Source organism: Eggerthella sp. BIOML-A4 (assembly GCF_009875575.1).
GTDB lineage: Bacteria > Actinomycetota > Coriobacteriia > Coriobacteriales > Eggerthellaceae > Eggerthella > Eggerthella lenta.
Genome location: NZ_WWRX01000011.1, coordinates 1 through 57,671, shown reverse-complemented (window position 1 = coordinate 57,671; position 57,671 = coordinate 1). Strand labels below are relative to the sequence as shown.

Genomic DNA, 57,671 nt, shown 5'->3' with positions numbered 1-57,671 from the left:
TCATCTTGTCTTGCGCCGCAGCGTACGCCTCGGCCTGATCGACGGAGGTGATCGAGGTCAGCAGGCCCGTGTCGCTGTAGACATCGGAAAACGTGCTCTCGTCCGCGTCTGGAACGCCAAGAACCTGAGCCTGCGGAATAACGATCGTCACCACGTTGTTCTCGTCGGGGCCCTCGATACGGACCTTCGACACGTCGACGCCAAGCTGCATGGTTCCATCGTACTCGAACCACGCCTTCTTGTAGCCGACGTTGATGCCGAACAGCATGTTGGTTCCGTCGTTGTAAATCTCGGCGACGTTGTGGTACACGCACTTGATCGTAGCAAGCTCGGCGATCTTCGAATACCCGGAGAAATCAGGGGACTCTTCCTCCTTGCCGCATCCGGCAAGGCCCGCAAAAGCGAGCACGCCGACAAGCGCAAGGCAAACGAAGCGTTTCCTATTCATCAGCCGCAACCTCCTCGCTGTACTCGGAAATAGGCTTGAATTCAAGCTTCAGATCGTCGCCGAGCAAATGCTTCGTGAGAGCCGACACGGTATCCCGCAGGCTCGCGTCGGCCTCTCTTCTGATCTCGTCCCTGTCCACGTCCGACGCTGCATCCTCGCGGCACAGGGCGATGACGTCCTTCATGTCCGCGGTTGCGTTCTCGGGGAGATAGCCGAACTCCTTGTGATCGAGCTGCGGCTCGCCGATCTCCGCCTCGGGAAGGTACGCAGTCGCAACCCCGTTGTCCCTATCGACGCGAAACTCGATATCGACAAGCTTGTAGCTCGCGCGAACGTGCGCCTGGTACTTGACGCGATAGTCCACCCGATCCTGCCAAAGGAACGTGCTGTGCTTCTCCGCGATGCCGTGGTACACGTAGTCGATGGTCGAGAGGTTGTCGATGTCGACGGCGGACTTCAGATCGGACTCTGTAACGTATTGGGTCTCATCGTCGTCCATGACGTAAGGCAGGACGAAGCCGAAGATCGCAACCAACGCAACCGCTGCGATCGGCAATATCACTTTCAGGGGAAAGCGCTTTGCAAATCGTCCCAACGCTTTCCTGGAAGCCCTGCGAGATTCCTTCTTCCGACTACGTTCTTCCGCCTCGATTCTCGCGGTGCGCGCTTGCTCTAGGCGAATCTCGCGCTCCTCCGCTTCGCTCGCGTCGAAGCCGCTTGCCCCACCCCGTTTGCGTTCTTCCAAAATAAACCCTCGCTCGAATAATCAGTTTTCAGGTTCGGTATAATTCTATCAGCACACAGAGCGCCTGACGAAGAACATCCGGAGGGAGAATCGATGAAACTAGGCAAACCCGCAACAGCAGCCCTGATCGTCTTGGCAGCAGTCGTCGTTCTCGTTCTTCTAGCAAGCTCGATGGGTATTCTGTCCATCAGGTTGTAAGCCGAAGCCTCTGGGTGATGCGCTCCAACGGAACGCATCGAAGCTTACGAACTCGCGGACAATATCAGAACACCGCCCGTTCGCCACGGAATGCTCATCGCCCCGAGTATCATACGAGACTCCGAGCATCTGTCGACACAGCGCTTCAGCCCTTGTCGATGCTTCGCATTTCCCCGATTTGTTGCCCTCTTGTAATCTTGCAGTATAATGGCGAGGCGCAAAATCGAATCCAACCGCATAGTATTCGCTTGCGTTCCGCCCGGTCGATCCGGGGGGAACGCTTTTTCGCGCGCACCGAGCAGAAGCGACGACATGGAAGAGCAGAGCATTGCAACGCGACAAGATCAAACCGATACTTTTCAGCATCATCAAGCACTCCGACAGCGAAGAGCTCAAGCGACAGCTTCCCAAAGACGTTGTTTCGGGCGTCATGGTGGCCGTGGTGGCGCTGCCCCTTTCCATCGCGCTGGCCATCGCTTCGGGCGTGAGTCCTGAGCAAGGCCTTTACACGGCCATCGTCGCCGGGTTCCTCATCGCGTTCCTCGGCGGCAGCCGCGTGCAGATCTCGGGCCCCACGGCGGCGTTCGCCACCATCGTTGCAGGCATCGTGGCAACCGACGGCATGGACGGCCTCGTCGCAGCCACCGTCATCGCCGGCGTGCTGCTCATGCTGATGGGCTTCTTCAAGCTGGGATCGCTCATCCGGTTCGTCCCCTACACCATCACCACGGGCTTTACGGCGGGCATCGCCGTGACCCTCGTCATTGGGCAATTCAAAGACTTCCTCGGCCTCGCCTTCCCCGCCGGCGCGCCCACGGTCGAGACTATGGACAAGCTGCAGGCCGTCGCCCAAAGCATCGGAACGGCCAACTGGCAAGCGTTCGTCGTGGGAGCGGTCTGCCTCGCCATCCTGTTCGCCTGGCCTAAGGTCAGCGAACGCATCCCCGGATCCCTTGTCGCGCTCATCGTGGGAATCGCCCTGGTCAGCGGCTTCGGCATGCAGGTGAGCACCATCGGCGACCTGTACGTCATCAGCAGCGACCTGCCCGAATTCCGCATTCCCCAACTCAACGTCGACCTGCTGGCCGACCAGCTTCCCAACGGCATCACCATCGCCATCCTGGCCGCGATCGAATCGCTCCTGTCCTGCGTCGTCGCCGACAGCATGATCAGCTCGCACCACCGCAGCAACATGGAGCTGGTTGCGCAGGGCGTGGGCAACATCGGCTCGGTGCTATTCGGCGGAATCCCCGCAACCGGCGCCATCGCGCGCACCGCCGCGAACGTGAAGAACGGAGGCCGCACGCCCGTCGCCGGCATGACCCATGCGCTCGTGCTGCTGATCGTCCTCGTGTTCTTCATGCCCTACGCGGCTCTCATCCCCATGCCGACCATCGCGGCCATCTTGCTGCACGTCGCCTACAACATGTCGGGATGGCGCAATTTCGCACACTTGTGCAAGACGGCCTCCCGAGGAGCGGTGGCCACGCTGCTGCTCACCTTCGCGCTGACCGTCGTGTTCGACCTGGTGGTGGCGATTGCCGTGGGCATGTTGATCACGGTCGTCCTGTTCATGAAGATGGTGAGCGAGGAGACCGAGGTTCGCGGCTGGAAATACTACTGCGACGAGGATTCCGAGGTCACGCACCTGCGCGAACTCCCTGAAAGCGTGCGCGTGTACGAGATCAACGGACCCATGTTCTTCGGCATGACCGACCGCATATCCGACATATCGGTGAAATCCTTCACGAAGTACCTGATCATCCGCATGCGAGGCGTGCCATCGCTCGATTCGACGGGCATGAACGCGCTGGAGAACCTCTACGGGTACTGCCGCGAGAACGGCGTCAGCCTCATCTTCTCGCACGCCAACGAGCAGCCGATGAAAACCATGCGCCGCGCTGGTTTCGTGGACATGGTGGGAGAAGACCATTTCCGCAGCAATATCGACGATGCAATCGCTTACGCGCGCAAGCTGCTGGACGAAGAGGGGGAAACGGCATCGGCCTAGCTTTCAAATGCCCGCCACGACGACGGAGGCCGAACCATCCTTACGACGTAAGCTCCCGATACGCGAAGCAATCGACCACGTGGTCGTTCACGATGCCGATGGATTGCAGGTAGGCATACACGATGGTGGAGCCGACGAACTTGAAGCCGCGCTTCTTGAGATCCTCGCTGATGCGGTCGGAAAGCGGCGTGGTCGCCGGCACGTCGGCCTGGGTTTTCCAGCGGTTCACGATGGGTTCGCCATCCACATAGCCCCAGATGAACGCATCGAAGCTTCCGAACTCGCGGGCCACGTCCAGAAACAGCTTCGCGTTGGTTATGGCCGCGTTGATCTTGCGGCGGTTGCGCACGATCCCCTCGTTCGCCATGAGCTCTTCGACCTTGGCCTCGTCGTAGAGCGCCACCTTGGCAGGGTCGAAGCCGTCGAACGCTTCGCGGTACGCCTCGCGCTTCTTCAAGATGGTCAACCACGAGAGGCCCGCCTGCGCGCCCTCCAAAACCAACAGCTCGAACAGCATGCGATCGTCATGGGTGGGCCTTCCCCACTCGTTATCGTGGTAGTCGACGTACACGGGCACGTCGCCCGCCCACGAGCACCTGCACTTCTCCTCCATGGCGCCTCCTAGCGAAACGTCATCCGGTATTCCAGCACGGCACGCTCCCCGGGCGCAAGCGTGCGCACGCCGGGCTTCTCGGACAGCTCACGTGGGGAGAAGCGTGCGTCGGGCAGCGCGGACCAGGGCTCGATGCACAGGTAGCGGGCATCGCCTTGGCCGGCTTTCGTCCAAATCCCCAGATAGGGGAAATCGGGGAACTCCACCGTCACCTCGTAGCCGCTCTTCGAGCTGCCTAGCGTCGCGACGCTGCCGGGAACGTTCTCCAGCACGACGGTATCGATGCCCAGCTGCTCGGGCGTCCTGGTCAAGCGGCCGTCTTCCAGCGGCACTTCGATCTTCGGCAGCGTCAGTATCCCCGCCTCGTCCATCCCGAACATCTCGAGCTTATCGATGTCCTCGAAGCGCACGAAGCAATCCACCATGCGCTCTCCCGGCATCAAGCGCGTCGCGTACGCTTCGTGGCCGCCCAGCTCGAACGGCAGGGGAACGTCGCCCAGGTTCTCAACGGTGTGCGACTTGACGATCGAGGAACCCTCGAGCGTGAAGTCGACGGTCAATCGGAAATCGAAGGGATAGACGGCCCGGATCCGCTCGTCGGAAGCCGTCTCGAAACGGACGCGCACATCCGAAACCTGCTCGGCGGAAAACAAGCGGTCGCGGCAGAAACCGTGCATCGGCGCATCCACCCGTCGGCCCCCGTTCGCGTACCAACCGTCGCGCAAGCGCCCGATCAGCGGGAACAGCAACGGAGCCCGACGACCCCACACCGCAGGGTCGCCCGACCACATGCGCTCGACGCCGCCGCACACGACGCTCTGCAGCTCCGCGCCCACGGGCGAAACGCGCACGGACAGCGCGTCGTTCTCCAGCACGAACGTTGACAACTCGTTCATCGGCACTCCTTTACACCGCCCACACGGGAAACGCCCACACCTGCGAGACTATGGGGAAGGCATCTTCGGTCATGCAGAGGATGCACCCCATCCCCACTTCGCGCTTGAAAGCCCGCAGCTCTACAGGAACGTCGTCGAACGTCACTGGATCGATGGCGTTGAGATTGCGGGCGTCCTTCTTGCTTGGCGACGCGGTCTTCTTCACTTCTATCGGAAAGAGCACGCCATCCTGTTCCAAAAGCATATCGATTTCCTTTTTGTCGTTCGTTCTGAAGAAATGCAGCGGAGCTCGCCTGCCCGCATTGAGGAAGCTCTTGTAGACCTCGCCGAATGCGTACGTTTCGAAAATCTGCCCGCTCATGGCACCGACCTCCAACGCCTCGGGACTGCTCCACCCGGAAAGATACGCCGCAAGACCGGTGTCGAGGAAATGCATGACGGGCTGCTTGCTCAATCGTTTTAGGATGTTGTTAGAGTACGGCTCGACCACCTTCACCAGGTAGGAACTTACCAGCAACGAAAGCCACGTCTTCGCAGTCTTCTGATCGATGTCCGCAAGCCTGGCGAGTTCGGCGTACACCACCGGCCTCGACGTGAGGGCAGCGCATGCCGCCATGAACCGTCTGAATTTGAGCTCGTCGCCCACCTGTGCGAGATCCCGGATGTCGCGCATGATATACGTATCCAGATACGACTCGTAACCGCCCGCGCGCAAATCGTCGGGCAGGGCACGGATGCCGGGCAGCGAACCCGCGCATATCTGCCGATACGCTTCCGACACCCCGAAGGGCTTCGCCATATCCACGCGCCGCATGAAGTAGTCTGCGCTGGGCAGATACGGTTCCGAGGGGGTGCCAGCCACCTCGGAATGCGAAAGTCCGAGCATTTCCACGATGCCGACGCGGCCGGCCAGAGACTCGGACACGGCTTTCATCAAGTGCAGCGGCTGGGAACCGGTAATCCACACGGATCCGCAATCATCGCGCTCGTCGACGATCATCTTGATATACGGAAGAAGCTCGGGGGCCTTCTGTATCTCGTCAATCAGAACAGGCGGACGATAGCGCTGCAGGAAAAGCGCCGGATCTTCCTTCGCCGTCTGCAGAATCGCCGTGTTGTCAAGCGTTACGTAAACTCGGTCGACACCGCTCTCGGCCTCTTCCTCCAACAGATGCTTGAGCATAGTCGTCTTGCCGACCTGCCTCGGTCCGGTCACGGCGACTATTTTGAAGTTCTCGGAATAGCGTCTCACCAAAGGTTCGAGCGCTCGTTCGATGTACATGACAACCTCATATCTTCTCAAATCTGGAATACACTACCATTTTTGAGAAATTTTAACAGATGAGGCCAACCTGTCTTCTCGAAACCTTGAGCCGTAGCAGCGTCGTTACGTTCCCGAACCCTGAGAGACGAGCTTTCCTACTCCTTTTCCGCCACGATGCCGTTGCGGTAGGCTTCCAGCAGCTCTTCCAAGTCCGCTATCTGCTGCTTGAGCACCGCGCCGTTGTCGGTGTCGGCCACCAGCGTGCGCTTGTCCACCAGCTCGACCACCTTGCGCGACGAATGGATGTCCAGCTCGTTCACCACGGCGGCGCGCATCGACTCGAGCGGCTCGTGAGCCGCCAGCACGAAGCCGTAGGAGTTCGAGATCAGCGTGTAGCCGGCGATGCCGGTGGTGGGCTGGTAGGCCTTCGAGAAGCCGCCGTCGATGGTGAGCACGCGGCCGCCGCACTTCACCGGATCCTCGCCGTCCTTCACCTTCACCGGCACGTGCCCGCACACGATGCGCGACGTCTCGGGATCCATGCCGAAGTCCTCGAAGATGCCGCCCATCACGTGCTCGTCGTCGAGATAGGAGTAGAACGGGTTCTTGACCTCCTTGCGCGCCTCCTTCTCGGTGATCAGGTACAGCTCGAACGTGGCCATCTTGCTCTTGGCGAACAGGGGCGATCCCTCGCCTAGCCACATATACCACAAAAGGTCGCGCCCGCGCTTGGCGAGCTCCGGGTCGGCGTCGTCGAACGCCGCGCGCACGTAGCGCTCCATGACGTCGTACAGCGCACGGCCCTTGTACGTCTCGCCGAACACCTCCGTCTCCATGAGGGAGCCGTCGGCGTTCAGCGGCACGCATGCGTGGAACAGCAGGTTGCCGTTGCAAACCTTGTACAGGCTGCCCGCATCCAGGAAGAAGCGCATGTGGCGCTGCAGCTTCTCGCAGCCCGTGAACGCCTGCTCGAGGCGCTGCATGACCTCTTCCTCCTCGGGCGTCAGCCGGTAAGGGTCGGCCGGATCCACCGTGGGGAACACCGTGTCGGTCAGCTCGTAGGCGACGCCGTCCAGCATCACCGTGCCGTTCTCGTAGTCGATCTTGTCGAGCAGCTTGCGATCCTCCAGGCCGAAGCCGGGGTTCTCGTCGATGAGCTGCGCCTCCACCTTGAACTGGATGATGGCCATGGCCTTCTGGATCTTGACGTTCATCTCCAGCTCCTGCGGCGGGAGGTCCGGGTTGCCCTTGAGGCCGAAGGCGACGCACGGGTCGTCCTTGTACGCCTCGAGCGCGAACGAGGCCAAGGGCAGGATGTTGATGCCGTAGGCGTCCTCCAGGATGGACAGATTGCCGTAGCGCGCGCAGTTGCGCACGACGTGCGCGATGCAGCCGCGCTGGCCGAGCGAGGCGCCCATCCACACGATGTCGTGGTTGCCCCACTGGATGTCGAGGGAGTGGTGCTCCATGAGCGCGTCCATGATGATGTGCGGATACGGCCCGCGGTCGTAGATGTCGCCGACGATGTGCAGGCGCTCGATAGCCAAGCGCTGGATGAGCAGGCACAGCGCCTCGACGAGCGCGCCGCCGCGATCGGTTCGGATGACGGCGTCCACGATGGCGGCGTAGTAGGCCTGCTTGTCAACGCCGTGGCGGTTCTCCGTCATCAGCTCCTCGATGATGTAGGCGAAATCCTTCGGCAGCGCCTTGCGGACGCGCGAGCGCGTGTACTTCTGCGCGGCGCGCTTGCACACGGCGACGAGGCGCTGCAGCGTGACGGCGTACCACGCTTCGGCATCGTCCACCTGCGACAGCACGAGCTCCATCTTCTCGCGCGGATAGTAGATGAGCGTGGCCAGCGAACGCTTCTCGTTCTCGCTCAGCGAATCGCCGAACACGTCGTCGATCTTGAGCCGGATGGAGCCCGAGCCGTTCCTCAGGGTGTGGGAGAACGCCTCGTACTCGCCGTGGATGTCGGAGGCGAAGAACTCGGTCCCTTTCGGCAGATTCAAAATGGCGCTGAGGTTGATGATCTCCGCCGAAGCCTTGTCCGCAGAGGGAAACAGCCGGGATAGAAGTTCCAGATACCGCATATCGGTCGCGTCCACGATACAACCTCCTCGTCGAATTCTACAGCATGGCGCTCATTCTATACTATCCCGCCCGAGCGGGCTCGAATGCCGTGAAGAAACCGATCGGCGCGCCCCGTCAGCAAAGCGTTCGCTCGGCGACATCCGGATGCGCGAAGACGCATGGCCGATCACTCCCACGTCTTCCACACGTCGGGAGCGTAGCCGACCGTGGCCTGCTTGCCGTTGCGCACCACGGGCTCGGCCAGCACGTGCTGGTTCTCCAGCAGCTTGTCGAACTTCTGATCGGGCGACAGGTACGCGAGCAGCGACACCGTGTCGGCATCCTTCGCCTTCGGATCGACTAGCACATCGATGCCGCCGACCGCGCGGGCGACCGACTCCAGCTCGCCCTTGCTCATACCCTTCTCCTTCAGGTCGATGAACTGGAACTTCACGCGCCGCTCTTTGAAGTAACGCTGCGCCTTCTTCGTGTCGAAGCTCTTCTTCGTTCCGAACACCTGGATATTCATCGCGCTCCTGCTTTCCGTCCGCTCGTCTATAATGACTGAACACGTTATCACCACCTGAAGCCAAAAGCGAGATATTCACCCATGCCATCCATCCAAACCACCATCGCCCGGGAGCTGAACCTGACCGCCGCGCAGGTCGCGGCCGTCATCGACCTCGTAGACCAAGGGAACACCATCCCGTTCATCGCTCGCTACCGCAAGGAGGCCACCGGCGGCATCGACGATGCGACGCTGCGCGATCTGGACGAGCGCCTGACCTACCTGCGCAACCTCGAGGCTCGCAAGGACGAGGTGCTGCGCGCCATCGAGGAGCAGGGCAAGCTCACGGCCGACCTGCGCGCGAAGATCGACGAGGCCACGGTCATGCAGCGCGTCGAGGACCTGTACAAGCCTTATCGGAAGAAGCGCGCCACCCGCGCCTCGAAGGCGCGCGACGCCGGGCTCGAGCCGCTCGCGCTGCTCATCCTCGCGCAAGACCGCAGCGCCAAGGACCCGCTGGCCGTGGCCTCCGGCCTCGTGAACCCGGAGGCGGGATACCCCACGCCTGAGGATGCGCTGCAAGGCGCGCAGGACATCGTGGCCGAGGTCGTCGCCGACGACGCCGAGCACGTCGCCTGCCTGCGCGCGGCCACCAAGCGAAACGGCGCGCTTTCCGTCGAAGCCGTCGACGCGTCCGAGAAAACCGTCTACGAGGCGTACTACGACTTCTCCGAACCCCTGTCGCGCATCCCCAACCACCGCATCCTCGCCGTCAACCGCGGCGAGAAGGAGAAGAAGCTCAAGGTGAAAGTGCGCACCGACGCCGATGCGGCCATCAGCCAGCTGGAACGCCGCATCCTGCGCGGCGACGGTCCCTTCGCAGCCCCTTTGAAAGCCGCAATCGCGGACGGCTACAAGCGCCTGATCGCGCCGTCGGTGGAGCGCGACCTGCGCGCCGAGCTCACCGAGCGCGCCGAGACCGATGCCATCCGCGTGTTCGCCAAGAACACCGAGAACCTCCTGCAGCAGCGTCCCGTGCGTGGGGCGCGCATCATCGCGCTCGACCCCGGCTACCGCACGGGCTGCAAGGTGGCCGTGCTGGACGAGTACGGCAAGCTGCTCGACCACACCACGGTCTACCCCACCCCGCCGCGCTCCCAGGTAAAGGAAACGCAGGCCCAGCTGGCCGCCTACGTCGAGAAGCACCGCATCAACGTCATCGTCATCGGCAACGGGACGGGCAGCCGCGAAACCGAGGAGGTGGTGGCCGACTACATCGCCCGGTCGAAGGCGCCCGTGCGCTACACCATCGTGAACGAGGCCGGCGCCTCGGTGTACTCGGCCTCCAAGCTGGCAAGCGAGGAGTATCCCGACCTCGACGTCACCACGCGCGGCGCCATGAGCCTGGGGCGCCGCCTCCAGGATCCGCTGGCCGAGCTCGTGAAGATCCCGCCCCAGGCCATCGGCGTGGGCCAGTACCAGCACGACCTCAACCAGGCGGCGCTCGAGCGCGCGCTGACGGGCGTGGTGGAGAACGTGGTGAACCGCGTGGGCGTGGACCTCAACACCGCCAGCGCGAGCCTGCTGGGCTACGTGTCGGGTATCAGCGCCGCAGTGGCCAAGAACATCGTCGCCTACCGCGAGGAACACGGCGCGTTCACCGACCGGGGTCAGCTGAAGAAGGTGCCGAAGCTGGGCGCGAAGGCCTTCCAGAACTGCGCGGGCTTTCTGCGCATCTCGGACGGCAAGAACCCGTTGGACGCCACGAGCGTGCACCCCGAAAGCTACGCCGTCGCAAACGAACTGCTCAAGCGCGCGAAGGTGAAGCCCGAAGCGCTCGCCGACGGCGGCGTCCCCGACTTCGCGAGCCGCCTCGGCGACGTGGACGCGCTGGCGGCCGAGCTGGGCGTTGGCGCACCCACGCTGCGCGACATCGTCTCCGAGCTGGAAAAGCCGGGCCGCGACCCCCGCGACGATGCGCCGGAGGTCGTGTTCAGCGAGGGCGTGCGCGACTTCGACGACCTGACCGTGGGAATGGAGCTTACCGGCACGGTGCGCAACGTCGTCGACTTCGGCGCGTTCGTGGACGTCGGCGTGAAGCAGGACGGCCTCGTGCATGTCTCCAAGATGGCCGACCGCTTCGTGCGCCATCCGAGCGAAGTCGTGGCCGTGGGCGACACGGTCACGGTGTGGGTGACGGGCATCGACAAGGATCGCGGCAAGATCTCGCTGTCCATGGTGAAAGGCAAGGCGTAGGCGCGCGCCCTCACGCTTGCCGGTAGCGGCTCAAGAAGTCGCCCAGGTCGCGCATGGCGTCGCCCAGCACCTCGATGCGCGGCAGGTACACCACGCGGAAGTGGTCGGGCTTCTTCCAGTTGAAGCCGCCGCCGTGCACCACGAGCAGGCGCTTCTCGTGCAGCAGGTCGAGCGCGAACTTCTCGTCGTCCGTGATGTTGAACTTCTTCACGTCGAGCTTCGGGAAGATGTAAAAGCCCGCCTTGGGCTTCACCGCGGTCACGCCGGGGATGTCGTTCAGCGCGTTGTACACGTACTCGCGCTGCTCGTACACGCGCCCGCCCGGCACGATGTAGCTCTGCACGCTCTGGTGTCCGCCGAGAGCCGTCTGCACGATGGACTGCGCGGGGACGTTCGAGCACATGCGCATGTTGCACAGCATGTTGACGCCCAGGATGTAGTCGCGCGCCCGCGCCTTGTCTCCCGAAAGCACCATCCAGCCGATGCGGTACCCCGCCACCATGTGCGACTTCGACAGGCCGCTGAACGTGACGCAGAACACGTCGGGCGCCATCGAGGCGATGGAGATATGCTCCAAACCGTCCATGACGATGCGGTCGTAGATCTCGTCCGAGAAGATGATGAGGTCGTGCTCGCGCGCGATGTCGACGAGCTCCTGCAGCACCTCGCGCGGGTAGAGCGAGCCGGTGGGGTTGTTCGGGTTGATGATGACGAGGGCCTTCGTGCGGCTCGTGATCTTCTTGCGGATGTCGTCCATATCGGGATACCATTCCGCCTGCTCGTCGCACACGTAATGCAGCGGCGTGCCGCCGGCAAGCGTGACGCACGCCGTCCACAGCGGGTAGTCGGGCGAAGGAACCAGCACCTCGTCGCCGTTGTCCAGCAGCGCCAGCATGCTGAGATTGATGAGCTCGCTCACGCCGTTGCCGGTGTACACGTCATCGATGTCCACGCCCTGAATGTGCTTGAGCTGCGCGTACTGCATGATGGCCTTGCGCGCCGAGAACAGGCCCTTCGCCGACGAGTAGCCCTCGCATTCGGCCAGCTGGCGGCTCATGTCGAACACCATCTCCTCAGGCGCGCGGAAGTCGAACGGCGCCGGGTTGCCGATGTTGAGCTTCAGGATGCGCGCGCCGGCCTCCTCCATGCGCTCGGCTTCCTCCACCACCGGCCCGCGCACGTCGTACAGTACGTTGTCCAGCTTGGTCGACTTCTTGATCTCGCGCATGGTATCGCTCCTCGGTTCGGTACGGTCGATGATCGGCGTCGCGGAGGCGTCCGCGTGCGCCCCGGCTGCGGGGGCCGCTCCCCCTGCGCCCTGCGATGCGCTTGCCGGCCTGCTCACGCCGTCCGCGGTGCCGCGGGACACGGTTTCAGGTTCAATTTCCCCCGCGCCCTCCATCAGCCATGCGGCGGGCACGCCCAGCACGTCGGCCAGCACCTCCCCCACGGGCCTGCGGGGCACCGTTTTGCCGTTCGCATATTGGCTGACCTGGCTTTTCCCAAGCTTCATGCCGCGATCTCCCGCGATGCGGATGAGATCGGCCTGCTTGTAGCCTTTGGCTGCCATCGCGCGGGCCAGACGCTCGGCGAACGTTTCCTGCTTCTCGGTCATCATCGCTCCGTAAGTTCAATTTCGCTCCGGATAAATTGAACTCATTAAAGCAGGTTCTTGAACTCTTTACTATACTTGAACCGAAAGTTCATTTTTCCGGCACGTTTCCGAGGGCCGATGGTCAACAGGGGCTAAATGTTTCGGCTGCGAACCGTCGCCAACCGATGCGCTCCTCCGCATCCGCGGCACGCGAGCCGACCGCGCTCGTGCTACCATACGCTTCGACGAAACGCAGAGCCGAAAACGGCGACGACACCCGACGAACCCCAAGAGGCGCACCATGGATCAACAGAGCGCGACGGCGGCCGACGCAGGCCGCGACCTGCACGGCCCCGACCGCATCGAGGTGCGCGGAGCGCGCGTGCACAACCTGAAGAACATCGACGCCAGCATCCCGCTGAACCGGCTCGTCGGCATCGCGGGCGTGTCGGGGTCGGGCAAGTCGTCGCTCGCCCTGGGCGTGCTGTACGCCGAGGGGTCGCGGCGCTACCTGGAAGCGCTCTCCACCTACACGCGCCGCCGCCTGACGCAGGCGGGCCGCGCCTCCGTGGACGAGGTGCTGCACGTGCCCGCCGCGCTCGCCCTGCACCAGCGGCCCAGCGTGCCCGGCGTGCGCAGCACCTTCGGCACGTCCACCGAGCTGCTGAACAGCCTGCGCCTGCTGTTCTCGCGCGCCGGCAGCCACGTGTGCCCGAACGGCCACCGCGTGCCGCCCACGCTGAACGTCGCCGCCGAGCGCCCCATCACGTGCCCCGTCTGCGGCGTGGAGTTCTTCGGCCCCGGCGCGGAGGACCTGGCCTTCAACAGCGGCGGCGCCTGCCCCGAGTGCGACGGCACGGGCATCGTGCGCACCGTGGACCTGGACTCGCTGGTGCCCGACGAGGGGCTCGCCATCGACGAAGGCGCCGTCGCGCCCTGGAGCACGCTCATGTGGGACCTCATGAAGCAGGTCGCGCGCGAGATGGGCGTGCGCACCGACGTGCCCTTCAACCAGCTGACGCCCGCCGAGCGCGACATCGTGTTTTCCGGCCCAGCCGAGAAGAAGCACATCCTGTACAAGGCGAAGAAGACCGACACCTTCGCCGAGCTGGACTTCACCTACTACAACGCCGTCTACACCGTGGAGAACGCGTTGGCGAAGGTGAAGGACGAGAAGGGTCTGGGGCGCGTGGCGCGCTTCCTCAAGCAGGGCGTCTGCCCCGAGTGCGACGGCACGCGCCTCTCCCCGGAGGCGCGCCTCCCGCAGGTTGCGGGCATCGACCTGGCCGAGGCGTCCGCGAAGACCCTCGACGAGCTGGTCGCCTGGACGGACGCCGTGCCCGAAGGCCTCACGCCCGAGATGCGCCCGATGGCGCACAACATCGTCGAGTCGTTCCAGCACACGGCGCGCCGCCTCGTCGATTTGGGGCTGGGCTATCTCGCGCTCGATCGCGCGGGCTCCACGCTGTCCACCGGAGAGCGCCAGCGCGTGCAGCTGGCCCGCGCCGTGCGCAACCGAACCACCGGCGTGCTGTACGTGCTGGACGAGCCGTCCATCGGCCTGCACCCCTCCAACATCGACGGGCTCGTCGAGGTGATGCGCGATTTGCTCGCCGACGGCAACTCGGTGGTCATGGTGGACCACGACACGCGCATCCTGGCCGCCGCCGACTGGCTCGTGGAGATGGGGCCGGGCGCGGGCGCGGACGGCGGAAGGATCGTCGCGCAAGGGACGCTGACCGAGGTGGAGGCGAACCCCGCCTCGTTGATAGGCGGTTTTCTCTCCGGCGCGGAAACCGTGCGCGTGCGCGAGCGCATTCCCGCCGCCGACGTGTTCGCCCACGGAAGCATCGAGCTGGCCACCGAGGCACTGCACACCGTGAAGCCGCTCGAGGTAGCCGTCCCGCGCGGTCGCTTGACCGCCGTCACCGGCGTGTCCGGCTCGGGCAAGACGACGCTCGTGCTGGAAAGCCTCATCCCCTCGCTCGTCGCGAACGCGAGCGGCGCGAAGCTTCCCGCCCACGTCAAGCGCATCGAAGCCGCGGGCATCGAGCGGGCGAACCTCATCGACGCCACGCCCATCGGCTCGAACGTGCGCTCCACCGTGGCCACCTACGCCGGGGTGCACGACGAGCTGCGCCGCGCCTTCGCGCGCACGCCCGAAGCCAAGGCGGCCGGGCTGAAAGCGGGCGACTTCTCCTACAACACGGGGAAGCTGCGCTGCCCCGAATGCGACGGCACGGGCTCCATCAGCCTGGACGTGCAGTTCCTGCCCGACGTGGACATCACCTGCCCCGTGTGCGGAGGCTCGCGCTACGCCCCGGAGGCCTCCCGCATCCACCGCGCCGCTGAGGGCTGCGAGGATCCCGGCTGCACGCTGCCCCAGTTCATGGCCATGACCGTGGACGAGGCGCGCACGCCCGCGTCCGGCTTGAAGAAGGCGCGCGCCCGCCTGGACACGCTGCACAGGCTGGGCTTGGGCTACCTCACGCTGGGCGAGGCCACGCCGGCGCTGTCGGGCGGCGAGGCGCAGCGCCTGAAACTCGCCAGCGAGATGGGCCGGGCGCAGGACGATGCCGTGTTCGTGTTCGACGAGCCCACCATCGGCCTGCACCCGCTCGACGTGCGCACCCTCCTGGGCGTGTTCGAGCGCTTGGTGGAGCAGGGAGCGACGGTCGTCGTGATCGAGCACGACCTGGACGTCATCGCCAACGCCGACTACGTGGTGGACCTCGGCCCCGGCGGCGGCGCCTCCGGAGGCCGCATCGTGGCCGTCGGCACTCCCGAGCAAGTGGCCGACAACCCCGAGAGCGTCACCGGAAGGTACCTTTGATGCACCATCGCACGTGCATCATCGCCCGAAAAACACGCAAAACGGCCTTCGAGCGTGTTTTTCGGGCGATGATGCGTCACGCGTCCGTCCGGATGTCCGCGATGTCGTCGAGGGGGATGCGGGTGCGGACGACGGTGACGGTGCGGCCCGCGAGGTCGATGTCGCTGACCAGGCCGCGCGCGGTGACGTACGCTTCGCCGTCGTAGTGGACGATGCACGCCATCTCGCGCCGTTTCAGCTGGGAGAGCTTTCGCGACAGCTCGAGCGCCTGCTCGTCGGTCAGCTCGCGCTTCGGCTCTGCCACGCGCTCGCGCTCGCGGATGAGGTCGTAGTAGCCTTTGAGCGCGGCGAACGGCATGAACTGCTGCGCGCGGTCGGCGCGGGGTCGGCGCTCAGGCATGGTGCCCTCCGATCTGCTCGTTGCGCTCGCGCGCCGTGGCCTTCTCTTTCAAGCTGGTGCCGCGCAGAAGCGCGTTCTTGCCGAAGCGCCCCTTCACGGCCAGCACGGCCTGCTGCAGGCGATGTTCCTCGGCCTCCGCTTCCACGTCCGAGAACAGGTCCATCGTGGCGAACTCCTCGGGGAGCACCCCGCCGACGCCCACGTTGATGCGGCGGATGGGCGCGTCTTTGCGCGTGGTCTCGTCGAACAGGTCGAGGAACCGCGGCATGAGCTTCGAGTAGAGGTTCGTGCGATCCGCCTGCCTGCGCGTGGAGCCGGTGTGAGAGAAACCGCGGCGGCCGCTTGCGGGGCGCCTGCCGTGGCCGCCGTCGAAGAACGCGCCGTCCGATTCGCCCGCACGCTCGCCTGGACCCTTCGCGTACCCCACGTACAGCGATATCGATCCGGCGACCAGACGTTTCTCCACGAGATCGAGCACCAGCTGATCCACCATCTCGCGCAGCACGTCGCGCGCTTCCTCGAACGAGTAGTCGCACGGCAGCACCTGGCCGTTGCCCAGAGAATGCCCGCTCGGCTCGTAGGCGTGGATGTCGGCGATGGTGCACGGCTCGACGCCGTGGGCGTGGTCGATCAGATACTCCGCGTTCACGCCGAACTCGCGGTACAGCGTGGCCTCGCTCATCTCGCATACGCCGCGCAGGTCGTACACCGCGTACTTCGCCAGGCGCCTCGCGATGCCCGGGCCGATGTTCCAGATATCGGTGATGGGCCGGTGGGTCTGGATAGTGCGCTCGAACTCGGCCTGGTCGAGAAAGCCGATGCAGTCCCGGGCGTGCTTCGCCGTGATGTCGAGCGCCACTTTCGCCAAGAACAGGTTCGGCCCGACCCCTGCCGTGGCGCGCACGCCCGTCTCGGCCAGCACCGCCTCCATGAGCATGACGGCGAACTCCCGGGCGCTCGTCCGGTACAGCGACAGGTACGGCGTCGCATCGATGAAGCATTCGTCGATGGAATAGGGATGGACGTCCTCGGGCGACACGAAGCGCAGGTAGATGGAGTAAATGTCGGCCGACGCCTCCATGTAGCGCTGCATGCGCGGCTTCGCCATGACGTAGTCCACGTTCTCGGGGATCTCGAACACGCGGCAACGGCTGGACAGGCCGAGCGCCTTCATGGACGGCGTGATGGCCAGGCAGATGGTCTTCTCCGTGCGGTCGGGATCGGCCACGACGAGGTTCGCCGTCAACGGGTCCAGCCCGCGGTCGACGCATTCGACGCTGGCGTAGAAGCTCTTCAAATCTATGCACACGTACGTGCGCTCCATCGCGCCGACCCCTTCCTCACCTAACCAGCACACTTGTTCGTTTAGTATAGCACGTTCGTCGCGGGATCGGAGGAGCCGCTGCCGCTTTCACACCGAGATCGGCTTCGTTGCCGGCCCTTCCAGCACCGTGCCGTCGGCGGCGAAGCGCGAGCCGTGGCAGGGACAGTCCCATGAGTCCTCCACGTCGTTGTGCGCGAGGCAGCAGCCCAAGTGCGAGCATCGGCGGCCCGGCTTCACCAGGTTCGCCGTCGAGGTGCCCAGGTTCGAGAACAAGCTGGCATGCAGCATGGAGCGCTGCGGCGAGAAGAGGCCCTGCACCGAGCTCCTCCCTTTCACGATGAGGTCGGTTATGGTGCGCGCGGCGACGTACGAGCCGGTCATGCCCCATTTGCTGAACCCGGTCGCCACGTAGTGGTTCGGACGGCTGCGACGATGCACGCCGATGTAGGGCCGGTGGTCCAGGCTCATGCAATCCTGCGTGGCCCACGCGTAGCGCTCCTGCGCCTCAGGGTACGCCGCATCCGTGAACGAGCGGACCTCGGCGTAGCCCTCGCTCGGCTTCGGCCCCTCTCCGGTGCGGTGCCCGCCGCCTCCCACCAGCAGGAAGTCCCGGTACGTGCGGAAGGAGAAGCCGCCGCCGTCGCTGATGAGCATGCCGTCCGTCAACGGCGCCCCTTCCAGCGCGATCACGTACGAGCGCATCTGGTGCTCCTTCATGAAGTAGAGTCCCGGGACGTTGACCAGCGGATAATGCGTCGCGTAGACGATGTAGTCGGCGGTGATCGACCCGCGATCCGTGCGCGCCGTGTTGCCCTCGACGCCGGTCACGAAGGCGTGCTCGTACACGTCGATGGAGGGGAGCAGCCCGTAGAGCAGCTTGAGCGGGTTGAACTGCGCCTGCCGCTCCATGCCGAGAGCACCCTTGTTCGGCAGCGGCACGGGAGCGCTCGCCAGCTCGTGATGCGGGATGCCCAACCGCTCGTAGGCGTTCCGCTCGCGTTCGAGGGCGGCGGCGGACTGCTCGGCGTACACGTACGCCGTTCGCTCCTCGAAATCGCAGGGAACGGAGGCGGCGAGCTGCCGCAGCCCCTCGACCGCCGCCTGGTTCGCCTCGAAGTACTGGCGCGCCCGGTCGGGCCCTTCCTGCTTGACGAGCTTGTCGTACACAAGGCCGTGCTGCGCGGTCACCTTCGCCGTCGTGTTCGCCGTAACGCTCCCACCCGCCCGGTCTTTCTCGGCAAGCACGCATCGGCATCCTGCCTGCGTCAGCAGGTAGGCGCTCAAAACGCCCGCCATGCCGCCGCCTATGACCAGCACGTCGGCGCGCACGTCGCCTTCGAGCATCCGAGCGCCCTCGCGCGGACGCACGGCAGTCGCTTCCCATAAAGAGGTCATGGCCAGCCCTTTCGCTTCGGTTCCGTTTTCACGGTCGCACACGATAGCGCGTCGAAGCTGCCGGGAAGCCGCTGGTGCGCGAAGCGTAGGACGCTCATTGACGAAGGGTTGACCGCGCGAAGCGCACGGCGCGCGGCGGCCCGCGCAAGGACGCCCCCTTCGCGGAGCGTCACTCCTCTTCCAAATACGCCCCCGTCTGGCGGCTCCAGAGGTTCGCGTACTCCCCGCCCTGCTCGATGAGCTGGGCGTGCGGGCCGTCCTCAGCCACCTTGCCGCCGTCGAGCACCACAATGCGGTCGAGGCTGGCCACGGTGGACAAACGGTGCGCCACCACGATGGACGTGCGGCCGCGCATGAGCGTGGCCAGCGCGTCTTGCACCAGCTGCTCGCTTTCGGAGTCGAGCGCGCTCGTGGCCTCGTCCAGCACGAGCACCGGGCAGTCGGCCAGAAGCGCCCGCGCGATGGCGATGCGCTGGCGCTGCCCGCCCGACAGCTTCACGCCGCGCTCGCCCGTGACGGTATCGAAGCCCTGCGGCAGCCGCTCGATGAACTCCAGCGCGTTCGCCTGGCGCGCCGCTTCGCGGATCTGCTCCATCGTGGCGTCGGACCGCCCGTAGGCGATGTTCTCGGCGATGCTGCGATGGAACAGCAGCGCCTCCTGCGGCACGTAGGCGATCTGGCGGCGCAGCGACTGCTGCGTCCCCTCGGCGATGTTCTGGCCGTCGATGAGGATGCGCCCCTCCTGGATATCGGACAAGCGCAGCAGGAGCTTCGTGAGCGTGGTCTTCCCCGCTCCGCTCGTGCCCACGAGGCCCACGCGCTGGCCTGCGGGGATATGCAGCTCGAAGTCGTCGAACACGTGCGTGCACGCGTCGCCGTCGGTGTACCAGAAGTCAATGCCCTCGAAGTCGATGGCGCCCTCGCGCACCTCGAGCTCCGGCGCGCCGGGCTTGTCGTCCACGAGGCGCGGCTCGTCGAGGATGACGGTCATGCCGCTCGCATCGCCGAACGCGCGGTTGAAGCGCTGCAGCCCGTTGTTGATGAAGTTGAACTGGTTCGTCACCGTGTAGGTGTAGGTGAACATCACCACGAGCGTGCCGGGCGTGATGCCGTACCACGCGTTGCCGCCCGCGATGAACACGGCCACCACGCTCATGATGGCGATGGTGATGCACGCCGTCACGATGCCGCGCGTCAGCGAAGCCCACATGCGCTTCGAGTCGCGCGCCACCACCTCGCGGTTCGCCTGGTCGAACAGCCCCCGCTCGTAGTCCTCGCGCCCGTAGGTCTTCACCGCCAGGATGTTCGCCACCGAGTCGGACAGCTCGCCCGACAGCTGGTTCTGCGCGCTGGCCGCCTGCTCGTTGAGGTGCAGGATGCGCTTGTACATGTAGTACGACACGCCCGCGTACACCGCCAGCAGCACCATGAGGATGGCCACGTACACCGGCACCCGCGGCGCGAGGATGGCGCAGGTGAACACCACCGAGCAGATGACCGGCAGAAACGGGAACGTGATGGTTTCCAGCAGCAGCTGGTAGGCGCTCATGAACTTCGTCGTCTGGCTGACCAGCGTGCCGCCGAAGCGGTTTGAGTGGAACGACATCGACTGGTTCGACAGCGCGTCGAACGACATGGTGGCCAAGTCGTAGGACGCGGCGATCTCCAGCCGGTACATCGTGTAGTCCTGCACCTTGCTGGCCGCCTGGCCGGCCACGTTGATGAGGATGAGCGCGGCGATGTAAGGGCCGAACACCGCGAACACCTCGTCGGGCGCCACCGAGCCCGCGCTCACGCGGTCCACCACGAGGCTCATGACGTAGGGGTTGCCGTACGAAAGCAGCGCCACGAACAGAAACGTCGCGGTCATGAGCGCGGCGAACAGCCCGAGGTGCTTTCGGGTGACCAGCCAGAAGTAATGGAGCGTGCGACGCGTCGTCGACGGAGCACCGGTTCGTGCCATGCGGGATTCCCTTCTCTTTTCTCGGCATGATTATGCCACAAGAAGGCAAGCCCCGGGGGCGCACCGCCGGGGCTTGACAAGGAAGCCGCAGGCCCTATCCCACGAGCTTGGACGACTCCACCTGCTCGACGTACCACGTCATGAACTTCGAGAGCGGGCCCCGCAGAACGAGGCCGACGAGCGCTGCGGGGATCAGGAACAGCAGGAGCAGCCCGATCTCCGTCCAGAAGTCGGCGCCGTAGGTGCCGAACATGGCCGCCCGCATGGCGTTCACCACGTGCGTGGCGGGAAGCCAGGGGCTCAGGGCCTGCACGAACGGCGGCAGCAGCTGCAGCGGGAACGACCCGCCGCACCCCGTCACCTGGATGATCAGCAGCAGCACCGCAACGGCCTTGCCGAGGTTCGCGAACGCCGCCACCAGCGCGTATATCAGGAACGTGAACACGAGCCCAGCTATCCAGAAGCACAGCATGAACAGCGTCGGCTCGGCCACCTGCACCTGCAAGAACAGCAGGTTCCCCAGACCCATCACCGTGGTCTGCGCGAGCGACAAGAACGCCAGCACGCCGAAGCGCCCCATGAACAGCTGGCGGGGCTGCGGGTCGGACAGCTGCTCGCGGGTGCGGTCGGAAACCGTCGGTTTCACCACCACGAGGATCAGAAGCGACCCGATGAACAGGGCGAGCGTCGTGTACAGCGGAGCCATGGCCGAGCCGAAGTTCTCAGCCGGGAACACGGCTTCGCGCTCGATGCCCACCGGCGCCGCGAGCGCCTTCGACAAGAGCTGCGCGTCGGCTCCCAGCACCGCGCGCAGCGCGTCCGCGTCGCCTGCGACCAGCGCCTCGTCCACACCGTTGGCAAGCGTTTCCAGCTCGCGCGCCGTTCCGCGCAGCTTCTGCGCCGCCTCGTCCACCCGTGCGCGCGCGTCGCCCAGCACGTCGGCGGCCGAGCCCGCCGACGCGGACAGGTCGGCGCCCGACGAGCGCAGGCCGTCCAGGCCGTCGCCCATGTTGGCCGCGAGGACGCCCGCGCTGTCCGCGAGCTGCTGCAAGCCCGGCTTCAACCCGTCGTCGAAGGAGGCCGCGAGGTCGTCGGATGCCTGCCGCGCCTCGGCCGCCAGCCGCTCGACCTCCGCACGTTGCGATTGCACGTCGGCGTTTCCAGCCTCCAGCCTCTCGGCTGCGGCGCCCAGGTTGTCGCGCATGCCCTCCATAAGCGAGACGACGGCGCTCATGCGCGCGATGACGGCGTCGAGCGCCTGCTGGGCATCGGAAGGCAACGAGCCTCGCAGCTCCTCGAGCTGCTCTATGGCGCTACGGTACCGCGCGATCTGCGCGTCCACAGCTTCGGCCTGGCCCCGCAGCCCTGCCGCGCCCTGCGCGGCACCGGTCGAGGCGGCGTCGAACAGCGCCCCTGCGGAGGCAGACACCTCGTCGAAGCGCGCGGCAGCACCGTCGAGTGCGCCCGCAAGGTCGTCGACCGACCCTTTCACGGCCGTCACCAGGTCGGAGGCCGACGTAGAGCCCTGAGACGATGCGGCGTCGAGGCCATCGACCCCGTTTTGCGCTGCGACTACCAGCTTGCCCGAGTCGCTCGCGAGCGTCTGCGCAGCGCCGGCCAGCGACGAATACAGTTCCAGCACCGACGCCATCCGTTCGGCTTGCGCTCCCATGTCGCGCACTTTCCCCGACACACCCGCAATGCGCCCGCCCACGTCTGCCTCGTCGGCGTAGGCGGACATCGACTCGGCGATGCCCAGCGCCACTTCTGACAACGTCTGGGCGAACACCTCGTTCACCTGGTACGATACCGAATCGGCACCTTGATCGGTGATCTTCGGCGCAATAGCGCTCTTCTTCTCGTTGGCGTAGTAGACGATACGGGCGTGCTGCACGTCCTCGGAGTAGAACGTCAGCATATCCTTGCTGAACCCCGCGGGGATGACCACGGCCGCGTAGTAGCGTCCCGACCGCGCGCCGTCCACCGCGTCCTCCTCGGTGGTGAACGTCCAGTCGATCTGGTCATTTGCTCGCAGAGCCGACACCACCCGCTCGCCGATGTTCACGCGCAAAGGCACGAGATCGCTCTCGTAGCCGTCGTCGACGTTCGCTACCGCCACCGTCAGGTTGCCCGTGTTGTCGAACACGTTCCAACACGCGATGACGTTGTACCACGCGAAGATCGACGGCATCACCACGAGCCCGATCACGATGATCACGCTCATCGCGTTCGCGAACAGCCGCTTGAAGTCGCTGCGCACGATGCGGATCACGTTACCCACGGACGACGCCCCCTTCCGCATCCTGCGCTTCATGCGCGTCGGAGGCGCAGGCCGCGGCGGGCGCCGGATCACCGGACGCCTCGTCGTCGGACGAGCGCACCATGCGGTCGCGCGCGCCGCCCAGCTCCAACAGCCCCTCGTCGCTCATACCTTCGAGCCTCATCTGGCGTTCGAGCCCCGCGCGCAGGCTCTCCACCACCACGAGGAACACGAACACCACGACGAGCCAAACCAGCCACGCCGTGAGCAGCTGCACCTTCTCGGCCGGCGTGAGCGAGAACACCACCGCAAGCGCCACGGGCACCGAAAGCCCCAAGGCCAGCGCACCGCGGATGAGACGCGGGTACCATCGCTCGAAGCGCTCCATGCGCGCCCGCAGCTCCTCACGATACTCCTCTTTGTCAGACAACGCTCTGAACAGCTGCGACACGCGATAGGGGCGCGCGGGGATCTCCACGTCCTCCCCGTTGAAGATGCCGCTCTCGCGCACCTGGCAGGCCACCATGCGGTTGACGTTCGCCATGAGCGGCCGCACGAGGATGCCGAACGCCATGAACAGCGCGAAGAATAGCGCGAGCATCCCCAGGGCGTCGACGTACTGCGATCCGTAGAAGCCGAAGATAGCCTCGCGCATGGCGGAGATGCCGTAAGTGAAGGGGAAGAACGGGTAGACGGCCTGGAAGAAGCTCGAGGTCATCTCGATGGGATACAGCCCCGTCGCGCCGGGGATCTGCGCGAACACCAGCACGATGCAGATACCCTTGCCGATATGCTGCAGGGTAACCGACAGCGCGTAGATGATGCTGAGATAGGAAAGGGAGGCCACGATGGCAGCGAAGAAGAGCGCGGGAGCGTTCGCCGCCTGCACCCCGATGGCCAGCACGCCGGCGCAGCAGATCGCCGCCTGCAGCACCGCCATCGCGGCCAGCAGCAGGAAGCGCCCCAGGTAGCGCTGCGTGACGGTGAGCTTGCGCACGCCTTCACCGTCCACTTCCTGCTTCATGATGACCAGCAGCATGAACGCGCCGATCCAGAACGTGAGGTTCATGAACAGCGGAGCCATGGCCGAACCGTACGCGTTCAGCTCGTACAGCTGCTCGGTGACCAGTTCGGTGGGCGAGCCCATGAAGTCGGCGATTTTGGCCGCGTCGAGGCCGTCCTCGCCGAACGCCTTCGCGAGCGCTCCCGATTCGCCGAGCGACAGCACGTCGGTCTGCACGGTGGACAGGCTTTCCTCCAAATCGGCAAGGATGCCGTCGGTCTGGCCGAGCGCCTCACGCGCGGCGACGAGCGTGGAGGTCAACTGGCCGATCGCCAACTCGGTCTGGTCGATCAGCAGACGTTGGTTCGACACGGCGGCCGCGAGCGAAGACGAAACCGCGCTCAGCTGCGCGAGGCTTCGGTTGACGGTGGGAACCGTATCGCCGAACAGGCCGTCCGCGTACGCCCCCGCTGCATCGGCCGCGCCCTGCACCGATCCGTCGAAGGACGTTCCCGCTTGGGACACCGCGCGCGCGAGATCGCCCGCTTGCCTGTTCGCCGCGTCGAGAGCGTCGAGCGTCGCCTGCGCGTCGGCCGCACGCTGGTCGAGCGCATCGGCGACCGCGACGAGCGGCTCTTTGGCCGCATCGCCTTCGGGCAGCGCCTGAGCCGCCTGGCGCACCTGGGCGGCCAGCGCCTTGCTCTCCTCGGCGGCGGCGCGGCCCTGCGCGATGGTCGCGCCGATGCCCGCCTGCGCCTCGCCCGCCGCCGCGGTCATGCTGCCGACGGCGCCGTTCGCTTTCGAGGACGCTTCCGACACCGTGCGGATCGTCTTGTTCACGGCGGGCATCGCCGCCGAGGAAAGCTCCGCGGCCTCGCCCTGCAGCTGGGAGGTCAGGTTCGCGATGGCCGCGAGGGCGTCGCCCGCCGCGGCGATGTCCTCGCGCGCCCGTCCGAGCGCGTCTTTGGAGCCGTCAGCCTTGGCCTGAGCTTCGTCGGTGGCCGCGACGATCCCGTCAAGCGTGGCGCGCGCCTCGGATATCGCCTGCACCGCGCCCGCCACTTTGACCGCCGCCCTCGCCTTCGATGCGTCCAGCGCGTCGTTCGACTCCGCCAACGCTCGGTCGACCGCGCCCACGGCCACATCGCTCACCGTAGAGACGAAGGTGGAGTTGATCGTCTCGTCAAGGGTGCTCGCGCCCGTGTCGGTGATCTTCGGCGCCACGGGCCCCGTCTTCTCGTTCACGTAGTAGGCCAGCTCGGGCTGCACGAAGTCGCCGGTGGTCAGCGACAGCAGCCGCTCGGTGAAGTCTTCGGGTATGACGAACGCAGCGTAGCTCGCGCCCGCATCGAGTTCGTCCATGGCAGTGGCGCGATCGACGAACGCCCAGTCGAGCTGCTCGTTTTCGCGCAGCTCCTCCACGATCATATCGCCCACGTGCAGCTCGCCGGTCAGCTCGCTGGAAGCGCCGGCGTCCTCGTTCACCACGCACACGCGCAAGTTGCCCGTGTTGTCGTAGGGGTTCCAGAAGCCGACCACGTTGTACCAGGTATACACTGAAGGCAGCACGAGCAGCGCGATTACCACCACCAGCGCGCAGGGCGCCTTAAGCAGGCGCAGCACATCGCGCTTGAATACGCGCAGAACGTTACCCATTGCCCGTCGGACCCCTCTCATCGCTCGCTCGAAAACAACCCGAACAATGATACCTCCTCCGTTGACACTCCGTCAGCCCCGATTGACGATCCAACCCCTTCCGTCAATCGCACGCCGCGCATAGCACAACAGGTTGCTTGCAGATAAGAGCATGTTCGACGAGGCGGCTCCACAGCTCACGCAAGCTCCTTTGCACCGGCTCCGCGTCCGAAAACGGAAGCGGCCCCGACGTGTCGTCGGGGCCGCAGGAAGAGACCTTGCGCGATACGCAAGCGTCCTTTTCCGCCCTACGCCTCCAAGCGTTTCGCGATGGCCAGAATGAAGTCGCGGGTGCTCAGCTTCTTCGGGTTCGGCAGCGTGGTGATGAGCGCGAGGTCGCCCGTCATCTCGCCGGCCTCGATGGTGTCGAGCGTGGCGCGCTCCAGCTTGTCGGCGAACGCCACGAGGTCGTCCAGGCCGTCCAGCTCGCCGCGCTTGCGCAGCGCACCCGACCACGCGAAGATGGTGGCCACCGAGTTCGTGGAGGTCTCCTCGCCCTTGAGGTGCTTGTAGTAGTGGCGCTGCACGGTGCCGTGCGCGGCCTCGTACTCGTAGTAGCCCTGAGGGCTCACCAGCACCGACGTCATCATGGCGAGCGAGCCGAAGGCGCTCGACACCATGTCGCTCATCACGTCGCCGTCGTAGTTCTTGCAGGCCCAGATGAAGCCGCCGTCGGCCTTCATCACGCGCGCCACGGCGTCGTCGATAAGCGTGTAGAAGTACTCGATCCCGGCTTCCTCGAAGCGCGAGGCATACTCGGCGTCGTAGATCTCCTGGAAGATGTCCTTGAAGCGGTGGTCGTACTTCTTCGAGATGGTGTCCTTCGTGGCGAACCAGATGTCCTGTTTGATGTCGAGGGCGTACTCGAAGCAGCTGCGGGCGAAGCTCTCGATGGACGCGTCGAGGTTGTGCATGCCCTGGGCGATGCCGGGGCCGTCGAACTTCTGCACCAGCTCGCGCGTCTCGGAGCCGTCTGCGGCGGTGTACACGAGCTCCACCGTGCCGGGACCGGGAACGCGCAACTCCGTGTTCTTGTACACGTCGCCGTAGGCGTGACGCGCGATGGTGATGGGCTTGACCCAGTTGCGCACGCACGGCTCGATGCCCGCGACGGTGATGGGCGTGCGGAACACGGTGCCGTCCAGCATGGCGCGGATGGTGCCGTTAGGGCTCTTCCACATGCTCTTGAGGTCGTACTCGTCCATGCGCGCGGCGTTCGGCGTGATGGTGGCGCACTTCACGGCCACGCCCAGGCGCTTGGTCGCCTCGGCGGAATCGACGGTCACCTGGTCGTCGGTGGCGTTGCGATGCTCCAGGCCCAGGTCGTAGTACTCAGTCTTCAGATCGATATGCGGAAGCAGCAGCTCGTCCTTGATCATCTGCCAGATGATGCGCGTCATCTCGTCGCCGTCCATCTCCACGAGCGGCGTGGTCATCGCTATTTTCGCCATAGTCAACCTTTCCGTGTCCAAAGGGCCGTCTCTCCCCCGTTTTCCCATACCCGCACATGATACTCGTCGAAGCGGGCGCACGACGCGCGGGAAAGCGATTTCCAGCGCAACGCCAAAAAGGAAGCCTCTTCGCCGCAGCAGCACTACATCAGGCCCTCGCCCGATCGTCGGAGGCCAGCGCCATGTAGCCGTCTTCGAGGGTGGGCTCGACGGGCTGCGACCCCGCGGGCGGCGCGGCGCTCACGATGCGGTAGCGTGTGCCCTCAGCCGTGGTGGCTGCGTTCACCACGACCGCGCCCGTCGGCGGCGCCATGAGCGGCGGCGTGAGCCACGTGCGTCCGTGCGCGCCGTCGATGAGGCCCGCCGTTGCGCCGTCGTAGCACAGTCGGCCCGATCGCAGAACGCACACGTAAGGGCAGGTCTGCGCCACGTCGTCGAGGATATGGGTGGACAGGATCACCGTGCGGTCGGCTCCCAGCGTGGCGATGAGCGTGCGGAATCGCATGCGCTCCTCGGGGTCGAGCCCGGCCGTGGGCTCGTCCACCACGAGCAGGCGCGGGTCGCCCATGAGCGCCTGCGCGATGCCCACGCGCCGCCGCATGCCGCCCGAGAAACCGCCGATGCGCCGGCGGCGAACATCTGCCAGCCCCACGCGCTCGATAAGCTCGTCGGCCTGGCGGCGGCGCTCGCGCTTGTCGTCCATACCCTTGAGGATGCCCACGTAGTCGAGGAACTCCGGCGGCGTGAGGTTCGGATAGGGCTCGATGTCCTGCGGCAGGTATCCGAGGGTCTTCTTGAGCGCGCGGCGGTTGCGCGGCTCGGCGATATCGCGGCCGTCAACCAGCACGTGCCCGCGGGTGGGGCTCACGATGCCGCACAGGATGCGCATGAGCGTGGTCTTGCCGGCGCCGTTGGGGCCGATGAGCCCGATCATGCCCGAAGGCAGGTCGAGCGTAAGGTCGTCGAGGGCGCAGGGCTTCTTGTCGAAGTCCTTGCCCAGGCGGTCGAGGGAGATGAACATGGGAGTCCTTTCTATGCGGAGCGGAGGCTCGTCAGTGACGGCGGTACGAGCGCCTGCGGGCGACGGCCGCGGCCGCGGCCAGAAGCGCCGCCGCAACGGCGAACTAGAACACGAGCAGGGCCAGCGCTTCGAAAGGCGCAGCGGCGGGAGCCGGCCCCTGATAGTCGAGGAGCGGCTGGGATCCGAAGAACGCCTGCGCGAGCGGGTCGCTCGCGATATGGAACTGCACGCCGCCGCCGGAAGCCGGAACGCCCTTGAACGAACATGCGAACAGCGTACCCAGCCATGCGGCGACGGAGACGATGCGCGCGACGATCCTCGGCAGTAACGAGCCCGCCAGCGCCGACAGCGCCGCAGCAACAAAGGCAGCGGGAAGCACCACCCCGGCGAACAGGACTATCGCCTGCAACGGAGCCCAAACGTTGCCGTGCAGCATCTGCCCGGCCGCACAGAACAGCAACAAGGCGGCCGAAGGCGATGTCATCACGGCCAGAGCGCCCGCAACGCGTGCGACCGTCAGCTCCATCGGCCTTACGGGGGCGGAGGCCTCGACTTCCGAGATGCCCAGCCGCTCGGGCTCGGCGGCAAGGTCGGTGAAGGCGGCAGCGTAGGCGACGGGCGGCAGCATGGCCAGCATCTGCGCCAAGAACACGAGGTCGGCGACGTCTCCCGTCTCGAAAGGAAGCCCGGTATTCACCGCCACTCCCATCGACAGCAGCGCCAGCAGCAGCGACGCAACCCATATCGCGCGCTGCCGGGCAGCCATGCGTGCATGGATCACCGCCAACGACAAGAATCTCATCGCGCACCTCCCAGCTTCCTCCACACGCGCTCGGGCGAGCCCAAGGCGCGCCATGCGCACGCGCCGACGGCGAGCAGCACGAGCAACGGCAACCCGCGCTGCAGCGCCGGCATCGACGCCGTGTTCGGATCCCATATCAACGCGAAGAACAGCCAGACGAGCATCACGACGAGCGTCGTCGCGCGCGTCGACCCGGAAAGCGCCGCCGCATACGCGACCAGCACCATGAGAGCTGCCCCGCCCGCCGGCGAAAGCGCGCCGACCCAGCCGGCGTCGCCGTAGATCGCACCTGCGAGATGCAACGGCGCGAACAGCGCGAAGCCGCCGGCAACGGCCGCGACCAGCAGCACGGCCGCGCGCAAGGTCTGCACCGCACGGAACTCCGTCGGCGTGGACGCATGCAGTTCCACGAGCGCGTCGCCCGTGAACACGGCCGCTGCGCACATGCCCGCGGCGGCGGCGTAGAGCGGCATGATCCCCAGCATGGCGAGCGCGGCCGACGCCGGTCCCGCCGCCAGCGCCCAGCACGAACCCGCGATCGCGACAAGCGCCGCCGTCGCGAGCGGCACCGCGATCCCCACGACCCTCACGCGCCGCGCCTGCGCGTCCAACAGCGCCCACCATGCGCCCGATGCCGAGCCGCCGCGAGCGGCCCTATCCGAAGCACCCATGCGAAACCTCCTAGAATACGTCTCTCGCCCACCGAGCATCATGCCGACTCCAAGCGGGCGATCGTCGCCCGTCGCGCCGTGGCAACCGCCGCCGCCAGCAAGGCGCAGCCCGCGGCCAACACGACCTCGGGCCCGATCGCGCTCTGCAACCCGGCCAGCGCCGCCGCCATCCCTCCGTCGGCCGCAGCGCGCCCGACCGGCGCCGCCAAGGCCGCTGCCGCAGCGCCCGCGACGCCCGCCGCCCATGGCGAGCCGGTCCACACGGAGACGAAAGCCGAGACGCCCGCGACGGCGGCCAGCGGCGCCAGCCACGACAGCACCACGGCGCCGAAGCCAAGCGGCGCGCCCCACCAGGCGAACGCCGCCGAAGCCGCAAGACCCGCGAGCGCATCGACGCCCAGCACCGTCGTCAAGCGAGCGAGCAGCACCGTCTGCGGCCCCAGGGGCATGGCCAGCGCCAACGCGTCGGCCGCGTCGGTCGAGAGCGCCGCCGTCACGGTGATCGCCACGCCCAGCAGCAGAAGCGTCGAGAACCACCAGGGAGCCGCGCCTGTCGCGCCGGCGGACACCGCGAAGCACGCCGCGCCCGCAGCCGCCGCAGCTATGATCAGCGCCGCCGGCAACACCGCGCGCGGCACCACGCGCACCTGGGCCCTCGCCAGATCCGCCGCAAGTCGCGCGCTCTTGAGCACCGACCAGGCGGGCGCGTCGAAAGCCGACGGCTCAGCCGCGATGCGCGCCGCGATACGCGCGAACGAAGGCGCGCCAGCGGCGCATTCCCGCTCCTGTCGGCTCAGCGCCTGTTTCATAGCGGCGCTCGCCACGTCCGGCCGTTCTTCCCTCAAGCTCATAGCCGACCTCCCAACGTCTCCTGCATCAGCGCACGCGCACGGGACACGCGCGACTTCACCGTGCCCACCGGCACGTCGGTCACCTGCGCGATCTCCGCATACGGAAGCTCGTGCAGCCAGGCAAGCCGCACCGTCTCGGCCAACGCGGCCGGAAGCGCGTCCAAGGCGGCCATGATCTCGCCGATTCCCGCCTGCGCTATGAGCGCGTCCGACGGGTCGCCAGCTTCGTCGGCCAGCTGCGTCAAGTCCTCGTCGAGCGGAAGCTCCTCCGGCCGGATCCGCCGCATGCGCATGCACGCCTGACGCTTTGCGATGCCCAGCAGCCACGTGAGCACCCGGCTGTCACCCCGGAACGCCGCGGCCGAGCGCCAGCATCCCAGCCATACGTCCACCGCCGCCTCTTCGGCCGCCCCGCGGTCGCCCAGGCGCGCCGAGACGAATGCGAACACGGCGGGCGCGTACAGGCTATGCAATTCCTCCAACGCGCCTTCGTCCCCGCGCGCGATGCGCGCGAGCGCCGAGCGCGCCAGCGCATCGTCCGCATCCTGCTCGCCCATGCCACCGCCTTTCGTCTTGTCGCTGCCGATCGCCTTCAACCCCTTAGTAGCGCCGAGAAGCCTCGAGGTTCACCAGTATGGGATGTTTTTCGAAAAAAGGACCCGTCCTGCGGAAACCGACCGCTCCAAGACGCGGAACGGGCCCGGAACAACCGTTCCGGGCCCGTTCCGGAGCCCTGCAGGGAAATCGCGCTCATCCAGAGGCATCTATCGACGCGCCTTCATTCGCCCAGCTCCTCGAAGAAACCCACGCGGAAGTTTTTGAACACGGCCTCGCCCTCTTCCTGGGTAGCGTCGAGGTCGACGTCGGCCTGGATGGCGAAATCGTGGTCGCCCTCGGGATCGCTGAATATCTGGCGCACATGCCACACGTGCTCGGCCTGCTCGTCAGCTTCGTCGATGGAAAGGAAGGCTGCGGAGCGCGCGTCGGCGTCGATGGCGATCTGCCCGTGCGCCTCGAAGTACGCGTCGAGGGCACGCTGCCAGCGCGGCTCGCCGCAGCCCCATTCCGCATCGAGCCTGCCCAGCTCGGCCGCACGTCCCTGCGAGGCCAGCCGCACGCGCTGGAACAGCGCGTTGCGCACGAGCACGGTCAGGCCGCGACGGTCGTGCACCACGACGTCGCCCGCCGTCGGCGGCGCGACGTCCACGGCCGCGCCCGCGCTCTCCCACTCGTCCACGAGGCTCGAGTCCACCGAGCGCACCACGAAGCCGAGCCACGCGGTGACGTCCGCCAACCGCTCGTCGCGCTTGTCCGCCGGCACCGTGCGATCGAGCACGCGGTAGGCGTCGGACAAGTAGCGCAGAAGCGTCCCCTCCGAGCGCGCGATGCCGTAGCGCTGCACGTAGCCCTTGAAGTCCGACGCACTCTCCAGCATGTCGCGCAGCACCGACTTCGGCTCCAGCTGGAAGTCGCGCGCCCACGGCACCTCCTGGCAGTAGCGCTCGAACGCCGCGTCCAGCAGCTCCTCCAACGGGCGCGGGTACGTGATCTCGGCGAGACGCTCCAGGCGCTCCTCGTACTCGACGCCGTCGGCCTTCATATCCTGCATGGCCTTGTCGCGCGCGGCGCGCTCCTGCGCGCGCAGCACCTGCCGCGGGTTCTCCAGCGTTGCCTCGGCCATGGAGATGACGTCGAGGGCGAACGAGTCGCTCTCCGGGTCCAAAAGCTCCAGCGCCGCCAGCAGAAACGGCGACAGCGGCTGGTCGAGCGCGAAGTCCTCCGGCAGGTCCACCGTGCATGCGTACTCGACGACGCCCCCTTCGCCCTCCACCTGCTCGATGACGTCGGCGCTGGTCAGCGTGTCGAATATCTCGTCCGTGCGCACGACGAGCGCCCGCTTCTCCTCGTCGGTCTGAGCCGAGTCGTCGATGAGCTTGCGCACGCGGCCGTACGCGTCGCCACCCTGCACGACCTCGGACAGCACCATGGAATGGGTGATCTTCATGCGCGGCTTCAACGTCTCGGGCACCGCCGCGATGAGGCGCTCGAAGGTCTGCTTGTTCCAGGTGACGAAGCCCTCGGGCGGCTGCTTCTTCTTGACCTTGCGGATCTTCTTCGGGTCGTCGCCCGCCTTCGCCATGAGCTTCGCGTTCTCGATGTCGTGCTCGGGTGCCTCGGCGATCACCATGCCCTCGGTGTCGAAGCCCGAGCGCCCCGCGCGGCCCACGATCTGATGGAACTCGCGAGCGCGCAGGCGGCGCATCTTGTAGCCGTCGAACTTCGTGAGCTGCGTGAGCACCACGGTGTGGATGGGCACGTTGATGCCCACGCCCAGCGTGTCGGTGCCGCAGATGACGGGCAGGAGGCCCTGCTGGGCCAGCTTCTCCACGAGCAGTCGGTAGCGCGGCAGCATGCCCGCGTGGTGCACGCCCACGCCGCTCGCCAGCAGGCGCTTGAGCGTCTTGCCGAACGCCGTGGTGAAGCGCGTACCCTTCACGGCGTCCTTGACGAGCTCGCGCTGCTCCTTGGAGGCCACGCCGTAGCTCGACAGTGCCTGCGCGGTAGCCAGCGCCGCGTCCTGCGAGAAGTGCACGAGGTACAGCGGCGCCTCGCCCTTGCGCAGGGCCAGCTCCACCGTGCCCTCGAGCGGCATCTCCACGTACTCGTACGACAGCGGCACCGGGCGCGGCGCGTCGGCGACGACATCCACGTCCGTGCCCGTGCGCTCCTTGAGCGACGCCGCGATGGCGCTGACGTCGCCCAGCGTGGCGCTCATGAGGAGGAACTGCGTCTTCGGCAGCGTGAGCAGCGGCACCTGCCACGCCCAGCCGCGATCGGCGTCGCCGTAGAAGTGGAATTCGTCCATGGCCACGCAGCCCACGTCGGCGGCCTCGCCCTCGCGCAGCGCCTGGTTGGCCAGGATCTCGGCCGTGCAGCAGATGACGGGCGCCTCGGCGTTGATGTGCGCGTCGCCCGTGATCATGCCCACGTTCTCGCGGCCGAGCACCTCCACGAGGTTGAAGAACTTCTCACTGACCAGCGCCTTGATGGGCGCCGTGTAGTACGAGCGCTTCCCCGTGGCCAGCGCCATGAACTGCATCCCCAGCGCCACGAGCGACTTGCCCGAGCCCGTGGGCGTGCCGAGGATCACGTGGTCGCCCACCATGAGGTCCATGAGCGCCTCCTCCTGGTGGGACCACAGCTCGATGCCGCGCGCGGTCGTCCAGTCGAGGAAGCGGTCGAGCGCCGCGTCGGGCGAAAGCCACGGCTCGGGCTCCGGCTCACCCTCGGCAGGCTCCCACCACGCGGGCGCGAGCCGCCCCAGCGACCCGTGCGCGAAAGCCGCGTCCTCGGGTTCCGACGTTTCTTCTGCTGCGCGCTCGACCATGCGGGAACGACCTCCAGAAATCAGGGATGACGATAAGGTTCCATTCTACCCGCAACCGCCGCCTTCGGACGGCCGCGAACGGGAAAAGAACACGCCGCGCTGCAGGACGCTTCGCTCGCTCGGGATGGCAGATCGCGGCTGCGTCTTTGGTGTCCTTTCGGTGTGGATCCTCCAGCTATGATGGGCGCATTCGGAACGCGAGGAGAGGAGCCGCCCATGCAAGCGACGAACGAGATCAGGAACATCCTGGCGAAAGGCCAGGCGAAAGCCGGAGCGAACCCGTTGGCCGTGCTCGACGGCATCATGAGCGGCGACCCGCTGGAAGCCGTCGCGGGCGGCATCGGCATGGGCGACTCCTCGGCAGCGTATGCCAAGATGGCCAAGCTGCGCACCGAGACGCGCGTCGTGGAGCTGGGCCGCTCCGGCAACGAAGCCTACGACAGGCTGCGCAGCGCGGCGGCGCAGATCCGCAAAAGCCTGATCACGCTGCACGAGGCTCCGACGGGCAACCCCTACGTCGCCTACTTCAACAAGGGCATCGTCGCGAACCCCGCCGTCGTCGTCGCCGAACTCGTGTCCACGGGCGGCGGCGCGCGCATCGAGCTCACAGCCTTCACCGCGAAGGTCGGCTTGGTGCAGGGGCACTCGTGCAACGCGGCCATCGACAAGCTGGCCAAGCTGCTGTAGACTCGCCGGCGCGCGAAGCCCGCGATGCGGGCGAGTCCTCCGAAGCCTTCGCCTCGTCGCCGTGTATAATCGCATGCGAACGAAAGTAGCCGGACGTCCTCAGCCGGCCTTGGAGAGAAGGCAGCCCATGAGCTTCGCATTGAACCCCTACACCGCTCCCGACTTCCACCGCGAGCCGCTGGCCGGCGCGCCCGACGCCGTGCTGCTGCCGGCGCCGAAAGACGGCGTGGCGCCAGAAGGCTACCACGCGATGAGCATCTACCCCGAGTACTTCAAGATCGACGGCGCATGGCTGCTCGCGGAAGACAGCCGCATGGACTGCGTTCCCGTCTGCGAGGACGGACGCATCTTCGTGCGCGAGTTCCGCCACATCCGCGCGGGAGATGCCATCGTGTGCGGGCGCACCGAGTCGGGAGAGCAGGGCATCTACGTCCACACGACCGGGTTCGACCCCGCGCCGGACGGCGAAGGCGAGCTGGCCGACGCAGGGCGCCACGCCGACAACTTCGCCTTCCGCTTGGGGCGCTCGCGCGAGACGGCGTTCTCCCGCGAGTACGACGAGCTCTACGAGCTGCTGAAGCACGAGCGCGAACACGGCTACGTCGTGTGGGTGATGGGGCCGGCGTTCTCGTTCAACGGCTTCTCGCGCACGGCGTTCTCCAAGATCATCGAGGCGGGCTACGTCGACGCGGTGTTCGCCGGAAACGCGCTGGCCACGCACGATCTGGAGGGCTCTTACTTCCACACGGCGCTCGGCCAGGACATCGAGACGCAGGAGAACCGCCCGCTCGGCCACTACAACCACCTGGACACCATCAACCGCGTGCGGCTGTACGGCTCCATCGGCCGGTTCATCGAGGAGGAGCAGGTGTCGGGCGGCATCATGCACGCGTTGGAGAAGAAGGGCGTGCCCTACGTGCTGGCCGGCTCCATCCGCGACGACGGCCCGCTTCCGTGCGTGCTGGGCAACGCCTACGATGCGCAGGACGCCATGCGCTCCCACCTGCGCAAAGCCACCACGGTCGTGTGCATGGCCACCATGCTGCACACCATCGCCACGGGCAACATGACGCCATCGTACCGCGTGCTCGCGGACGGCACCGTGCGCCAGGTGTACTTCTACTGCGTGGACATCGCCGAGTTCGCGGTGAACAAGCTCATCGACCGCGGCTCTCTGGCCTCGCGCGGCATCGTGACGAACGTCCAGGACTTCATCGCCAACGTGGCGAAGGGCCTGGGGTTGTAGGAAAAACCGCCACGAATCCGGAGTCGGGCGCTCACGCCCGTCGCGCGCGCCGCCTGCGCTCAGCGAGCGACCATATCGCGCCCGCCGCCGCGCCCGCGATGGCGACCACAAGCCATCCGAGGCCCGCGTCGGCAAGCGGAAGCGCATCGAGGGGCAGCCACGCGCCCGGCGCGAACGCGTCGCGCAGGCCCACGGCCACGCTGAACGCCGCCGTCGCCAGCACGGCGCAGGGCCACATGCGCGGCAGCCGGTCGCAGCGCCCGTGCGCGAGGCCCATGACCACCAGCACGATGGCCGGCGGATAGAGCGCGCCCAGAAGCGGTGCGGAAAATGCGAGGATGGCATCGAGCCCCACCAGCGACACCGCGCAGCTGAACGCGGCGAACGCCGCCGCCCACGCCGGAAGCGGGATACGCGGAAAAGCCTCGGAGAAGTACTCCGAGCAGCACGAGATGAGCCCCGTGCATACGTTGAGGCAAGCCAGCAGGAAGATGGCCGCCACGATGACCGTACCCGCCGGGCCGAAATGCGCGCTGGCCGACGCCGCGAGGATGGAAGCGCCGTTGGCCGCGTCGGGCATCGTCGAGCCCATCGCCGAGCCCACGAACGCCAGCCCGCAGTAGATGGCCATCATGAGCGCTCCGGCGATGAGGCCCGCGCCCGAAATGGAGCCCGCCACGCGCTTCGGGTCGCTCACGCCCAGCTCGCGAACGTTCGCAGCCACCACGATGCCGAAGCACAGCGCCGCCAGCAAGTCCATGGTCTGGTACCCCGTGAGAAAACCGTTCGACAGCGGGCTCGCGTCATAGGGCGGCTGCGGAGCCGTCGGCGCGGGCGCGCCGCCCAGCACGGAGGCGCCGACCACCAACACGATGAGCAGGATGAGGGCGGGCGCAGAGAAACGCCCCAGCACGCGCGACAACAGCCCGGGTCGCAGCGCCAGCGCGAACGCCACGCCGAAGAACGCGACGGAGAACGCCGCCGTTGCGACGCCCAGGCCAGCCGCATCGGTTACGGGCAGCAGGGGCCTCAGCATCTCGAAGGCGGTCGAAGACGTGCGCGGAATGGCGAGAAACGGCCCGATGGTCAGGTACATGAGCGCGATGAACACCGAGGCGAACAGCGGGCTCACGCGCCCGGCCAGCTCGCGCACGCCGCCGCACACGGCCACCGCCACGATGCCGAGCACCGGCAAGCCGATACCCGCGATCAAGAAACCCGTCATGGCGGGGATCGCCTGATCACCCGCCTGCAATCCCAGAAGCGGGGGCAGGATGAGGTTGCCCGCACCGAAGAACATCGAGAACAGCATGCCGCCCACGGCCAGCAGCTGACCCGGCCGCAGCGCGACTGCGCGCCGCCCGCTAGACACCGAGCACCCCTTGCGAAACGAGCAGCCACACGAGCGCCGCCACCCACAGCACGGCCACGACGACGCGCACGGGATTCGGCACGCGCAGGCTGGCTGCCGGGATCATGAACATGGCGACGAGCCCGCCAAGCGCCCCTCCCAGATGCCCGCTCACGGAGATATTCGGCACGAGCAGCGTGTACGCCACGTTCACGGCGATGACCCCCAACATGCCCTTGCTGTACTGCGTGAAGAGCGAACGGTTCCCCTTATGCAGCACGGCTAACAGCGCCACGGCCACGAACAGGCCGAACACGCTGGTCGAAGCTCCGGCGCTCACCGCGGAGCCGCCGCCGAGCAGCACATCGGCCGCATAGGACACCGCATTGCCCGTTATTCCCGCGATGAAGTACAGCGCAAGATAGCTTCCCTTGCCCAGGGTGCGCTCCAACACCTCGCCCACGCTGTACAGCGCCACCATGTTGAAACCGAGGTGCATGAGGTCCATATGAAGGAACATCGGCGTGACGAAGCGGTACAGGTCGGCCGGCGACTGGACAAGCGGCGCGTACATCGCGCCCATGTCCACGAGGGTGCGCGTGGAAATGTCGATGCGCATGCCGGACAGCACCGCCTCGAGCGCGAACACGGCGACGTTGATCGCGATGAGCGCGAGCGTGACCAGCCGATAACGGTTGCGCTCGAAGAAGCTCGGCTGGCTGTCCGCCATCATCCGTTTCAGCTGGTCGTCATCGATGACCGCCCTTTGTTGCGGTTCCACCGGCTCGTTCACCTTGTATGGCACGTCTTTCTCCTCGAACGTCGTATATCGAAAGTCGGAACATACTACCACGAGGATAGAGCCGGTCGATGATTCTGCACTTCACGTCCATTCCTCCCGAAAGCGGAAAGGCTGCGCTGCGGGCCGAGGATGCGCCTGAAAGGATCGCTTCGACATGGCGGAGGCGCGGGCAAAGGAGGGATGACACGCACCGACGTGCGCCGCCTTCTGGTTCCCAACGCGCCAGAACCGTCACCTGAAGCCGTCGCCCAGCCGCCTTCTTCGCCGCGAACGCACGGTTTCGACGCCTTGCGTGCAGCGAAAGCGCCGGTTTGGCAGTCCCGGCTCGATCGGACGGCGCATCCCGGGGTGGCGACGGAACGCCACCTGGGATTACGCCTCGCCAATGCTCGGGAAGGAGCGTCGAGCGCGGTCGAAGGCCGCCGAGGACTGCCAAACCGGCGATTTCGCTGCACATCGTCTTGCGAACCCCTGCAGCGAGGCGTCGCCGAGACAGCCGAAAGAGCGAGGTTGGGCGCGAACCGCGCGACAAAAGGAAAGGGGGCGAGCCGAAGCCCGCCCCCCCACGTGCAACGCCAAGCGGTTTCTCCGCCTAGGCGGCGACCGTCTCGCTCTTGTCCTTCTTGCCCGGCACGAGAGCGGCGATGCAGGTCAGCATCGCGCCGACCGCGCCCACGATCAGGAGCGGCAGGCTCCCTGCGTTCCAGGCGCCCGCGTCCAGATACAGGATGGCGCGGATGCCCTCGCTCATGAAGCGCTGCGGGGCCCACGGGTACACCCAGTCCTGCCAGAACGCCGGCAGAGCCTCGAAGGGGAACGTGCCCGTCATCATACCCAACGCGAACCCGACGAGCGCAAGCAGGCCGCCAAGCGCCGTGGAGATGTTGAACGCGCCGATGAACACGAGCATCACGCAGAAGCTGGCAAGCCACATGAACGGCACGATGGCGTCCATGGGAGCCTCGATACCGGCGATCCACAGCAGCATGCAGAACGCGCACAGGCTGACGATCAGCGAGGCCACGACGGCGTAAGCCGCCTGGATCCCGATGGACTTCCAGCGCTCCGCGCTCGTCGCATCCGTCTTCTTTCCGAAGATGCGGCTGAGGAACAGACCCGTCATCATCGACACCATGAACAGCGGCATGATGGCAAGCTGCAGCGACACCATGCCGGACATGGGATTGGCCGCCGCTCCGTCGCCATCGGAAGCCGACCCTTCGTGAATGGTCTCCACGTCCACGTCGACGCCCATCTGCTGGAACATCGAGGGGATGCTCGCGCCCATCTGGCTGGCCACGAGCGGGCTCTTCGCCTTGTCGATGAGCACCTTGAGGGCAGGAGCCTCCACTTCCTCAGCCTCGGAAGCCCCGTCGTCTTGCGCGGCGGCGGCCAAAGCAGCGGCCTGAGCCGCATCGCCTTGCGCGGCCGCCGCCGCATCCCCTCCCTGCGCCGCAGCGGCGGCAGCCATCGCGGCAGCCTGGTCGCCACCCGCAGCCTCCCCGCCTGCGGCGGCAGCAGCCATGGCCGCAGCCTGGTCGCCACCTGCGGCAGCTTCGCCGCCGGCTGCGGCTGCTTGGGCCGCCGCAGCGGCCTGGGCCTGCGCCTGCGCGGCCATCAAAGCCTGGGCTTGCGCGAGCGAGGCCTTCGTCTCGGCCTGCTTGACCGCCATCTGCTGGGCGCTGAAATCAGCGGGAACGATGATCGCGCCGTAGTATTCGCCGTTCTCGAGAGCTTCGTCCAGCTCTTTCTGGCTGCCCACCTTCGTCCAGGCGATGGGCGATTCCTCGCCGTCCTCCGCAGCCGTCGCGGACGTGATGTTCTCGACCAGGGTATCGCCCACGTTCATATCGCCCTGCGGCGTCTCCACGCCCTCGTCGAGCGACAGAACCGCGAACGGCAGCCCCTTCATCTCCATATTCGCCATCGGGTAGAACATGACGGACATGACGCATGCCGCCACGATGCCGATGAGCAGCGGCACTACGTACTTCGCTTTCCCGAGTTTCTCGAACACCGGGAGCCTCCTTCCGAATGCGTCGCCGGCGCTTGACCGCGCCCGCGGCTTGATTTATTCTCAAGAGGCAATTTTATTAGTCGCAACGTCTAATAAAAATGGTGAGTATTGTTCCTGTTGACTAGTTTCGAGGAGAAGCCATGGCGCGCCCGCGTAAAGACCAGGAAGGCCCCACCGCCGTCGAGCGCATGGAGGAGGCGTTCTGGGAGATCCTCGCCGAGAAACCGTACGCCCAGATCACCGTTAGCGAAATAGCGAAACGGGCGCAGGTCAACAAGAACGCGTTCTACTACCACTTCGACGGTTTGGGCGCGCTCGCCGCGCAAGCGCTGGACAACATGCTCCCACGCGAGATGGCGCGCATGCTGTTGATGAACGGAGATCCTTCGAGAGGCGTCGATGAAACCGAAGCGGGCGCTCTGCTGCGCGATCCCGACCTGAAAAAGCGCGTCGACCGTGCCCTTCTGGTCGTCGGCAAGAACGGATCGAGCGAGCTTGTGGCCACGCTGAAGAACCTGGTCATGCATACCTGGTTCGACCTGTTCCATGTCGATGAAACGCGTTTGAGCAGCGAAGCCATGGTGGTAGTGAGGTTCACCTTGGGCGGCCTCGTCGAGATCATGAGCGACGAAGCCTGCCGCGGCGACCACGCGAACCCGCTCCAGGCCATACTGAGCTCGGGTGTCGCGACCAACGCGTCGGCGAACGTCGTGGCGACGTTGCGCGCCGCCACCGACGAGCACCTGCGCGAAAACGCCGATGCCGCAGGCGACGGCGAACGCAGTTAAGCCATAGCCTGCTTGACGGCGGCGAGCAGGTCGTCGTATTCCTCGAACGCGGGCAGGTCGGGGTTCTCTGCCTTGATGGAATCGGGGCTGCGGAACAGGAAGCCCGCCTTGCTGGCTCTGATCATCCCCAGGTCGTTATGGCTGTCGCCCGCCGCGATGGTGTCGAAGCCGCAGGACTGCAGCGCGCGCACGGTGGTCAGCTTCGATTCGGGGCAGCGCATGCGAAAGCCCGCGATGGTGCCGTCGTCAGCCACCTCCAGCTCGTTGCAGAACAGCGCCGGCCAGCCCAGCTTCGCCATGAGGGGCTGGGCGAACTGGGTGAACGTGTCGCTGATGATGACGGCCTGGGTCGTGGCGCGCAGCTCGTCGAGGAAGTCCCTCGCCCCCGGCAAGGGGTCGATGCGCGCGATGGTCTCCTGGATCTCCTTGAGGCCCAGGCCATGCTGGCGCAGGATGTCCAGACGGAAGTCCATGAGCTTGCCGTAGTCGGGCTCGTCGCGAGTCGTGCGCGTCAGCTCCGGAATGCCGCTCTCCTCGGCGAACGCGATCCAGATCTCGGGCACCAGCACGCCTTCCAGGTCCAGGCAGGTAATGTACATCGTGTCGTCTCCCTTCGGCCGCGCACGCGGCATCTCGCAACAGGCTTGCAGCAACGCCATGCCATCATACCCGCAACCGCCGCGCAGCGCATCCCGCAACGCTTTGTTTCTTTACGGCGGGGCCGACGCCGTGGTTCAATGGTTGCGCAAGCCAACGACGAAAGGACCCCATGGCCATCGGAGACGTGCTCGTCCGCATCCGCAAGGAGCGCAACCTTACTCAGGAAGACCTAGCGCGCAAGCTTTACGTCACCCGCCAGGCCGTATCGCGCTGGGAGAACGGGGAGACCACGCCTGGCATCGACATGTGCAAGCTCATCGCCGCCACCTGCGATGTGCCCGTCGCCCTGCTTTTGGAGATGCCCGACGGCGCCTACTGCCAAAGCTGCGGCATGCCGTTCTACCAGGAGAAGGATCATGGCACCGAGGCGGACGGCTCTCTGTCGGCCGACTACTGCTCGTGGTGCTATGCGAACGGCGCGTTTCTGGAAGACGAGACGCTCGAGGAGCTGATCGAGCGCTGCGCCCCGTTCATGGCCGAGTCGTGCCACATCACGCGCGACGAAGCCGTTTCGTTCATGGGCGCCCTGCTCCCCACGCTCAAACGCTGGTAGCGGCACGAACGCCGCGTTCTGCGAAGCGAACGCGGCATCTGCCTTTCCGAACGCGCCTTCCGCCGGTCTGCCGAGATATACTGGACGAACTGTGCGCGCAACGCCATCGGGGACGCGCGCCACCAGGATAGATCTGTCGCGCGTGATTGGAGCCGCAGCCCATGGCGAAAGACTTCAGCAACCCGAAGAAGCTCGGCTTCATGCGGGTCCTCCAGTTCTTCTTTGCATTCAACGTCGTCGTCACCATCTCGCTGTTGGCGTTCCTGATCAAAGGCAGCTACGAGCTGGAATTCTCGAACATCCTCGATTTCGTCAACCTGATATTCGACAGCATCAGCTTCTGGCTCATCTGGCAGCGCAAACGCCTGGCGCGCCATTTCATCATCGGGTTCAGCTTGTTCAACATCTTCATCGGAACCGCCTTCAACATCGCGACCGGTCACTTCAGCCTTGTCGGCCAGCTGTTCTCGTGCACTCCCGACCTCATCCTGCTCGCGTACTTCCTCACGTCGAGACGCGCGAAAGCCGTGCTGACGCAGCCCTTCGACGCAGAGGTCAAACAACGCGAGCTCGCGAAGGACCTGGACTGCTACCAGCCTCGGACCTGGGCGTTCTGGCGCAACATCATCATTTACTTCTGCGTGTTCAGCGTGGTGGGACACTGGATGGAGGCGGCCTATTGCACGCTCATCCGCTTCGGAATGATACCCGGCACCTACGACCCGAATTCCCAGATCTGGTCGGATTGGCTCTACCCCTTCATCGTGTACGGGTTCGGAGCCGTGGCGTGCGTGCTTCTGCTGTACCCCGTCAAGAACTTCCTCGAAAAGCGCATCCGCAGCCGCGTGGTGCCCTTGCTCATCAGCTTCGTCGTCAACGCGCTCGTCTGCACGGCCATCGAGCTGGTCATGGGCCTCATGGTCAACCAGCCCGGCCCTGACGGCAAGCTGCCCTTATGGGACTACTCCGATATGTTCTGCAACTTCATGGGCCAGGTGTGCCTGCAGAACGCCATCGCCTTCGGCGTGGTGGCCACGCTCATGACATGGGTGATCTACCCGGCGCTCGAGCAGCTGCTGAGCAAGGTCCCCCGGGACGGCATGAACATCGCCTTCATAGCCGTGACCGTCGGCTTCTGCATCCTGATCTTCCTGTACTACGTGAACGTGGCGCTTCCCGACCTCGACGACGCCGACGATGCCGGCTCCTCGGACGCAACCTCGATCGAGCTCTCGTACAGCTACGATTCTGAAGCGGCCGGCTAGAACGACCCAGCGTCCATGCCCATTCTCTCCAAAGAAGACGAGCGGTACGGCTACGAGCCCGGCTCCTTCGCGTTCTGGCGGAACCTGGCCGTGTACTTCTGCGTGTTCAGCGTGGTGGGACACTGGATGGAGATCGTCTACTGCTCGTTCATGAACGTATTCGGCATCGTCGATGCCGATTCGCTTGTGTGGGACGACCCGATGTACCCGTTTCTCGTGTACGGCGTGGGCGTCGTCGTCTGCGCGCTCGTGCTGATGCCGCTCAAGACGGCGCTGGTCGCCCGGCGCGCCACCCTCGTCAGCGCCGGGATCCAGTTCTTCGCCGCCACCGTGGTCATGTGCATGCTCATGGAACTGGCCATGGGGTTCATGCTGAACCAGCCGAACGCCGCCGGCGAATACCCGTTGTGGGACAACTCGCAGCTGCCGTTCAACATCCTCGGCCAGGCATGGCTCGTAAACGACCTCGCACTGGCGGCCATGGCCATGCTGTACACATGGATCGTCTACCCGCTGTGCCAGAAAGCCCTCGGGAAGCTCCCGCTGCGCGCGATGAACCTTTTGGCAGCTGTCGTCGTCATCGGGTTCGTCGTCCTCTGCGCCGTCAAGTTCGCCTGAACGCGGCGAGGCCCCGATGCCGTTCAGCTCCGGGGCCTCGAATGCATGTCGCGTATCTGCTAGTCGCGGGTGAGCTTGCGGTGGATGCGGTGCGGACGCGCGGCCTCCTCGCCCAGGCGCTCGACGCGGTTCTTCTGGTAGTCGTCGAAGTTGCCCTCGAACCAGTGCCAGTTGCCCGGGTTCTCGTCGGTGCCCTCCCACGCCAGGATGTGCGTGGCGATGCGGTCGAGGAACCAGCGGTCATGGCTGGTCACCACGACGCAGCCGGGAAATGCCAGCAGCGCCTCCTCCAGGCTTTCCAGCGTCTCGACGTCGAGGTCGTTCGTAGGCTCGTCGAGCAGCAGGAGGTTGCCGCCCTGCTTGAGCGTCAGCGCCAGGTTCAGGCGGTTGCGCTCGCCGCCCGACAGCACGCCGGCCGGCTTCTGCTGGTCGGGCCCCTTGAAGCCGAAGCTGGCCACGTAGGCGCGACTGGGAATCTCGGTGTCGCCCACCTTCATGTAGTCCAGGCCGTCGGAGACGACCTCCCACAGCTTCTTGTTCGGGTCGATGCCCTCGCGGTTCTGGTCGACGTAGGAGATGCTCACCGACTCGCCGATCTCAAGCTCGCCGCCCGACAGGGGCTCCAAGCCCACGATGGCTTTGAACAGCGTGGACTTGCCCACGCCGTTCGGGCCGATCACGCCCACGATGCCGCCCTGGGGCAGCGTGAACGACAAGTCGTCGATGAGCACGCGGTCGCCGAACGCCTTCCTGATGTGCTTGGCCTCGATGACCTTCGCGCCCAGGCGCGGCGGCACGGGGATGGTGATGTCCGACACGCTGGCCTTCTCGAACGAGCGTGCCTCGGCCGCCATCTGCTCGTAGCGCTCGATGCGGGCCTTGCTCTTGGCCTGGCGCGCCTTGGGGCTGGATCGCACCCACTCCAGTTCCGAGCGCAGGCGCTTCGCCAGCTTCTCCTCGCGCTGGCCCTGGCCCTCCAGGCGCGCGGCCTTCGTCTCGAGGTAGGTGGAGTAGTTGCCCTTGTACGGGAAGAGGCTGCCGCGGTCCACCTCGCAGATCCACTCGGCCACGTTGTCCAGGAAGTAGCGGTCGTGCGTGACGGCCAGCACCGCGCCGGGGTAGGTGCGCAGGAACTGCTCCAGCCACAGCACCGACTCGGCGTCCAGGTGGTTGGTGGGCTCGTCGAGCAGCAGCAGGTCGGGCGCCTCCAGCAGCAGCTTGCACAGCGCCACGCGACGGCGCTCGCCGCCGGATAGCACGTTCACCGGCATGTCGGGGTCGGGGCACTGCAGCGCGTCCATGGCCTGCGACAGCTGGCTGTCGAGATCCCACCCGTTCGCCGCGTCGATGGCGTCTTGCAGCTCGCCCATCTCGGCCATGAGCGCGTCGAAGTCGGCGTCGGGCTCGGCCATCTCCTCGCCGATCTTGTTGAAGCGGTCGATCTTGGCCTTCACCTCGCCGAACGCCATCTCGATGTTCTCGATGACGGTCTTGTCGTCGTCCAGAGGCGGCTCCTGCTGCAGGATGCCCACCGTGTAGCCGGGCGTGAGGCGCGCGTCGCCGTTGGACACCTCTTCGAGGCCCGCCATGATCTTGAGCAGCGTCGACTTGCCCATGCCGTTGGGCCCCACGACGCCGATCTTCGCGCCGGGGTAGAACGACAGGGTCACGTCGTCGAGGATGACCTTGTCGCCGTGCGCCTTGCGCGCCTGATACATTTGGTAGATGAATTCCGCCACGTTGTGCTCCTCTGTTTTTCGGGAAGTTCGCTCTATTGTCTCATACGCCGCGCCCACGGGGAAGCGGGTGCGGCGGCAGGTTGCAGGATGGGACCGCGGGGCCTCTAGCGGTTCTCTATGTGGCCGATGTTCTTGAGCTCGATGTTGATGAGGCCGTTCGGGCCGCTGACGAACTCGATGAAGTCGGGGTTCTCGCCGTACTCGGCCGGGAACGTGATGTCGATGCCCGTGTCAGTGCGGATCTTATGGCTCTTCGCCACGCGCTTGGCCACGTTCTTCTCCACGACCACGCGCTCGGGCAGCGCCTCGTCGGCCAGCGCCTGCTCGAAGCGCTTCTGCAACGGCTCGTCCTCGAACACCTCCTCGCCCATGTCCCACGGGGCAAGCTCGTCGGACTCGTCGGCGTTCTCGGCCACGTAGGCCTTCGCCTTCGACACCGCCACGGCAGCGTTGGCGCCGTACTCCTCGGCAACCTCCTCGACGATGCGCGTCACCGTGTCGAACACCTCTTTGCTGGACGCCTCCATCGAACATTGCAGCAGGCCGTCGGGGATGAGCCAGCGGTTCTCGCCCGCGATGGCGCGCTCCTTGTCGCAAAACGACACCGACAGCGTCTTCGACTCGATCACCGCGAACGACGCCACCTTCTGCGACGGGTTCGGCAGGATGGCGTGATGGCGCGCGATGTCCACGCGCTGCGCGCCGCTCTCGCCGTAGCCCACCTCGTGCATGTAGGCCTGCTTGGCCTCCAGCAGCATGAACGCGAAGTAGCGCTTGCCCTCGCCGCGGTACGCCGCCTCGGCCTCGTCGTCGGTCATCTCCCGCACCGTGTTGTCGGGATCGTCCTCGAAGTCCACCACCAGCAGGTCGGCCGATTCGGTCTTCTCCATGCGCCCCAGCTCGCCCGCGATGAACTCGGCCACCTGGACGGACAGGTCGACGAACTCGCGCTGGCCGCGGAAGTAGCAGCGCAGCTCCTCGGCGAACATGCTGTTCTCGGCGAACTCGCCGCGCTTGCTGTCGATGTTGCCGAGCGCCTTCTTCGCGTGGCTCGTCACGTAGCGTTTGGCGTTCTTGCTCGAAAGGTCGAGCTCCTCCTGGGCGTACACGTTGACGCACGAGACGAAGTCGAAAACGTGCAGGATCGCGTGGTTGATCTTCATGAAGCCTCTCCGCTGCTCTCGTAATCCGGAATTGTCGCGAACGTTCAGGATACCGGAAGCCGGAGCCCGGCGGCGCGAAGAACGGAGAATCCCCAGACGCCATCCCTTCCCGCCCCGCAAACGGGCGCTCGATAGCCCGAGAATGCGAGCGCCCTGCCAAGCGCCGTCGAAGAACCGCCCGCATCTCTGCTCATCCATTTTGCTAGCGATTATGCTATACTTACGTATAGCTCATAGGCTGCTTGAAAGGAGGAACGATGGGTGCCGCTGCCGAGACGATCCAGTTCAACACCCGTATCGAGCGTTCGCTCAAACTTGCCGGAGACGACGTTTTGAAACGCGCCGGATACTCTCCGTCGCAGGCGGTTCGCGCGCTGTGGCGCAAAGCAGCAGGGTGCGGCGAAAACCCCTCGGCCATCGTGAACCTGCTGGAGGACCGTCCCTTGCCAGCGCGCGCGAACGCGAGGATAGAGAGCCCGTCGCAACTCGAAGCGCTTCGCCGCGGACGCGAGGAAGCGGCGCGAGCGTTCGCGGATATGGGCTTCGGAAGCGAAATGCCCTCTTCCGTCGCCTTCGATCCCTACGACCAGCTCATGGAAGAGTTCATACTCGAGCGCCACGGCGAGGAAGGAGTGCGGCCATGAACGGAGCCGCCCCGGTCTTCCTCGTCGATACGAACGTCTGGCTCGACAACTACCTGGGATTTCGCCCAAACCATCGCGCATCGTGCGAATTCCTCGACGAAGCCGTGGAGCGAGGCGCAACGCTCTGCCATGCGGCGACCACGGCGAAGGACGTCCATTTCTTCACCTGCAGCACCCTCAAGAAAGCGGCGCGCGAGAAGGGCGAAGCGGTCGACGAAGCCTTCGCGCTGGCCGCGAACCGCCTAGCCTGGGCGAACCTCGCTAACATGAACGAGGTTTCGACGCTCGTCGGGCTCGACCTATCCGACTTCTGGGTCGCCAGCAAGCTGAGCGCGTTCAACGGGGACATAGAGGACAACCTGATCATGGCATGCGCCGAACGCGCGAAGGCCGACTACATCGTAACGCGCGACAAAGGCCTGCTCAGGAGATCCACCGTGTGCGCGCTCGCGCCCGAGGACGCAACCGCCCTTCTGCGCGCCCGCGGCTAGCGGCCCGCCGCCTGCCCGCGGTCGAAGGCCAGCAGACGTCGGTAGCGCTCGCTCGTGCGCGCGAGCTCGTCCGGCGCGCCGTCGAGCGCGATGCGGCCGTCCTCCACGAACACGACGCGGTCCATGGCGTCCACGCCGGCCAGATGGTGGGTGATCATGATCACCGTCTTGCCCGCCAGCGCCTCGAACAGGTCGTCCAGCAGCGCGCGCTCGGTGATAGGATCGAGGCCTACCGTGGGCTCGTCCAGGATGACCACGGGCACGTCCTGCAGCAGCACGCGCGCGAGCGCGACGCGGTGGCGCTCGCCGCCCGAGAAGCGCAGGCCGGCCTCGTCCACCAGCGTGTCCAGGCCGTTCGGCAGCCGCTCGGCCATCGACCGCAGCCCCACCCTGCCCAGCGCGTCCCATACCTCGTCGTCGGTCGCGTCCTCGCGCCCGATGCGCAGGTTGTCGCGCAGCGTCATGTTGAACAGGTAGGTGCGCTGCTGGATGACCCCGATCCACTTCGCCGCCTCGTCGCCGAGGTCGGCCGTGGGCGAGCCGCCCAGCGTCACGCCGCCCGCATCGGGTCGTATGTCGCCGCGCACGAGGGACGCCAGCGTGCTCTTGCCCGCGCCGCTGCGGCCCAGCACGGCCACGCGCTGGCCCTGCGGCACCGTCAGGCTCAGGCCGCGCAGCACGTCACGCGACGTGCCGGGATAGCGGTACTCCGCCCGGTCAACCCGCACGTCGAACGGCGCCTCGGGCACGCGCGCGGACGGCTTCTCCTCGCCGGGGGTCGGCAGGTCGTTCAAACGCGCGATGGAATCGCGGTAGGCGCCGGCCTCCACCGCCGCCGACGACAAGGGCGCGAACGCGTCGATGAGCGGGAAGAAGCCCAGCACGAACGCGGCGATCCAGTTGGCCGCGTCGCCCCCTTCCCCGCCGAAGCGCCCGCCCGCCCACACCAGCAGCAGCACGGCGCAGATGCCGAACAGCGCCTGCAGCACCACGTCGCGGCGCCGACCGAAGCGCTCCATGCGCTCCTGCACGTCGCGCATCCGCAGCTCGCGCTCCTTATGGCGCGTGAGGTACTCCTCGCCGCGCCCGGCGAACACCCAGTCGGACACACCCAGCACGTTGTCGGCCAGCTCGGCGTACAGCTCGTTCTTCATCTGCTTGTGGCGCGCCTGGCGCGCGGCGTTCGCCAGCACCGACACCAGCGGCACGAGGAACACCGCCGTGCCCAGCACCAGCAGCATCGCCAGCGCGAGCCAGAGCGAGAACCAGCCCAGGCATGCCACCAGCACGACGAACAGCAGCCATGCCGTCACCGTGGGGAACACGGTGCGCAGGTACAGGTTCTGAATGTGCCCGATATCCTCGGCCAGAAGACCCAGCACGTCGCCCGTGCGGTGCGTGGCGCGGAAGAACACGGCGTCGCGCTCCAGCGCGCGGTACAGCTTCAACCGCAATCCGCTGGTCATGCGCAGCACCCAGTCGTGGCTGGTCAAGCGCTCGAGGTACTGCAGGATGGGCTTGCCCACGCCGAAGATGCGCACGAAGATGAGCGGCAGGTGCAGAAAGAGGATGGTCTCAACCACCGCCGAAGCGCTGACCAGGTAGCCTGAGGTAAACATCAGCGCCGAGGCGAACCCGAACGTCAGCAGCCCCAGGAAAAGCGCCAACGCCAACGCCTTGCGGTAACGGAAGAAGAACGGCTTCACCCAGGCGTCGCGGCGCAGCACGCTCGCGAACCCCTCCTCGCGCGGCACGGCGCCCTGCACGGCTTCGCCTTCCCTGCTCATAGCGCGCCTCCTTCCAACCGCGACGCCAAGCGCGCGTACGCGCCGTCGCGCGCGGCAAGCTCCTTCGGCGCGCCGAACTCGGCCACGCGCCCGTCCTCCATCACCAGCACGGCGTCCATGTCGTGCACCCAATGCAGCCGGTGCGTGGCGAACACCACGAGACGGCCTTCCATGAGCGGCAGCATGCGCTCCTTCAGCTCCAACTCGGTCTCGATGTCGAGGTGCGCCGTGGGTTCGTCGAACAGCAGGATGCGCCGCGAGTCGTCCAGAAGCGCGCGGGCCAGCGCGATGCGCTGCGCCTGGCCGCCCGACAGCGCGCGGGCGCCCTCGCCCACCAGCGTGTCCAGCCCGTCCGGCAGCTCGGCCACGAGATCGCCCAGCCCCACGACCTCCACCGCGCGCGCAACCTCATCGTCGTCGGCATCGGGGCGGTAGAACATGATGTTGTCGCGCAGCGTGGCGTGGAACAGGTACGGGTCCTGCGGGATGTAGAGCACCTGGCGCTGCCACGAAGGCTCGCGCAGGTCTGCCAGCTGCCGCCCTGCGGCGCGCACCGTGCCCGCGCTGGGAGCCGCGAAGCCGCCCAACAGGTTCACGAGCGTGCTCTTGCCCGAGCCGCTGGCCCCGATGACGCCGACGCGCGCGAAACCGCGCACGGCGAAGGACACGTCCGAAAGCGCCTCGTGCTCGGGATACGAGAAGCGCACGCCGTCCAGCTCGAGCGTCGAATCTTCGCTCCAGACGGGAACGTCGTGCAGCGCGGCGGCCTCGTCGCCTGCAACGTCCGACGCGCCCTCCTCCGCCGACGCGATGATGCCCTGAATGGAGGCCAGCGCGTTCTTGCCGTCGAGCGAGGCGTGGTAGTCGCTGGCGAACTCGCGGATGGGCTTGAAGTACTCCGGCACCAGCACCAGCACGAACAGCGCAGGGAAGAAGGCGATCGAACCGTCCACGAGGCGGAATCCCAACATGATGGCCACGGCCGCCAGCGACAGCGTGGAGATGAGGTCGAGCACGGAGCCCGACAACGTGGCGATGCGCAGCGTCTTAACCGTTGCCTCGCGGAAGCGCTCGCTCACCTCGAAGATGCGCTCGCCGTGGCGCTTGCCGCGGCCGAACAGCTTGAGCGTATCGATGCCGCGCATCGAGTCGATGAAGTGATTCGACAGCCGCTGGTACTCCTCGTGCTGCAGCGACGCGGCCGCCTTCGCTGTCGCGCCGATCAGCCCCATGTAGAACACGATGACCGGGTACATGACCAGCATGATGGAACCCGACACCCAATCCACCGGGAACACGCACAAAAGCACGATGAGCGGCACCACGACCACGCACACGATCTTCGGCAGGATGAGGCGCAGGTACGTCTCCACCTGGTCGATGCCCTCCAACACCATCGCAGTGACGCTGCCGGTGCCCTGAGCTTGCACGATGCGCGCACCCTGGCCGAACACCGCCTGCAGAAGCTCGCGGCGCAGTGCGTCGATGCGTGCGTAGGCGTAGCGGTCGAGATAGGAGTCCTGCGCGTAGCGCACCAGCTGGCCGCCTACGAAGCAGAGGAAGAACAGGACGATGAGCGGAGCCTGGTCGGGCAGCGGCGCGCCTTCCCATAGATGCACGATGGCGCTTGCCAACGACCATGCCTGCCCCACCACGAGCAGCGCCCGGGCCACGGCAAGGGCCACCAGCGCCGCCAGCGCGCCGCGGATGCCCTCCAGCGCGAACAAAGCCCGATCGATCATACGCACGCCCCCTTGCGTCCACTTATGCTATAGCAATAGTAACATTTCCGTGATTCATAGGAAAGGGCAGTTCACCTAAAGGAGCGCTCGCCCTCTATATCGACCAAGCAAGCGCACGCCCGCCCGTTACCTAAGCGAGCGGTTGCCGCCTCCCGTCATCTTCGTGCGCGAACAAATGTTTCACGTGAAACATTTGTTCCTTTGTCGCAAGATATTGGGGACGAGCTTATTCCTCGAAACCCCACATGCGCACCTCGGGCTCGAGATCCACGCCGGCGCTCGCCCGCACGCGCTCCTGCACATCGGCGATGAGGCGGCGCACGTCGGCCGCCGTGGCGTCGCCCGCGTTCACCACGAAACCGGTGTGCTTCTCGGACACTTGGGCACCGCCCACGCGGTACCCTCGCAACCCCGCCTCCTGCACCAGCTGCCCGACGAAGAACCCGGCAGGGCGCTTGAAGGTGCTTCCGGCGCTGGGCAGCTCGAGCGGCTGCTTCTCGGCGCGCCGGCGCGCGAGGTCGTCCATGCGCTCCCGGATGGCGCGCGGGTCGTCGGGAGCCAGGCGCAGCGTCGCTCCCAGCACCACGAAACCGGCCTCGCCCATCATCGAATGCCGATACGACCACTGCGCCCGCTCGGCGTCCACGTCCACCAGCTCGCCCTCCGGCGTGAGGCAGCGCACCGATTCGGCCACGTCCTTGAACTCGCCTCCGTAGGCGCCCGCGTTCATGATGGCCGCGCCGCCCACGGTACCCGGGATGCCGCAGGCGAACTCGTATCCCGCAAGCCCCTCCTCGCATGCGCGCCGCGCCACGTCGGCGTTCGACGCGCCCGCCTCCACATGCATCCGCTCGCCGTCAACCTCCACCTGCGACAAGCTCTCGGCGATGCGCACGACGACGCAACGAAGCCCTTCGTCCGCCACCAGCACGTCGCTGCCAAGCCCCATCACACGCACCGCAACGCCCAGGCGGCGACATGCCTCCAATACGACACGCGCCTCGCCCGCCGTGCGAGGCTCCACGAGAACGTCGGCCGGACCTCCGATACGAAACGTCGTGAGCTCCGCCATCGAAGCGTCGAAGCGAGCCGCCCCTTCGTCGAACAGCTCGGCCAGCGCGCCTTTCAGCAACACGCGATCCACTGTCTACATCCTTTCCTCGGCGCGGCTCCAAGCCGCGCTATGCGCCTCGCACCATGGTAACGCATAACGGCGCATGCAGCCCTGTCGCGCGCGCCTCATCCCGACGGTTTCCCGGCGCGACGGCATGCCGAGCGCCATCGCCGAAGGAAAGAAGCGAGGCGTCAGGAAGCCAGCGACCACCCCGAAGCTTCGGTCTGCAGCTCCACCATGCGCCGGTACACCCTCCCTCGCGCGCCATGAGCTCGGCGGGCGCGCCCTGCTCGGCGACGCGGCCCTCTTTGAGTACCACGATCTTGTCGGCGTTGGCCACGGTACGCATGCGGTGCGCGATGACCAGCACGGTCTTGCCGGCCAGCAGCCTGGACAGCGCCTGCTGCACCTGCGTCTCGTTCTCCACGTCGAGCGAGGCCGTGGCCTCGTCGAGCAGCACCACCGGCGCGTCCTTCAGGATGGCGCGCGCGATGGAGATGCGCTGCCGCTCCCCTCCCGACAGCCGCCCGCCGTTCTCGCCGATCATCATGTCGTAGCCCTGCGGCATGCGGCTCACGAACTCGTCGCACATCGCCGCCCGCGCCGCCGCCAGCACCTCCTCGTCGGTTGCGCCGACCCGCCCCAGGCGGATGTTGCCCATCACCGTGTCGTCGAACAGCACCACGTCCTGGAACACCTCGGCGTAGTCGGCCAGCAGCGTCTCGGGGTCCACGTCGGCCACGTTCACGCCGCCCACGCGCACCGACCCCGCGTCGGCGTCCCAGAAGCGCGCCGCCAGCTTCGCCACCGTGGACTTGCCCGACCCGGACGGGCCCACGAGCGCCGTCACCTCGCCCTCGCGGGCGGTGAACGACACGTCCCTCAGCACCTGCTCGCCGTCGCCGTACGAGAACGACACGTCCTCGAACACCACGTCGTGGCCTCGCGGCGCGAAGTCGGTGGAGCCCTCCATGGGCTTCTCGGCGGCCAGCTCCTGCGTGCGCCTGATGGACAGCCGCATGCTCAGCAGCTCGCCGATGGACTGCAGGATGAGGTTCACCGGATCGTACACGCGCGTGACCACGAGCAGGAAGGCGAAGTAGGTCATGAAGTCCGTCTGCCCGGACACGAGCAGCGTCGCGCCCACGAAGACGGTGGTGCCGATGCCCAGCTTGAGGAACGCCTGCGCCGAGGTGACGAACACGCCGGTGGTCAGCTCGGACGCCACCTGCCTGCGCTCGAACGCGTCGAGCTTGGCCGCGAGCGCGTCCAGATGCGCCGCCGAGCGGTTCGTGGCGCGGATCTCCTGCGCGCACTCCAGGAACTCCTGCACGCCGTCGGCCACCTCGAGGCGCGCGTCCTCCATCGCCTGCGCCTTGCGCTGCTGGTGCTTCCCGGTGAGCGCCATCACGAGCAGCGCCGCGGGCACCACCCAGAACGCCGCGAGCGCCAGACGCCAGTCGTAGAAGAAGATGCCGACGATGACGATGGCCGTGGACAGGCCCGTGCCGAACAGCTGCGGCATGACGTGCATGAACATGCGCTCCTGGTCGGAGCAGTCCTTCATGATGGCGTTCGTGAGGTCGGACAGGTCGCGCCGCCCGAAGAACGACAGCGGCAGCCGGCGCAGGTGCTCGGCCAGGTCGGTGCGCTTGCGGGCGCTCTCCTCGTACACCTTGTGGTACGTGTTCGCGTACTCGGCCCACTGGGTGAGGACCATGAGCGCGAGGATGCCGACGCACCCCGCGAGGTACGGCGCCAGCGCGGGCAGCGGGGCCCCCGCCACGAGGTGGTCCATGAAGTCGCTCACCAGCAGGAACAGGATGCCGATCGGGGCCATGAGCACGAGGTTCGCCAGCGTGCAGAAGAACACGCCGCGCCTGAAGTTCTTCGCGCCCACGTCGGTGAGGCCCAGGGAATCACGCAGCATAGCCGCCCTCCTTTCCGATGCGCCATTGCGCCGAGGTTCGATAGTCGGCCCACATGCGCGCGTACAAGCCGCCCGCCTCCACCAGCTCGGCGTGGGTCCCCTGCTCCGCGAGGCGGCCGCCGTCCAGCACGTAGATGGCGTCGGCGCCGGCCACGGTGGACAGCCGGTGCGCGATCATGAGCACGGTCTTGCCCGCGCACAGCACCCCCAGCGCGCGCTGGATGAGCGCCTCGTTCTCGGGGTCGGCGAAGGCCGTGGCCTCGTCGAGCACCACGATGGGCGCGTCCTTCAGGATGGCGCGCGCGAGCGCGATGCGCTGGCACTCGCCGCCCGAGAGGTACACGCCGCGGGCGCCCACCACGGTGTCGAGCCCCTGCGGCAGCTTCGCCACGATGTCGTCGCACTGCGCCGCGTGCGCGGCCGCCTCCACCTCCTCGCGCGTCGCCTCCGGCCGCGCGGCGCGGATGTTGTCCAGCAGGCTCTGCTTGAACAGCTTGTCGTTCTGGAACACGAAGGCCACGCGCTCCATGAGCTCGGCCTGCGGGATGGACCGCACGTCGACGCCGCCCACGAGCACCCGCCCCGCGCTCGCGTCCCAGAAGCGCGGCACGAGCGAGGCCGCGGTGGTCTTGCCGCCGCCCGAGGGCCCCACGAGCGCCACCGTGGCGCCCGAGGGCACGTGCAGCACGACGTCCTCGAGCGCGGGCGCGTCGGCGCCCGGATAGGAGAACGTGACGTGGTCGAAGTCGATGGCGTCGTCGGCGGGCGCCTCGGCCCGGGCCGGGTCCACCTCGGCCATGAGCGGCGCCGACAGGATGCCGTCGATGCGGCTCACCGCGTCCTGCGCCTCGGTCACCGCCTGCGACGAGTACATGATCTTGCTCATCATCATGGTGGTGAGCGCCGAGAAGATGACGTAGAACAGGAAGTTCGTGAGGAACGCGCCGAAGTCGCCCGCCGCGCCCGCCAGCAGGATGCCCGCCGGCACGAGCACGAAGAACGTCGCGTTGATGGCCACGAGCTGCGCCACCTGCGGGCCCTCGCACAGCTTCACGTAGGCGGTGGCGAAGTCGCAGTAGGCCACGATGGACTCCCGGAACGCCCTGAACGAGTGGACGGTCTGCTGGAACACCTTCACCACGGGGATGCCGCGCACGTACTCCACGGCGGCCTTGTTCATCTTGTCGAGCGCGTTCTGGTAGTTCACCATGAACTGCATGGCGTTGGAGTTGCCCTCGCCGTCCTTGCCGCCCAGGCCGCCGCCCATCATGAGGAACATGCAGAAGGCGGAGGCGAGCACGGGGATGAGGCACACGAGGCCCATGACCCAGTCGAACACGAACATGACGACGAGGTAGGCCACGGGCGTGACCAGCGCGCCCACGAAATCGGGGATGCGGTGCGCCAGCACGCCCTCGGTGAGCCCCGTGGACCCTTCGATGACGCGGCGCAGCTCGCCGGTGGAGCGGACGGAGAAGTAGCCGAGCGGCACCTTCGCGAGGTGCTCGAGCGCCGCCTTGCGCATGTTCGTCGCCGTGCGGAACGCGGCGAGGTGCGTGCACATGAGCGCGGCGAAGTACACGACGAGGCCCGCGAGCGCGAAGGCCAGCGCCCAGGCGCCGTACACCGGGGCCTGCCGCGCCTCGCCCCACGCCGGGGCGACGGCCACGAGGTCGCGCACGACGAACCACACGCACACGAGCATCGCGATGGCCAGCACGGCGTTGAGCGCCGAGAGCGCGCAGCCCGCGATGGTCAAGCGCTTGTGGGGCCCGGCGAACTCCAGCAGCCGCACGATGGGATTCTGCGGTCTTGACACGATTCGTTCCTTTCCTTGCCGTAACGTGCTTATTGTTAGCCTAAGAGAACATAATAGCGATCCCGCCGAAATCCGCTGCACGTCGATGCCGATTGGACGATGCCGCCGAAAAAGAGAACGGCTCCCCCGAAAGGGAGCCGTTCGTTCGGCGCCTCGTCGGCCGAAGGGCGCGGCGCTCAGGCCGAGATCTTGGCGAAGTGCTTCTTGAACAGCTTCGAGCCGATCCAGCCGCCCACGAAGGGGCACACCGCGGTCGCGGCCAGCGCCACCAGCGCGAGCGGGCCGTGGATGAAGTCGACGAGCCCCTGGCCGTACTCGGCGCTCATGCCGGAATCGACCACGATCTGCACGTAGGCGTCGCCCGCTAGGAAGATCATCGACTCCTGGCCCACCCAGAAGCACAGCGTCCACACCGCGAACGCCGCCAGGCAGCGCAGCGTGGTGCGCTTGCTGCCGGCCCCCGCCACGAGCTCGGCCAGCAGGCCGCCCGCCACGATGCCCACCGGGCCGGTCCACAGCATGCCCAGCAGCAGCGCCACCACCGCGACGATCGCGGACATGATGGCGAACGCGCCGCGCTTGGGCACCTTCGCGGCCACGTACATCCACACGATGCCGCCGATGAGCGAGCCGCACGCGTGCGTGAACCAGAACAGGTTCGCGTTCATGCCCAGCACCATCGCGAACACCATGAACACGAGGAACAGGAGCACCCCGAAGATGGCCAGCGTGATGTAGTCCTTCCCCACCAGCTTGCCCTTCGCGTTCGCGCCGCCCGAAGAGGCGGCAACCGTCGTCGTTGCCATAAGCGTATCTCCTTCTCTTGAAATGGTCGATGCCTTCGGTCAGATTCGGTCAGAGCGGGCGCGCCCGCCCGTCGATGCCGATCGCGCGCCGGATGCGCCCGAGGGCCTCGCCGCGCACGGGCAGCACGTCGGACACGACGCCGTCCTCGAGCACGGCCACCTGGTCGCAGGCGGCGCAGACGAACTCGTAGTCGTGGGTGACCACGACGATGCACGCTCCCGCGTCGCGCGCCCGGCGCACCTCGTCGGCCACGCGCCCCATGGTGCCGAAGTCGAGCCCGCTCGTGGGCTCGTCGAGCACGAGCACGCGGGCGCCCTGCAGGATGCCGACGGCGATGGCCAGCCGCTGGCGCTGCCCTCCCAAGAGCGAGAGCGGGTGGCGCTCGGCGATGTCCTCGAGGCCGAAGCGCGCGAGCGCGCGGTCCGCCTGCCCGTCCGCCCCGTCGGGCGCGGGCCGCAGCCCGCCGTGCGTGAGCGCGCCCAGCAGCTCGCCGCGCACGGTGTCGCTGAACAGCTGGTAGCCGGTCTCCTGCATCACGAGGTAGGCGTGCTCGGGCCGGTCGCGGCGGCGCGGCTCCTCGCCGCGGAAGCGGACGCTGCCCGCGCGCTCCCGGTGCAGCCCCACCAGGCAGCGCGACAGCGTGGTCTTGCCCGCGCCGTTCCTGCCCACGAGCGCCGTCACCGTCCCGGCGTCCAGCCGCAGGCCCGCCCCGCGCAGCACGGGCGCGTCGCGGCCGTAGCCCGCCTCGAGGCCGGCCGCGTCGAGCGCGGGGGCCTCGTCGGCGG

Annotated in this window: 44 protein-coding genes and 1 pseudogene (1 of these 45 running past the window's edge); 11 read left to right on the top strand and 34 right to left on the bottom strand. The window is 66.5% G+C overall.

The window, feature by feature from the left end; all coding sequences use genetic code 11:
* A protein-coding gene (locus GT613_RS12030) for a DUF4230 domain-containing protein (protein WP_009608526.1) crosses the window boundary here: on the bottom strand, nt 1-448 show its 5' portion. 137 nt of this gene lie to the left of the window's left edge; 448 of the gene's 585 nt are visible here — the first part of the coding sequence; the start codon lies at nt 446-448; the stop codon falls past the left edge of the window.
* Nucleotides 441-1,004 (bottom strand): DUF4230 domain-containing protein, encoded by a 564-nt coding sequence (locus tag GT613_RS12025; protein ID WP_237989333.1) that lies wholly within the window; start codon nt 1,002-1,004, stop codon nt 441-443. Before GT613_RS12025 ends, GT613_RS12030 begins: the two co-directional genes overlap by 8 nt.
* A 715-nt stretch (nt 1,005-1,719) precedes the next feature.
* On the opposite strand from GT613_RS12025, the gene GT613_RS12020 reads away from it, so the two are divergent.
* Nucleotides 1,720-3,402 carry a SulP family inorganic anion transporter gene (locus tag GT613_RS12020; RefSeq protein ID WP_009608530.1) on the top strand — a complete coding sequence of 561 codons (1,683 nt, stop codon included), beginning with the start codon at nt 1,720-1,722 and terminating at the stop codon, nt 3,400-3,402.
* A 40-nt stretch (nt 3,403-3,442) separates the two neighbouring features.
* Here the strand turns inward: GT613_RS12020 and GT613_RS12015 are convergent, their stop codons facing one another.
* The 5 genes from GT613_RS12015 to GT613_RS11995 form a co-directional block, all read right to left on the bottom strand.
* Nucleotides 3,443-4,015: a DNA-3-methyladenine glycosylase I gene (locus GT613_RS12015; RefSeq protein WP_161172639.1), complete on the bottom strand. Its 573-nt coding sequence runs from the start codon at nt 4,013-4,015 to the stop codon at nt 3,443-3,445.
* 8 nt (nt 4,016-4,023) lie between these two features.
* A complete protein-coding gene (locus GT613_RS12010; RefSeq protein WP_009608562.1) occupies nt 4,024-4,911 on the bottom strand; it encodes an aldose 1-epimerase family protein in 888 nt (295 codons plus the stop codon).
* Nucleotides 4,912-4,921: 10 nt separating this feature from the next.
* Nucleotides 4,922-6,193 (bottom strand): ATP-binding protein, encoded by a 1,272-nt coding sequence (locus GT613_RS12005; RefSeq protein WP_161172638.1) that lies wholly within the window; start codon nt 6,191-6,193, stop codon nt 4,922-4,924.
* 137 nt (nt 6,194-6,330) lie between these two features.
* Nucleotides 6,331-8,283, bottom strand: a complete 1,953-nt coding sequence (locus tag GT613_RS12000) for a fructose-bisphosphatase class III (RefSeq protein WP_009608523.1) — start codon at nt 8,281-8,283, stop codon at nt 6,331-6,333.
* A gap of 152 nt (nt 8,284-8,435) precedes the next feature.
* The gene (locus GT613_RS11995) at nt 8,436-8,777 is read right to left on the bottom strand and encodes an arsenate reductase family protein (RefSeq protein ID WP_009608529.1); all 342 of its coding nucleotides are present in this window, start codon (nt 8,775-8,777) and stop codon (nt 8,436-8,438) included.
* Nucleotides 8,778-8,858: 81 nt separating this feature from the next.
* Between GT613_RS11995 and GT613_RS11990 the strand changes: the two genes are divergently transcribed.
* Nucleotides 8,859-11,012 carry a Tex family protein gene (locus tag GT613_RS11990; protein ID WP_009608522.1) on the top strand — a complete coding sequence of 718 codons (2,154 nt, stop codon included), beginning with the start codon at nt 8,859-8,861 and terminating at the stop codon, nt 11,010-11,012.
* A gap of 10 nt (nt 11,013-11,022) precedes the next feature.
* Here GT613_RS11990 and GT613_RS11985 read toward each other — a convergent pair whose 3' ends face one another.
* Nucleotides 11,023-12,630 (bottom strand): aminotransferase class I/II-fold pyridoxal phosphate-dependent enzyme, encoded by a 1,608-nt coding sequence (locus GT613_RS11985; RefSeq protein ID WP_009304386.1) that lies wholly within the window; start codon nt 12,628-12,630, stop codon nt 11,023-11,025.
* A 277-nt stretch (nt 12,631-12,907) separates the two neighbouring features.
* Here GT613_RS11985 and GT613_RS11980 point away from each other — a divergent pair, with 277 nt between their 5' ends.
* Nucleotides 12,908-15,439 (top strand): excinuclease ABC subunit UvrA, encoded by a 2,532-nt coding sequence (locus GT613_RS11980; RefSeq protein ID WP_009304387.1) that lies wholly within the window; start codon nt 12,908-12,910, stop codon nt 15,437-15,439.
* A 76-nt stretch (nt 15,440-15,515) separates the two neighbouring features.
* Here GT613_RS11980 and GT613_RS11975 read toward each other — a convergent pair whose 3' ends face one another.
* The 13 genes from GT613_RS11975 to GT613_RS11915 form a co-directional block, all read right to left on the bottom strand.
* Nucleotides 15,516-15,839 carry a YolD-like family protein gene (locus GT613_RS11975; RefSeq protein ID WP_161172637.1) on the bottom strand — a complete coding sequence of 108 codons (324 nt, stop codon included), beginning with the start codon at nt 15,837-15,839 and terminating at the stop codon, nt 15,516-15,518.
* Nucleotides 15,832-17,163, bottom strand: a complete 1,332-nt coding sequence (locus GT613_RS11970) for a DNA repair protein (RefSeq protein WP_009608574.1) — start codon at nt 17,161-17,163, stop codon at nt 15,832-15,834. Before GT613_RS11970 ends, GT613_RS11975 begins: the two co-directional genes overlap by 8 nt.
* A gap of 87 nt (nt 17,164-17,250) precedes the next feature.
* Complete coding sequence (locus GT613_RS11965) at nt 17,251-18,558, bottom strand: FAD-dependent oxidoreductase (RefSeq protein WP_035578263.1); 1,308 nt, start codon at nt 18,556-18,558, stop codon at nt 17,251-17,253.
* Between the two features lie 169 nt (nt 18,559-18,727).
* The gene (locus GT613_RS11960) at nt 18,728-20,521 is read right to left on the bottom strand and encodes an ABC transporter ATP-binding protein (RefSeq protein ID WP_161172636.1); all 1,794 of its coding nucleotides are present in this window, start codon (nt 20,519-20,521) and stop codon (nt 18,728-18,730) included.
* Nucleotides 20,522-20,615: 94 nt separating this feature from the next.
* Complete coding sequence (locus GT613_RS11955) at nt 20,616-22,802, bottom strand: YhgE/Pip domain-containing protein (RefSeq protein ID WP_161172635.1); 2,187 nt, start codon at nt 22,800-22,802, stop codon at nt 20,616-20,618.
* Entirely contained in the window at nt 22,795-25,440 is a 2,646-nt protein-coding gene (locus GT613_RS11950) for a YhgE/Pip domain-containing protein (protein ID WP_114516214.1), read from the bottom strand. Before GT613_RS11950 ends, GT613_RS11955 begins: the two co-directional genes overlap by 8 nt.
* 287 nt (nt 25,441-25,727) lie before the next feature.
* The gene (locus GT613_RS11945; RefSeq protein ID WP_015760570.1) at nt 25,728-26,930 is read right to left on the bottom strand and encodes an NADP-dependent isocitrate dehydrogenase; all 1,203 of its coding nucleotides are present in this window, start codon (nt 26,928-26,930) and stop codon (nt 25,728-25,730) included.
* Between the two features lie 148 nt (nt 26,931-27,078).
* Nucleotides 27,079-27,951: an ABC transporter ATP-binding protein gene (locus tag GT613_RS11940; RefSeq protein WP_015760569.1), complete on the bottom strand. Its 873-nt coding sequence runs from the start codon at nt 27,949-27,951 to the stop codon at nt 27,079-27,081.
* A gap of 103 nt (nt 27,952-28,054) precedes the next feature.
* On the bottom strand, nt 28,055-28,753 hold the full coding sequence (locus GT613_RS11935; RefSeq protein ID WP_015760568.1) for a hypothetical protein: 699 nt from the start codon (nt 28,751-28,753) through the stop codon (nt 28,055-28,057).
* A complete protein-coding gene (locus GT613_RS11930) occupies nt 28,750-29,424 on the bottom strand; it encodes a hypothetical protein (protein WP_015760567.1) in 675 nt (224 codons plus the stop codon). The genes GT613_RS11935 and GT613_RS11930 overlap by 4 nt, the downstream gene beginning before the upstream one ends.
* A 38-nt stretch (nt 29,425-29,462) precedes the next feature.
* The gene (locus GT613_RS11925) at nt 29,463-30,275 is read right to left on the bottom strand and encodes a hypothetical protein (RefSeq protein WP_015760566.1); all 813 of its coding nucleotides are present in this window, start codon (nt 30,273-30,275) and stop codon (nt 29,463-29,465) included.
* A complete protein-coding gene (locus GT613_RS11920) occupies nt 30,272-30,832 on the bottom strand; it encodes an RNA polymerase sigma factor (protein ID WP_015760565.1) in 561 nt (186 codons plus the stop codon). The genes GT613_RS11925 and GT613_RS11920 overlap by 4 nt, the downstream gene beginning before the upstream one ends.
* 221 nt (nt 30,833-31,053) lie before the next feature.
* A complete protein-coding gene (locus tag GT613_RS11915) occupies nt 31,054-33,663 on the bottom strand; it encodes an RNA helicase (protein ID WP_114550613.1) in 2,610 nt (869 codons plus the stop codon).
* A 216-nt stretch (nt 33,664-33,879) separates the two neighbouring features.
* On the opposite strand from GT613_RS11915, the gene GT613_RS11910 reads away from it, so the two are divergent.
* Nucleotides 33,880-34,350 (top strand): hypothetical protein, encoded by a 471-nt coding sequence (locus GT613_RS11910; RefSeq protein ID WP_015760563.1) that lies wholly within the window; start codon nt 33,880-33,882, stop codon nt 34,348-34,350.
* A gap of 127 nt (nt 34,351-34,477) precedes the next feature.
* The gene (locus GT613_RS11905) at nt 34,478-35,596 is read left to right on the top strand and encodes a hypothetical protein (protein WP_009304402.1); all 1,119 of its coding nucleotides are present in this window, start codon (nt 34,478-34,480) and stop codon (nt 35,594-35,596) included.
* A gap of 31 nt (nt 35,597-35,627) precedes the next feature.
* Here GT613_RS11905 and brnQ read toward each other — a convergent pair whose 3' ends face one another.
* From brnQ to GT613_RS11890, 3 genes are all read right to left on the bottom strand, one after another.
* Complete coding sequence (gene brnQ, locus GT613_RS11900) at nt 35,628-36,968, bottom strand: branched-chain amino acid transport system II carrier protein (protein ID WP_015760562.1); 1,341 nt, start codon at nt 36,966-36,968, stop codon at nt 35,628-35,630.
* Entirely contained in the window at nt 36,961-37,752 is a 792-nt protein-coding gene (locus GT613_RS15550; protein WP_015760561.1) for a rhomboid family intramembrane serine protease, read from the bottom strand. Before GT613_RS15550 ends, brnQ begins: the two co-directional genes overlap by 8 nt.
* A 589-nt stretch (nt 37,753-38,341) precedes the next feature.
* A complete protein-coding gene (locus tag GT613_RS11890; protein ID WP_114532515.1) occupies nt 38,342-39,766 on the bottom strand; it encodes an ABC transporter permease in 1,425 nt (474 codons plus the stop codon).
* A gap of 140 nt (nt 39,767-39,906) precedes the next feature.
* Between GT613_RS11890 and GT613_RS11885 the strand changes: the two genes are divergently transcribed.
* Entirely contained in the window at nt 39,907-40,554 is a 648-nt protein-coding gene (locus GT613_RS11885) for a TetR/AcrR family transcriptional regulator (RefSeq protein ID WP_114532514.1), read from the top strand.
* Here GT613_RS11885 and thrH read toward each other — a convergent pair.
* The gene (thrH, locus tag GT613_RS11880) at nt 40,551-41,153 is read right to left on the bottom strand and encodes a bifunctional phosphoserine phosphatase/homoserine phosphotransferase ThrH (protein ID WP_114532573.1); all 603 of its coding nucleotides are present in this window, start codon (nt 41,151-41,153) and stop codon (nt 40,551-40,553) included. The two genes, GT613_RS11885 and thrH, sit on opposite strands and share 4 nt — an antisense overlap.
* Nucleotides 41,154-41,323: 170 nt before the next feature.
* On the opposite strand from thrH, the gene GT613_RS11875 reads away from it, so the two are divergent.
* The 3 genes from GT613_RS11875 (at nt 41,324) to GT613_RS11865 (ending at nt 43,650) form a co-directional block, all read left to right on the top strand.
* Entirely contained in the window at nt 41,324-41,767 is a 444-nt protein-coding gene (locus GT613_RS11875; RefSeq protein ID WP_009304409.1) for a zinc ribbon domain-containing protein, read from the top strand.
* Between the two features lie 161 nt (nt 41,768-41,928).
* A complete protein-coding gene (locus GT613_RS11870) occupies nt 41,929-43,032 on the top strand; it encodes a putative ABC transporter permease (RefSeq protein ID WP_114532513.1) in 1,104 nt (367 codons plus the stop codon).
* Between the two features lie 15 nt (nt 43,033-43,047).
* Complete coding sequence (locus GT613_RS11865) at nt 43,048-43,650, top strand: putative ABC transporter permease (RefSeq protein WP_114532512.1); 603 nt, start codon at nt 43,048-43,050, stop codon at nt 43,648-43,650.
* A 59-nt stretch (nt 43,651-43,709) separates the two neighbouring features.
* Here GT613_RS11865 and ettA read toward each other — a convergent pair whose 3' ends face one another.
* A complete protein-coding gene (gene ettA / locus GT613_RS11860; RefSeq protein ID WP_161172634.1) occupies nt 43,710-45,389 on the bottom strand; it encodes an energy-dependent translational throttle protein EttA in 1,680 nt (559 codons plus the stop codon).
* A gap of 104 nt (nt 45,390-45,493) precedes the next feature.
* On the bottom strand, nt 45,494-46,552 hold the full coding sequence (locus tag GT613_RS11855) for a nucleoid-associated protein (protein ID WP_009608528.1): 1,059 nt from the start codon (nt 46,550-46,552) through the stop codon (nt 45,494-45,496).
* A 257-nt stretch (nt 46,553-46,809) separates the two neighbouring features.
* Between GT613_RS11855 and GT613_RS11850 the strand changes: the two genes are divergently transcribed.
* Together GT613_RS11850 and GT613_RS11845 are read left to right on the top strand one after the other, a co-directional pair.
* A complete protein-coding gene (locus GT613_RS11850) occupies nt 46,810-47,196 on the top strand; it encodes a hypothetical protein (protein WP_009304414.1) in 387 nt (128 codons plus the stop codon).
* Nucleotides 47,193-47,687, top strand: coding sequence for a PIN domain-containing protein (locus tag GT613_RS11845; protein ID WP_009304415.1), 495 nt, complete (start codon nt 47,193-47,195; stop codon nt 47,685-47,687). The genes GT613_RS11850 and GT613_RS11845 overlap by 4 nt, the downstream gene beginning before the upstream one ends.
* On the opposite strand, the gene cydC is transcribed toward GT613_RS11845, so the two are convergent.
* The 7 genes and pseudogenes from cydC to GT613_RS11810 form a co-directional block, all read right to left on the bottom strand.
* Nucleotides 47,684-49,474: a thiol reductant ABC exporter subunit CydC gene (gene cydC, locus GT613_RS11840; RefSeq protein WP_009304416.1), complete on the bottom strand. Its 1,791-nt coding sequence runs from the start codon at nt 49,472-49,474 to the stop codon at nt 47,684-47,686. The genes GT613_RS11845 and cydC overlap by 4 nt on opposite strands.
* Complete coding sequence (gene cydD / locus GT613_RS11835) at nt 49,471-51,216, bottom strand: thiol reductant ABC exporter subunit CydD (RefSeq protein WP_009304417.1); 1,746 nt, start codon at nt 51,214-51,216, stop codon at nt 49,471-49,473. The genes cydC and cydD overlap by 4 nt, the downstream gene beginning before the upstream one ends.
* Before the next feature lie 226 nt (nt 51,217-51,442).
* Nucleotides 51,443-52,360 (bottom strand): UDP-N-acetylmuramate dehydrogenase, encoded by a 918-nt coding sequence (murB, locus tag GT613_RS11830; protein ID WP_009304418.1) that lies wholly within the window; start codon nt 52,358-52,360, stop codon nt 51,443-51,445.
* A gap of 161 nt (nt 52,361-52,521) precedes the next feature.
* Nucleotides 52,522-54,260, bottom strand: a pseudogene (locus tag GT613_RS11825) (ABC transporter ATP-binding protein).
* Nucleotides 54,250-56,079 (bottom strand): ABC transporter ATP-binding protein, encoded by a 1,830-nt coding sequence (locus GT613_RS11820; protein ID WP_009608548.1) that lies wholly within the window; start codon nt 56,077-56,079, stop codon nt 54,250-54,252. Before GT613_RS11820 ends, GT613_RS11825 begins: the two are co-directional and overlap by 11 nt.
* A 176-nt stretch (nt 56,080-56,255) precedes the next feature.
* On the bottom strand, nt 56,256-56,885 hold the full coding sequence (locus GT613_RS11815; RefSeq protein WP_009304421.1) for an MptD family putative ECF transporter S component: 630 nt from the start codon (nt 56,883-56,885) through the stop codon (nt 56,256-56,258).
* Nucleotides 56,886-56,934: 49 nt separating this feature from the next.
* Nucleotides 56,935-57,671, bottom strand: a 737-nt coding sequence (locus GT613_RS11810; RefSeq protein ID WP_161172633.1) for an ATP-binding cassette domain-containing protein, incomplete at its 5' end; no start/stop codon positions are given.

Excerpts from the sequence above, each read along its gene's own strand:
- GT613_RS12015 (WP_161172639.1), bottom strand. The coding sequence starts at position 4,015 with ATGGAGGAGAAGTGCAGGTGCTCGTGGGCGGGCGACGTGCCCGTGTAC.
- GT613_RS12010 (WP_009608562.1), bottom strand. The coding sequence starts at position 4,911 with ATGAACGAGTTGTCAACGTTCGTGCTGGAGAACGACGCGCTGTCCGTG.
- GT613_RS12005 (WP_161172638.1), bottom strand. The coding sequence starts at position 6,193 with ATGTACATCGAACGAGCGCTCGAACCTTTGGTGAGACGCTATTCCGAG.
- GT613_RS11995 (WP_009608529.1), bottom strand. The coding sequence starts at position 8,777 with ATGAATATCCAGGTGTTCGGAACGAAGAAGAGCTTCGACACGAAGAAG.
- GT613_RS11990 (WP_009608522.1), top strand. The coding sequence starts at position 8,859 with ATGCCATCCATCCAAACCACCATCGCCCGGGAGCTGAACCTGACCGCC.
- GT613_RS11985 (WP_009304386.1), bottom strand. The coding sequence starts at position 12,630 with ATGATGACCGAGAAGCAGGAAACGTTCGCCGAGCGTCTGGCCCGCGCG.
- GT613_RS11980 (WP_009304387.1), top strand. The coding sequence starts at position 12,908 with ATGGATCAACAGAGCGCGACGGCGGCCGACGCAGGCCGCGACCTGCAC.
- GT613_RS11975 (WP_161172637.1), bottom strand. The coding sequence starts at position 15,839 with ATGCCTGAGCGCCGACCCCGCGCCGACCGCGCGCAGCAGTTCATGCCG.
- GT613_RS11970 (WP_009608574.1), bottom strand. The coding sequence starts at position 17,163 with ATGGAGCGCACGTACGTGTGCATAGATTTGAAGAGCTTCTACGCCAGC.
- GT613_RS11965 (WP_035578263.1), bottom strand. The coding sequence starts at position 18,558 with ATGACCTCTTTATGGGAAGCGACTGCCGTGCGTCCGCGCGAGGGCGCT.
- GT613_RS11960 (WP_161172636.1), bottom strand. The coding sequence starts at position 20,521 with ATGGCACGAACCGGTGCTCCGTCGACGACGCGTCGCACGCTCCATTAC.
- GT613_RS11950 (WP_114516214.1), bottom strand. The coding sequence starts at position 25,440 with ATGGGTAACGTTCTGCGCGTATTCAAGCGCGATGTGCTGCGCCTGCTT.
- GT613_RS11945 (WP_015760570.1), bottom strand. The coding sequence starts at position 26,930 with ATGGCGAAAATAGCGATGACCACGCCGCTCGTGGAGATGGACGGCGAC.
- GT613_RS11940 (WP_015760569.1), bottom strand. The coding sequence starts at position 27,951 with ATGTTCATCTCCCTCGACCGCCTGGGCAAGGACTTCGACAAGAAGCCC.
- GT613_RS11935 (WP_015760568.1), bottom strand. The coding sequence starts at position 28,753 with ATGAGATTCTTGTCGTTGGCGGTGATCCATGCACGCATGGCTGCCCGG.
- GT613_RS11930 (WP_015760567.1), bottom strand. The coding sequence starts at position 29,424 with ATGGGTGCTTCGGATAGGGCCGCTCGCGGCGGCTCGGCATCGGGCGCA.
- GT613_RS11925 (WP_015760566.1), bottom strand. The coding sequence starts at position 30,275 with ATGAGCTTGAGGGAAGAACGGCCGGACGTGGCGAGCGCCGCTATGAAA.
- GT613_RS11920 (WP_015760565.1), bottom strand. The coding sequence starts at position 30,832 with ATGGGCGAGCAGGATGCGGACGATGCGCTGGCGCGCTCGGCGCTCGCG.
- GT613_RS11915 (WP_114550613.1), bottom strand. The coding sequence starts at position 33,663 with ATGGTCGAGCGCGCAGCAGAAGAAACGTCGGAACCCGAGGACGCGGCT.
- GT613_RS11910 (WP_015760563.1), top strand. The coding sequence starts at position 33,880 with ATGCAAGCGACGAACGAGATCAGGAACATCCTGGCGAAAGGCCAGGCG.
- GT613_RS11905 (WP_009304402.1), top strand. The coding sequence starts at position 34,478 with ATGAGCTTCGCATTGAACCCCTACACCGCTCCCGACTTCCACCGCGAG.
- GT613_RS11885 (WP_114532514.1), top strand. The coding sequence starts at position 39,907 with ATGGCGCGCCCGCGTAAAGACCAGGAAGGCCCCACCGCCGTCGAGCGC.
- thrH (WP_114532573.1), bottom strand. The coding sequence starts at position 41,153 with ATGTACATTACCTGCCTGGACCTGGAAGGCGTGCTGGTGCCCGAGATC.
- GT613_RS11875 (WP_009304409.1), top strand. The coding sequence starts at position 41,324 with ATGGCCATCGGAGACGTGCTCGTCCGCATCCGCAAGGAGCGCAACCTT.
- GT613_RS11870 (WP_114532513.1), top strand. The coding sequence starts at position 41,929 with ATGGCGAAAGACTTCAGCAACCCGAAGAAGCTCGGCTTCATGCGGGTC.
- GT613_RS11865 (WP_114532512.1), top strand. The coding sequence starts at position 43,048 with ATGCCCATTCTCTCCAAAGAAGACGAGCGGTACGGCTACGAGCCCGGC.
- GT613_RS11855 (WP_009608528.1), bottom strand. The coding sequence starts at position 46,552 with ATGAAGATCAACCACGCGATCCTGCACGTTTTCGACTTCGTCTCGTGC.
- GT613_RS11850 (WP_009304414.1), top strand. The coding sequence starts at position 46,810 with ATGGGTGCCGCTGCCGAGACGATCCAGTTCAACACCCGTATCGAGCGT.
- GT613_RS11845 (WP_009304415.1), top strand. The coding sequence starts at position 47,193 with ATGAACGGAGCCGCCCCGGTCTTCCTCGTCGATACGAACGTCTGGCTC.
- cydC (WP_009304416.1), bottom strand. The coding sequence starts at position 49,474 with ATGAGCAGGGAAGGCGAAGCCGTGCAGGGCGCCGTGCCGCGCGAGGAG.
- cydD (WP_009304417.1), bottom strand. The coding sequence starts at position 51,216 with ATGATCGATCGGGCTTTGTTCGCGCTGGAGGGCATCCGCGGCGCGCTG.
- GT613_RS11815 (WP_009304421.1), bottom strand. The coding sequence starts at position 56,885 with ATGGCAACGACGACGGTTGCCGCCTCTTCGGGCGGCGCGAACGCGAAG.